Annotated in this window: 44 protein-coding genes; 17 read left to right on the forward strand and 27 right to left on the reverse strand. The window is 60.5% G+C overall.

Features of this window, described 5'->3' with window-relative positions; all coding sequences use genetic code 11:
* Together ACILSO_RS20605 and ACILSO_RS20610 are read left to right on the forward strand one after the other, a co-directional pair.
* Positions 1–1,757, forward strand: a 1,757-nt coding sequence (locus ACILSO_RS20605; protein WP_395739339.1) for a DNA gyrase C-terminal beta-propeller domain-containing protein, incomplete at its 5' end; no start/stop codon positions are given.
* A 65-nt stretch (positions 1,758–1,822) separates the two neighbouring features.
* Entirely contained in the window at positions 1,823–3,424 is a 1,602-nt protein-coding gene (locus ACILSO_RS20610) for an arylsulfatase (protein WP_395739340.1), read from the forward strand.
* A 15-nt stretch (positions 3,425–3,439) separates the two neighbouring features.
* Here ACILSO_RS20610 and ACILSO_RS20615 read toward each other — a convergent pair whose 3' ends face one another.
* On the reverse strand, positions 3,440–4,762 hold the full coding sequence (locus tag ACILSO_RS20615; protein ID WP_395739341.1) for a hypothetical protein: 1,323 nt from the start codon (positions 4,760–4,762) through the stop codon (positions 3,440–3,442).
* 171 nt (positions 4,763–4,933) lie between these two features.
* On the opposite strand from ACILSO_RS20615, the gene ACILSO_RS20620 reads away from it, so the two are divergent.
* The gene (locus ACILSO_RS20620; protein ID WP_395739342.1) at positions 4,934–5,464 is read left to right on the forward strand and encodes a GNAT family N-acyltransferase; all 531 of its coding nucleotides are present in this window, start codon (positions 4,934–4,936) and stop codon (positions 5,462–5,464) included.
* A 57-nt stretch (positions 5,465–5,521) separates the two neighbouring features.
* Positions 5,522–6,814, forward strand: coding sequence for a glycosyltransferase (locus tag ACILSO_RS20625; RefSeq protein WP_395739343.1), 1,293 nt, complete (start codon positions 5,522–5,524; stop codon positions 6,812–6,814).
* A 62-nt stretch (positions 6,815–6,876) separates the two neighbouring features.
* Here the strand turns inward: ACILSO_RS20625 and ACILSO_RS20630 are convergent, their stop codons facing one another.
* From ACILSO_RS20630 to ACILSO_RS20640, 3 genes are all read right to left on the reverse strand, one after another.
* Positions 6,877–7,425, reverse strand: coding sequence for a redoxin domain-containing protein (locus ACILSO_RS20630; RefSeq protein ID WP_395739344.1), 549 nt, complete (start codon positions 7,423–7,425; stop codon positions 6,877–6,879).
* Positions 7,426–7,542: 117 nt separating this feature from the next.
* The gene (fabD, locus tag ACILSO_RS20635; RefSeq protein WP_395739345.1) at positions 7,543–8,472 is read right to left on the reverse strand and encodes an ACP S-malonyltransferase; all 930 of its coding nucleotides are present in this window, start codon (positions 8,470–8,472) and stop codon (positions 7,543–7,545) included.
* Between the two features lie 75 nt (positions 8,473–8,547).
* Positions 8,548–9,669, reverse strand: coding sequence for a glycerate kinase (locus tag ACILSO_RS20640; RefSeq protein ID WP_395739346.1), 1,122 nt, complete (start codon positions 9,667–9,669; stop codon positions 8,548–8,550).
* 497 nt (positions 9,670–10,166) lie between these two features.
* Between ACILSO_RS20640 and ACILSO_RS20645 the strand changes: the two genes are divergently transcribed.
* Positions 10,167–11,411, forward strand: a complete 1,245-nt coding sequence (locus tag ACILSO_RS20645) for a sensor histidine kinase (RefSeq protein WP_395739347.1) — start codon at positions 10,167–10,169, stop codon at positions 11,409–11,411.
* 4 nt (positions 11,412–11,415) lie between these two features.
* Positions 11,416–12,672 carry a response regulator gene (locus ACILSO_RS20650; RefSeq protein WP_395739348.1) on the forward strand — a complete coding sequence of 419 codons (1,257 nt, stop codon included), beginning with the start codon at positions 11,416–11,418 and terminating at the stop codon, positions 12,670–12,672.
* Positions 12,673–12,826: 154 nt separating this feature from the next.
* Here the strand turns inward: ACILSO_RS20650 and ACILSO_RS20655 are convergent, their stop codons facing one another.
* The 3 genes from ACILSO_RS20655 to ACILSO_RS20665 form a co-directional block, all read right to left on the reverse strand.
* Positions 12,827–14,263, reverse strand: coding sequence for a Gfo/Idh/MocA family protein (locus tag ACILSO_RS20655; RefSeq protein ID WP_395739349.1), 1,437 nt, complete (start codon positions 14,261–14,263; stop codon positions 12,827–12,829).
* 75 nt (positions 14,264–14,338) lie between these two features.
* The gene (locus ACILSO_RS20660; RefSeq protein WP_395739350.1) at positions 14,339–15,895 is read right to left on the reverse strand and encodes a sulfatase; all 1,557 of its coding nucleotides are present in this window, start codon (positions 15,893–15,895) and stop codon (positions 14,339–14,341) included.
* Between the two features lie 183 nt (positions 15,896–16,078).
* On the reverse strand, positions 16,079–17,545 hold the full coding sequence (locus tag ACILSO_RS20665) for a sulfatase (protein WP_395739351.1): 1,467 nt from the start codon (positions 17,543–17,545) through the stop codon (positions 16,079–16,081).
* 83 nt (positions 17,546–17,628) lie between these two features.
* Here ACILSO_RS20665 and ACILSO_RS20670 point away from each other — a divergent pair, with 83 nt between their 5' ends.
* Positions 17,629–19,158: a Gfo/Idh/MocA family oxidoreductase gene (locus ACILSO_RS20670; RefSeq protein WP_395739352.1), complete on the forward strand. Its 1,530-nt coding sequence runs from the start codon at positions 17,629–17,631 to the stop codon at positions 19,156–19,158.
* A 251-nt stretch (positions 19,159–19,409) separates the two neighbouring features.
* On the opposite strand, the gene ACILSO_RS20675 is transcribed toward ACILSO_RS20670, so the two are convergent.
* The 3 genes from ACILSO_RS20675 to thiD form a co-directional block, all read right to left on the reverse strand.
* On the reverse strand, positions 19,410–19,592 hold the full coding sequence (locus ACILSO_RS20675) for a hypothetical protein (protein WP_395739353.1): 183 nt from the start codon (positions 19,590–19,592) through the stop codon (positions 19,410–19,412).
* 26 nt (positions 19,593–19,618) lie between these two features.
* On the reverse strand, positions 19,619–20,464 hold the full coding sequence (locus ACILSO_RS20680) for a S41 family peptidase (RefSeq protein ID WP_395739495.1): 846 nt from the start codon (positions 20,462–20,464) through the stop codon (positions 19,619–19,621).
* Between the two features lie 248 nt (positions 20,465–20,712).
* A complete protein-coding gene (gene thiD, locus ACILSO_RS20685; RefSeq protein WP_395739354.1) occupies positions 20,713–21,525 on the reverse strand; it encodes a bifunctional hydroxymethylpyrimidine kinase/phosphomethylpyrimidine kinase in 813 nt (270 codons plus the stop codon).
* Between the two features lie 83 nt (positions 21,526–21,608).
* On the opposite strand from thiD, the gene ACILSO_RS20690 reads away from it, so the two are divergent.
* Positions 21,609–21,989 (forward strand): ApaG domain, encoded by a 381-nt coding sequence (locus ACILSO_RS20690; protein ID WP_395739355.1) that lies wholly within the window; start codon positions 21,609–21,611, stop codon positions 21,987–21,989.
* 377 nt (positions 21,990–22,366) lie between these two features.
* Positions 22,367–22,777 (forward strand): hypothetical protein, encoded by a 411-nt coding sequence (locus ACILSO_RS20695; RefSeq protein WP_395739356.1) that lies wholly within the window; start codon positions 22,367–22,369, stop codon positions 22,775–22,777.
* Between the two features lie 141 nt (positions 22,778–22,918).
* On the opposite strand, the gene ACILSO_RS20700 is transcribed toward ACILSO_RS20695, so the two are convergent.
* The 3 genes from ACILSO_RS20700 to ACILSO_RS20710 are packed head-to-tail and all read right to left on the reverse strand — an operon-like array spanning position 22,919 to position 26,357.
* Positions 22,919–23,695 (reverse strand): formylglycine-generating enzyme family protein, encoded by a 777-nt coding sequence (locus ACILSO_RS20700; RefSeq protein WP_395739357.1) that lies wholly within the window; start codon positions 23,693–23,695, stop codon positions 22,919–22,921.
* 11 nt (positions 23,696–23,706) lie between these two features.
* Positions 23,707–25,728, reverse strand: coding sequence for a prolyl oligopeptidase family serine peptidase (locus ACILSO_RS20705; protein ID WP_395739358.1), 2,022 nt, complete (start codon positions 25,726–25,728; stop codon positions 23,707–23,709).
* A gap of 26 nt (positions 25,729–25,754) precedes the next feature.
* The gene (locus ACILSO_RS20710; protein WP_395739359.1) at positions 25,755–26,357 is read right to left on the reverse strand and encodes an MFS transporter; all 603 of its coding nucleotides are present in this window, start codon (positions 26,355–26,357) and stop codon (positions 25,755–25,757) included.
* A gap of 275 nt (positions 26,358–26,632) precedes the next feature.
* On the opposite strand from ACILSO_RS20710, the gene ACILSO_RS20715 reads away from it, so the two are divergent.
* Positions 26,633–29,668, forward strand: coding sequence for a kelch repeat-containing protein (locus tag ACILSO_RS20715; RefSeq protein ID WP_395739360.1), 3,036 nt, complete (start codon positions 26,633–26,635; stop codon positions 29,666–29,668).
* Positions 29,669–29,704: 36 nt separating this feature from the next.
* On the opposite strand, the gene ACILSO_RS20720 is transcribed toward ACILSO_RS20715, so the two are convergent.
* Both ACILSO_RS20720 and ACILSO_RS20725 read right to left on the reverse strand, forming a co-directional pair.
* Positions 29,705–30,925 (reverse strand): nucleoside monophosphate kinase, encoded by a 1,221-nt coding sequence (locus tag ACILSO_RS20720; RefSeq protein WP_395739361.1) that lies wholly within the window; start codon positions 30,923–30,925, stop codon positions 29,705–29,707.
* Positions 30,926–30,975: 50 nt separating this feature from the next.
* Complete coding sequence (locus ACILSO_RS20725) at positions 30,976–35,265, reverse strand: PVC-type heme-binding CxxCH protein (RefSeq protein ID WP_395739362.1); 4,290 nt, start codon at positions 35,263–35,265, stop codon at positions 30,976–30,978.
* Between the two features lie 276 nt (positions 35,266–35,541).
* On the opposite strand from ACILSO_RS20725, the gene ACILSO_RS20730 reads away from it, so the two are divergent.
* The 4 genes from ACILSO_RS20730 (at position 35,542) to ACILSO_RS20745 (ending at position 40,127) form a co-directional block, all read left to right on the forward strand.
* Positions 35,542–36,660, forward strand: coding sequence for a hypothetical protein (locus ACILSO_RS20730; RefSeq protein WP_395739363.1), 1,119 nt, complete (start codon positions 35,542–35,544; stop codon positions 36,658–36,660).
* Positions 36,657–37,499: an AraC family transcriptional regulator gene (locus ACILSO_RS20735; protein ID WP_395739364.1), complete on the forward strand. Its 843-nt coding sequence runs from the start codon at positions 36,657–36,659 to the stop codon at positions 37,497–37,499. Before ACILSO_RS20730 ends, ACILSO_RS20735 begins: the two co-directional genes overlap by 4 nt.
* Before the next feature lie 48 nt (positions 37,500–37,547).
* A complete protein-coding gene (locus tag ACILSO_RS20740; protein ID WP_395739365.1) occupies positions 37,548–38,651 on the forward strand; it encodes a hypothetical protein in 1,104 nt (367 codons plus the stop codon).
* A 78-nt stretch (positions 38,652–38,729) separates the two neighbouring features.
* A complete protein-coding gene (locus ACILSO_RS20745) occupies positions 38,730–40,127 on the forward strand; it encodes a hypothetical protein (RefSeq protein WP_395739366.1) in 1,398 nt (465 codons plus the stop codon).
* 26 nt (positions 40,128–40,153) lie between these two features.
* On the opposite strand, the gene ACILSO_RS20750 is transcribed toward ACILSO_RS20745, so the two are convergent.
* The 8 genes from ACILSO_RS20750 to ACILSO_RS20785 all read right to left on the reverse strand — a co-directional run bounded on the left by ACILSO_RS20750 (position 40,154) and on the right by ACILSO_RS20785 (position 49,804).
* Positions 40,154–42,910 carry a phosphoenolpyruvate carboxylase gene (locus ACILSO_RS20750; RefSeq protein WP_395739367.1) on the reverse strand — a complete coding sequence of 919 codons (2,757 nt, stop codon included), beginning with the start codon at positions 42,908–42,910 and terminating at the stop codon, positions 40,154–40,156.
* A gap of 124 nt (positions 42,911–43,034) precedes the next feature.
* Entirely contained in the window at positions 43,035–43,232 is a 198-nt protein-coding gene (locus tag ACILSO_RS20755) for a hypothetical protein (RefSeq protein ID WP_395739368.1), read from the reverse strand.
* Positions 43,233–43,293: 61 nt separating this feature from the next.
* On the reverse strand, positions 43,294–44,133 hold the full coding sequence (locus ACILSO_RS20760; RefSeq protein WP_395739369.1) for a hypothetical protein: 840 nt from the start codon (positions 44,131–44,133) through the stop codon (positions 43,294–43,296).
* Positions 44,134–44,157: 24 nt separating this feature from the next.
* Positions 44,158–45,468, reverse strand: a complete 1,311-nt coding sequence (locus ACILSO_RS20765; protein ID WP_395739370.1) for a Gfo/Idh/MocA family protein — start codon at positions 45,466–45,468, stop codon at positions 44,158–44,160.
* A 187-nt stretch (positions 45,469–45,655) separates the two neighbouring features.
* Entirely contained in the window at positions 45,656–46,948 is a 1,293-nt protein-coding gene (locus ACILSO_RS20770; RefSeq protein WP_395739371.1) for a DUF1501 domain-containing protein, read from the reverse strand.
* 23 nt (positions 46,949–46,971) lie between these two features.
* Positions 46,972–49,044 carry a DUF1549 domain-containing protein gene (locus ACILSO_RS20775; RefSeq protein WP_395739372.1) on the reverse strand — a complete coding sequence of 691 codons (2,073 nt, stop codon included), beginning with the start codon at positions 49,042–49,044 and terminating at the stop codon, positions 46,972–46,974.
* A 164-nt stretch (positions 49,045–49,208) separates the two neighbouring features.
* Positions 49,209–49,595, reverse strand: a complete 387-nt coding sequence (locus ACILSO_RS20780; RefSeq protein ID WP_395739373.1) for a VOC family protein — start codon at positions 49,593–49,595, stop codon at positions 49,209–49,211.
* Positions 49,592–49,804, reverse strand: coding sequence for a hypothetical protein (locus ACILSO_RS20785; protein WP_395739374.1), 213 nt, complete (start codon positions 49,802–49,804; stop codon positions 49,592–49,594). The genes ACILSO_RS20780 and ACILSO_RS20785 overlap by 4 nt, the downstream gene beginning before the upstream one ends.
* Positions 49,805–49,927: 123 nt before the next feature.
* Here ACILSO_RS20785 and ACILSO_RS20790 point away from each other — a divergent pair, with 123 nt between their 5' ends.
* Entirely contained in the window at positions 49,928–50,431 is a 504-nt protein-coding gene (locus ACILSO_RS20790; RefSeq protein WP_395739375.1) for an FKBP-type peptidyl-prolyl cis-trans isomerase, read from the forward strand.
* A 64-nt stretch (positions 50,432–50,495) separates the two neighbouring features.
* On the opposite strand, the gene ACILSO_RS20795 is transcribed toward ACILSO_RS20790, so the two are convergent.
* The 3 genes from ACILSO_RS20795 to ACILSO_RS20805 all read right to left on the reverse strand — a co-directional run bounded on the left by ACILSO_RS20795 (position 50,496) and on the right by ACILSO_RS20805 (position 54,471).
* A complete protein-coding gene (locus tag ACILSO_RS20795) occupies positions 50,496–50,993 on the reverse strand; it encodes a DUF6714 family protein (protein WP_395739376.1) in 498 nt (165 codons plus the stop codon).
* Positions 50,994–51,024: 31 nt separating this feature from the next.
* Positions 51,025–53,046 carry an ATP-dependent helicase gene (locus ACILSO_RS20800; RefSeq protein ID WP_395739377.1) on the reverse strand — a complete coding sequence of 674 codons (2,022 nt, stop codon included), beginning with the start codon at positions 53,044–53,046 and terminating at the stop codon, positions 51,025–51,027.
* A 105-nt stretch (positions 53,047–53,151) separates the two neighbouring features.
* On the reverse strand, positions 53,152–54,471 hold the full coding sequence (locus tag ACILSO_RS20805) for a S8 family peptidase (RefSeq protein WP_395739378.1): 1,320 nt from the start codon (positions 54,469–54,471) through the stop codon (positions 53,152–53,154).
* Between the two features lie 120 nt (positions 54,472–54,591).
* On the opposite strand from ACILSO_RS20805, the gene ACILSO_RS20810 reads away from it, so the two are divergent.
* Both ACILSO_RS20810 and ACILSO_RS20815 read left to right on the forward strand, forming a co-directional pair.
* Positions 54,592–56,340, forward strand: a complete 1,749-nt coding sequence (locus ACILSO_RS20810; protein ID WP_395739379.1) for a sodium:calcium symporter — start codon at positions 54,592–54,594, stop codon at positions 56,338–56,340.
* Positions 56,337–56,492 (forward strand): hypothetical protein, encoded by a 156-nt coding sequence (locus ACILSO_RS20815; RefSeq protein ID WP_395739380.1) that lies wholly within the window; start codon positions 56,337–56,339, stop codon positions 56,490–56,492. The genes ACILSO_RS20810 and ACILSO_RS20815 overlap by 4 nt, the downstream gene beginning before the upstream one ends.
* Here the strand turns inward: ACILSO_RS20815 and ACILSO_RS20820 are convergent, their stop codons facing one another.
* Entirely contained in the window at positions 56,493–57,473 is a 981-nt protein-coding gene (locus ACILSO_RS20820) for a DUF3500 domain-containing protein (RefSeq protein ID WP_395739381.1), read from the reverse strand. It lies immediately after the preceding gene.
* Positions 57,474–57,671: the final 198 nt, after the last annotated feature.

The following is a 57,671-nucleotide window of genomic DNA, read 5'->3' on the forward strand; positions in this document are numbered from 1 at the left end:
GCGATGCCCGCGCCCAGGTGGTGCTGAACAATCTCTACAAGCACACTGCGCTGGAGACCAGCTTCTCCATCCACATGCTCGCCATCGACGGTGGCAAGCCGCGCGTGCTCAGCATGAAGGACGCCATCGCGTGCTACATCGAGCACCGCCGTGAGGTCATCATCCGCCGCACCCGCTACCTGCTGAAGCAGGCTGAGGTTAAGGCCGAAAAGCTCGAAGCCCAGCTCCTCGCTCTTGGCCATTTAGATGACTTCATCAAAATCATCCGCGACAGCCGCAATCGCGACGAAGCACGCGAACGCCTGAAGGCCTACAACTTCGCCGTCAGCACCGCGGAACAGCTCGGCATTCTCATTCGCGGCCAGGCCAGCATTCAGGGGGACCGCTATGTTTTCACCGACAAGCAGGTCGAGGACATCCTGGAACTGCGCCTCTACCAGCTGGTCGGCCTTGAGCGCGACAAAATCAAAGGCGACTACGACGAAATCCTCGCCAGCATCCGCGATCTCATGGACATCCTGGCCCGTGAAGTTCGCGTGCTGCAGATCATCAAGGACGAACTGCAAGCCATCCGCCTCAAGCACGCCACCCCGCGCTTCACCCGCATCGAAGCCGCCGAGGGCGAGATCCAAAGCATCGACCTCATCCCGAACGACCCGACCGTGGTCACGATGACGCACATGGGCAGCATCAAGCGCACCGCCACCGCCGAGTACCGCGTGCAAGGCCGCGGCGGCAAAGGGCTCAAGGGCATGGAAACTCGCGAGTCCCAAGGCGAGGACGAGGCCACGGACTTCGTGGAGCACCTCTTCAGCGCGCACCTGCACGACTTCCTGCTCTTCTTTACCAATACCGGCCGCATGTACGTGGAGCGCGTGTATCAGATCCCCGAAGCCGCACGCACCGGCAAAGGCCGCAGCATCAAAAACATGCTGAACCTGCGTTCCGAGGAGAAAATCGCCAGCGTGCTGATTCTTAAAGCACAGGGCGCTGAGGACGAAGCCATGTGGGCCGCGGACAAGTACGTGCTCTTCGCCACCAAGGACGGCACCGTTAAAAAGACCGCCCTCGAAGAGTTCAAAAACTACCGCAAAGACGGCATCATCGCAATCAAGCTCGATGAAGGAAACGACCTCGTCGATGTCGTGCTCACCGACGGCAACAAGGAAGTCTGCCTCGTCACCCATGAAGGCATGTGCGCCCGCTTCCATGAAACGGGAGACGATCCCGCCTCGCCAAATCTGCGCCCTATTGGCCGTGCTACGGCCGGTGTCCGCGGCATCACGCTGGATGATGGCGACTTCCTCGTCAGTTGCATCACCAACGAGCCAGACACCATGGTTCTCGTCGTGTCTGAAAACGGCCTCGGCAAACGCACCGCGTTTGATGAGTACCGTCTCCTCAGCAATCGCGGCGGCAAAGGCGTGACCACGATGAACGTTACCGAGAAGACCGGCAAGGTCGTCGCCGCCAAGGCGGTGCACGACAAGGACGAACTCATGCTCATGACCACCCGAGGCCAGAGCGTCCGCATCCGCGTCTGCGACATCCGCGAAACCGGCCGCAATGCCCAGGGCGTCAAACTCATGGGCCTCAACGAAGGCGAAACCATCCAAGACGTCGCCACCGTCGTCGCTGATGAAGCCGCCGCTGAAGCTGTGGCAGACGCAGCCACTGCAGAGGTCACGCCTCCGGATGCGCCAGCTTCGGAGCCCGCCGCAGAATCTCCTGCTGAAGGCTCGCCTGCGGCCGAGTAATCGTTCCCAGCCACTCCTCCCGCATTTGCAGCAGGAAGTCGGTCATGGGCATCGTTTGGATGCCTATGCTCCGGCTTCCTGCTTTTCTTTTCCTTTTCCTCTGCGCCACTCTCCACGCAGCCTCCGCCAAACCCAACTTCGTCATCTTCCTCGCGGACGATCTCGGCTACTCCGACCTCGGCTGCTACGGCGGTGAGATCGCCACGCCAAATCTCGACAAGCTCGCCGCCGGCGGGCTGCGCTTCACGCAGGTGTACAACACCGCGCGCTGCTGGCCCACGCGCAGCGTGCTCATGACCGGGCACTACGCCCAGCAGATCGGCATGGACCCGCAGTATGGCAAATTCCCAGCCTGGGTGCGCACGCTGCCGCAGCGCCTGAGTGCGCTCGGGTATCGCAGCTACCACTCCGGCAAGTGGCATGTGAACAATGCGCCGCGCGTGGTCGCGGACGGCGGCTTCACCCATTCCTACTACGTGGTTCAGCAGGACAACCACTTCCATCCCAAGAAGCACATGCTCGATGACGCGCCGCTGCCCGAGCCGGAAGGCCAGTGGTATTCGAGCATTGCCATCGCGGATCACGCCATCGATTTCCTCAAGGAGCACGCGCAGCAGCATGCCAGCACCCCATTCTTCAGCTACATCGCTTTCACCGCGCCACACTTCCCCATCCAGGCACTCCCGGCAGACATCGCCAAATACAAGGACACCTACACCAAAGGCTGGCCGCAGACACGCGCCGCACGCTTCGAAAAACAGAAGCAGCTCGGCCTCGTACAAACCTCGCTGTCAGATCCCGAACCACAGATCACCGCACCCAGCGGCAAGGAAAGCGATCTGGAAATCCTCGGCCCCGGCGAGACGCGCCACGCCGTGCCGTGGGAGAGTCTGACCGCGGAGCAGCAGCAGTTTCAGGCCACCAAGCAGGCCATCCACGCCGCCATGATCGACCGCCTGGATCAAGAAGTGGGGCGGGTGCTTGCGCAGCTGAAAGCCATGAATGCCTTCGAGGACACGCTCATTCTGTTTCTCTCTGACAACGGCGCCAGCGCGGAGATCATGGTTCGCGGTCTTGGCCATGACAAAGCGGCCCCCATGGGCGCGGCGGCTTCTTATCTCTGCCTTGGCCCTGGCGGTTCCACCGTCTCAAACACACCCTTCCGCCGTCATAAAATTTGGGTGCATGAAGGCGGCATCAGCACACCCTTCATCGCCCACTGGCCGCTGGGCATCAGCGCCAGAGGCGAACTCCGCCACACCCCTGGCCATGTCATCGATGTGGTGCCCACCTTGCTCGCTTTGGCCGGCGACACACAGCCCGCCATGCCCGAGAACGCTCCACCTTTCCCCGGGCGCAGCCTCGTGCCCGCCTTTGCCAAAGATGGGACCGTCAGCCGCGACTTCCTCTTCTGGCATCATTCCGGCAATCGCGCCCTGCGTGAAGGCGACTGGAAAATCGTCAGCGCTGCCGATAACGGCGATGCCTGGGAGATCTACGATCTCAGCACCGATCGCGCAGAGTCTCACAACCTCGCCGCCAAAGAACCCGCGCGGCTGAAAGCCATGGCCGAGCGCTGGGAAAAGTTGGAGCAGGAATACGTCGCACAGGCAGGGCCAAGGCCCGCCACGAAAGGCAAAGGGAAGGGGAAGAAAGCGGACGAATGAGCTCAGCTCGCACGGTTATTCTTTGAGCGGAACATTTTGCTCCACCTTCCCGGTGCGGGGGTCAGCATCAAGGTAATGCACCGGGATCACCTCGGAGCGGACCTCCGCGCATTCGGCATCGACAAGGCAGCGGCGAATGGACGTTTCGAGTGTCGCCTTGATCTTGTCCGCCGACGCACCGGTCTGAGCGACGAAGCGGCATTCCAAGGCATCTGGTGCCGTTTGCCGAAACTGATACGATGTCACTTCCGGCTGATGCTCCATCACAGAGAGGAAATTCGTGCCCACAAAAATGCGTTTTTCCGGCACCCGGAATGTGTAGGTCATCGCACTGCGGCCGCTCAGCTCCAGGATGGTTTTAAACGGCCAGCCCGCAGGGGCAGGGCCGAAGGAGACGCGATCATCAATGCGATAGCGGAGGAGCGGCATCGCCGTGTTAAAGAACGGCGTGACCAGTGCATGATTTGAAAGGACGCCGGGCGCGCATTCCTGCTCCTTGGCATCCACGCCTTCAAACACCGCCAGATCTTCAAAGACCACCATGTGCTCCATGCCGGGCCACTGACGGGCGATGCCAAGTGTCTCTCCACAACCGTAGCCATTGAGAGGCTCGATCCCGAAGGCCTCGCGGCAGAGCTGTCGAATCCCCGGCGTCAGCGTGTCCCCTCCCGTCGAGATGGCCCCTTTGTGTTGAGGGAGTTCCAGCCGCAGAGTGCCGTCGATTTTCGCCTGGGCCAGCCGGCCTATCATGGAGGCGTAGCCGATGAGAATGTCCGGCTGCATCGCCTGCACCTGCTGAAGAATATCGCTCCAGGGAGCGGTGACACTGATCGGCCGGTAATCACAAAAAAGCGAACCGATCCATGGCCGGGTGTGCAGCAGCGAGGCTGAAACGGACGGCACCGCGGAGCAGATGAACGACGCCGCCACCGGACGTTTGCCAAACAGTGGAACCCCGGGAGTCGAAGCCCCGTCGGGTGTGGGCGCATTGCGGATCGCATGCGCTGCATGATTCCAGTCCACGGCAGTGATGTCATTTGGGATGGCGATGGCCGCACCGGTGCTGCCAGACGTCATGCTTACCATCCAGCGGCCATGCAGCAGCTTGTGCCAGTTCCGCGGATCTTTGAGATGTTGTTCCAGCTGCTTCCAGTGGAGACGCGGATCCGTCACAATCTCGTCCCAGTGCTTCACCAGCATCGGCTTGGTGAGCACCGGAATGTCAGAAAGGGAGCAGCGGTCAAGATCGAGCCCCGCGAGACAGCGCCGATAATAAGGGCTGCCGGCGAATGCCCGATGTGCTGCGGCGCGCCAGCGTTTTTCCTGCAGCTTCAGCATCTCTGAACGGCTCAGGCGCTGTGCATGACGGATTGATCTTGAGGCGCGGTAAAGATTCCACAATCGAAGCATGGGATGCACTGCACCAGCAGGCGTCGCCTGCAAGAATGAATGTCTAAAGATATCACCAACGGCTGCTGCTGACCGCTCGCACGAAACCATGGAGCAACCATGGTTAAAGAGATCGATTTTAAAACCCACCGGGAGATCATCGAATCATTCCGCCGATCCTCCTACGGGAACTCCATCACGCATGTGCTGGATCAGTTTGACGAGCAGGCTCATCACTTCGCGCTCTTCGACAAAAGAGACAATATCTTGGGAGTGACACGCGTCCTGCGCAGCGATGAAGTGGAGAAGTTTGAAATGATGCACGAATCTCAGTTGAAGGACCTCGTGCTGCCATCTGCCAGGCTGAGCCTGGAACTCTCACGTGCATGCACCATCAAAGGCAGCGGCGGCATTCATCTGCTGAAAATGTGCATGGGCATCAACGAATACGCCGTCAAAAACGAGGCTGAGTATCTGATCACCAAAACAGGCAAGCACCTGCTGCCGCTGTATCAGCACTTTGGCTTCAGCACCTTCGCGCCGCCGTTTGTGTCTGACTTCTTCGAGGACAAGCGGCCCATCTATCCGATCATGTACCGGTGGACGACGGTGAAAAGGGAGGAGCCTGAAGAAGAAGTTCTGGTATGGTAGGGCCGCCTGCTCCATGTGGAGAAGGCGGTTGATCCGCTTCTCCTCGCAAGCCCGCCCATGAACTCCTCTTCGCCGGCCTCCACCGATCGCCTGCGCATTCTGTGGCTGAGGGTGGGAGGCTGCCAGGTGCAGCACAATGGAGGGGCGGTTTACTCGTATCACCTCATGAAGCATCTGATGGCGCATTGCCAGGTGCATGTTTTGGAGTCTCACAAAGTCGCCGATGAGGGCGGCAGCGAGACGGTGTCTTACGCCCATAAAAGGGAATGTGTTTTCTCCCAGTTCATGGAAGAATGGGCTCCGCGCAGGCTCTTCAGTTTTCTCTGGCCCATTGCCCGCAATTTGTTCGCCTCCCGCGAGCCCTTTTCGCTGACGATGTTCCACAGTGAGAGCTTTGCCCGGCGTGCGCGGGAGCTGGAGCAGAGCGGACGTTTTGACCTGATCATCGCAGACGGACTTTACGTCGCCCCGGTCTTTGCATCATGGAAGGGACCGCGCACAACCCCCGTCATTTTGCTGCAGCACAATGTGGAGGCTCTGATCTGGAAGCGCTTGTCCGAGCTGCAGCGCCATCCTTTCATGCGCCTGTTTTTTAATGAGATGGCGCGCCGCATGAAACGCCGGGAGCCTGAGCTGTGCGGTTTGTTTGACGGAGTGACCACCATCTCTTACGAGGACGGCATCTATCACCGGGACATTTACAGGCTGCCCAACATTCTGGGCTGCGTGCCGGCTGGGGCCAATCCAGACGCACGGGGGTTGCCGCCGGCAGTGCTTGAGCAGACGGCAGCTCCATGCATCGCTTTTCTGGGCACCATGAACTGGCCTCCCAATGCGGACGCTGCCTTTTGGTTCATTGAAAAGATGCTGCCGGTGATCCGCCAGACAATGCCTGAGGTGCGTTTTCGTGTCATCGGCCGCGATCCTCCCGAAGCCTTGAAACGGCTTGCTGCTGCGGACAAGGGCATCGAGGTCACCGGCAAGGTGGAGGAGGTCGTGACGCCATTGCGCGAGTGCGCCATGCTGGTCGTTCCTTTGAGAGCAGGCAGCGGCGTGCGTCTCAAAATTCTGCAGGCCATGGCGGCGGGCGTGCCGGTCGTCAGCACCTCCGTGGGTGCCGAAGGACTGCACGTGCGGGACGGGCACGAGATTGTGCTGGCCGATGATGCTTCCGCGCTGAGCGATGCCGCTGTGCGGCTGCTGAATGACAGCTCTTTGCGCCGGACCCTTGCAGCAAATGCGCTGCAACGTGTCACCAACGACTACTCATGGAACCGGAGCGCTGAAATACTGGCCGGGTATGGCGCTGAACTGCACCATCGGAAGATGACCTGCGTGAATGCAGCCTAGGTGCAGCGCCACTGATCGGAATCTGTGGCGCCGGTGCGAAACAGCAACGATACAGCCGCCTCTCACTTCATCCCGCCAATCTTGCACCCCTGTGCCGGTTCCTGTGGAGCTGGGACCGGCTTGCCACTGAGAATGGCATCCAGCGCATCGCGCAGATCCTTCGTGGTGGCTGCACGCTGGCGCTTGGTCGGGCCGAGGTAGAGGTCGTTGATGCGGCCTTGATACAGCACCTTGCCATCAGGGCCAGTGACTACCGCTTCCGGGGTTATCGTGGCCTTCACCTGCTTTGCCAGCGCCTGCTCCTTGTCCAGCAGCACGGTGGCCTTCACCTCGGACAGAATGGTATGCTCCATGGCCACCTCCTTGGTGATCTCAGGATCCGAATGCACCAGATACACCACCACACGGTCACCGTAGTCAGTGCTGATCTGATTGATCTCCTTCATGAACGACTTGGTGGTCGAGCAGAAGGGAGAGACGAAGAACAGCACGACGGCTTTCTTTGCGCCTACAGCCGCAGGATCGTAGCTCTTGCCATCGATGGCTGGAAGTTCGAGCGCGGAGGCGATGCTGGTGAAGAGAAGAGCAGTTAAAATCGTGAGAAAGCGCATGAAGTTGAAACGAGAATGGGTGGAAATTTCTATTTAAAAAGGAATCCGTGTACTGAGACAGCCGCCTGGCAGATGACTGCGCAAGCGGCTGTTCAACAAAGGAAACCGACAAATGAGTTACGCCGCCGTCAGCGCCGCCACCGCTGCATCCAGCGACGCCGCGTCTTTGATGCTGATGACCTTCACGCTCTTGTCGATCTTGCCCACCATTCCCGCCAGCGCGGCATCCGGACCGAGCTCGATAAACAGGGTGTTTCCCTGGGCGATGAGATACCGGACGGACTCTTCCCAGCGTACGCTGCCGGTCACCTGGGCGGTCAGAGTGGCGCGAATCTCCTCCGGCGTGGAAACAGGACGAGCCTCAAAATTGCACACCACGGGAACCTTCGGGCTCTGAATGGCAGCGGCTGCCAGCGCCACGGCCAGCTTGTCCTGCGCAGACTTCATCAAACGGCTGTGATAGGCACCGGCCACGGGCAGGGTAATGGCGCGTTTGATGCCCTTGTCCTTCGCTTTGGCCGCTGCATCAGCGATGCCTTCGGCGCTGCCGCTGAGCACGATCTGGCCGGGGGAGTTCAGATTCGCCACGTCCACATCGCATTCCTTCGCCAGTTCACGGATCGCGGACTCTTCACCACCCAGCATGGCCACCATCGCCCCCTTGGTGTTCTCACAGGCTTCCTCCATGAAGCTGCCGCGCTGGAAGACGAGGTCGAGTCCGGTGGCAAAATCAAACGTGCCTGCCGCGGCATGTGCGGTGAATTCGCCGAGCGAGAGGCCCGCGGTGGCCGTGACGTTCAGCGTGGGCACCTTGCTCTTCAGCACTTCCAGGATGGCCAGACCGTGGGCATACAGCGCGGGCTGGCAGCGGGAGGTCTTGGTCAGCTCCTCAATCGGCCCTTCAAACATGATGTTCGTCAGAGAATAGCCAAGGGTGGCATCGGCCTGGTCAAAGAGACCGCGCACGGCGGGATAGCTTTCGGCAAAATCTTTGCCCATGCCGACTTTTTGGGCGCCTTGACCGGAGAAAAGGAGGACTGCGTTCATTCGTGGAGTGTGGTCTGTAATAGTGGGAAGGGAGGTAAGCACTGAGCACGGTCAGGGGGACCGGTCAAGAGATGGTCAGGCCGTCAAAAGGCCGCGAAGGGCGGCGGCCTGGGCCAGCACCGCCGCTTCCAGCAGTTCCGGCCCGCGCTGCATGGCCTCGGCCAGCGGCATTTCCGGGGGCTTGATGGCACACAGCAGGTCAAAACGGGTGCGCAGCTGCTCCTCGGCCAAAATGGCTCCAGCTAAAGCGGCGACCGGTTTGCCCAGTTCGCGCGCCATGTCAGCCACGCCCATCGGTCCCTTGCCATGCAGCGTCTGCGCATCCAGCCGGCCCTCACCCGTGATCACCAGATCTGCGGCTGCAACTCGTTCACGCAGGTGCACGAGATCGGCGATCAAGTCAAAGCCGCTCGTCAGTTTGGCTCCGCAGAAAGTCATCAGCCCAAAGCCGAGCCCGCCCGCCGCTCCGGCTCCTGGGACGTTCCCGTGATCCGCGCCGAGATCGCGTCTGGCAATCTCCGCGAGGTGCTGCAGCCGGCTCTCAAAATACTCGAAATCCGTCACGCCTTTTTGCGGGCCATAGACGCGCGTGCAGCCATCTTTTCCGAGGAGGGGATTGTTCACGTCACAGGCCACCAGGATCTCGGGGAAGGGGGCTTCGGGTTTCTCGATCCTGGCCAGCCGGTCCATGCTGGCAATGGTAGGCTCCAGCGCCTGTCCATCAGCATTCAGAAAGCGGTATCCCAGCGTGGCCGCCATGCCCACCCCGGCGTCATTGGTCGCACTGCCGCCGATCCCGATCACGATCCGCTGCACGCCTCGTGCCATGGCATCCCGGATCATTAAACCGGTGCCGTGAGTGCTGGCGGCGGCTGGATTCAGCGGCAGATCGCTCACCATGGCGAGACCTGAGGCGGCGCTCATTTCCATGATCGCCTCCAGCCGGCCCGCCGTTTGCACCAGCCCGTAGCGCGCCCTCACCGGCCGGTTCTGGGCATCGAATGCAGGCGTCTCGCACCAGCTTCCATTCAGCGCCGCCACCACCGCTTCGGCTGTTCCTTCGCCGCCGTCGGCGATCGGGCAGAGGTCGCTTTCCGCCTCCGGCGCCGCCCTTTTGAGTGCAGCCGCGATGGCCTGCGCGGCCACGGTGGCCGGAATGGAACCTTTGAATTTATCGATGGCGATCAGGATGCGCATGGAGTTGGAGAATATGGCAAGGGGTCAAGGCGTTGCGTGACGTCAAGCGAAGTCGCGCTGTCTGGCAGCCAGCCATCTCATCACAGGCCTTCATGAGTCATTTAAATTGGCCCGCCACCTGCTTTTGAGAACCTGCGCTGGGAGCAAAGTGGCTTCTCCAATTCTTCCCCTGGCTACCACGCCCCGCCCTTTGAAACCGGCATCTCTGGGGCGAAACCCCATCTGTCAGGGATTTGTAAAAAACCTTGAAATGCCCTTGCTATATCAACGTAATTATTATTAATTTTATAGTAATTATGTCAATCGCCGCCCTGGCAGAGATCGGTTCGCCCCTGATCGCACCCAGCACCGACCACTCGAGAAGGGAGGAGGTCGCAGAAGTCGTGCCCGCACCAAACCGGTTCGAGCAGGAGCAAATGGAGCTCAATCTGCGAAATGCGCGGATGGGAGCTTGGTTTGTCATGGTTTTGGTGCCATTGTGCAGCTTCTTGGACTGGATGGCATATCCTGAAAGCTACTGGCAGTTTCTGGTTTTGCGTCTGGCCTGCGCGGCCAGCTGTGTGCCGCTGCTCCTGGCATTGAATGGATCTTTAGGACGCAAATACTGCCGTGCCTACCCCATCATCCTGCCGCTGCTGCCGGCTCTGATGATCTGCTTCATGATCTACCTGAGCGGAGATCCCGGCTCCGGCTATTACGCAGGTCTCACGCTTTGCGTCGTCTCGACGGCCTTCGTATTCCACTGGACCTTTCGGGAGATCGGCATCACCCTTGGTCTGGTGCTGCTGGCCTACTTCGCCGCCACCATTCCGAACCTGAACTTCACGGAGTATTCCCACGAGCTGGGCATTTTTGTCAACAACACCGGCTTCATCCTCCTGAACTGCGTGGTGCTCTACTTCGGCAGCCGCCAGCACCACGCCATCCGCCTGCGTGAATTCGCCAGCCGCTGCAAAGTGGAAGACCAGCGCGAGGAGCTGGCCGCGCGCAATGCGGAGCTTACCGCCACGCTGAAGCGCCTGCGGGAGACGGAAGCTCAGCTCGATCAGAGCGAAAAACTTGCCTCCATCGGGCGCCTCAGCGCCGGCATTGTCCATGAGATCAACAATCCGCTGAACTACGTGAAGTCGGCGATCTACCTGCTCAAGAAAAAGGGCAAAGCTCTGCCGCCAGATATCGCCGAGACCTTCACGAGCATCGCTGAAGATATCGGTGAGGGCATCGACCGCGTCTCCGCCATCGTTTCAGACCTGCGCACCTTCGCGCACCCCGAAAACCGCGGCTCCCGCCCGGTGGACCTTCAGGAAACCTCACGCAAGGCCCTGCGCCTTCTCGCCAAAGAAATCGGAGATCGTGGCGTGCTGATGGTGGATGAGATCCCGGAGGGAGTCATCGCGCAGGGGGATGAAAACTACCTCATCCAAATCCTGCTGAACCTGGTGCAAAACAGCCTCGATGCGATGGCCGGACGTCCCTCCCCGACCATCTGGCTCAAGGCGCGCGCCACGGCCACCGGCGTGGACTTGATCGTGCTGGACAACGGCGCAGGCATACCCAAGGAAAACCTCTCGAAGATCTTCGATCCATTTTTTACCACCAAGCAGGTGGGGCAGGGCATGGGCCTCGGCCTGAGCATCTGCTTCCGTATGATCCAAAACATGGGCGGCGAGGTCAAGATCGACTCCGTGGAAGGCAGTCACACCCAGTTTACATTGAGCCTTAAAAAACCGGAGAATGCCTGAAGTCATGCCTAGTCCGCTGCTATCTCCCTACCACATCCTCTACGTCGATGACGAGGAGAAGGCGTTGCATTATTTCAAGGAGATCTTCGGTGATGAATACACCATACACATCGCCAGCAACGCGATGGACGGCTACCGCATCCTGCAAAACTACGGCCCGCAGATCGGCCTCCTGCTCACAGATCAGCGCATGCCCGGCCCCAGCGGGGTCGAACTGATGGAGCATGCCCGCAAACTTAACCCCAACCTCGTGCGCATCCTCGTCACGGCCTACACGGACTATCAGGCTGCGGTGGATGCCGTGAACTCCGGCCGCTGCTTCCGCTACCTGCACAAGCCCTGGGACCCGGATGAACTCAGCGTGGTCATCCGCCATGCGCTGGACTACTACCACGCGCTGATCGAGCGCGAGCGCCTCCTGGTGGAGAAGGCAGAAAGCGTGCGCAACATGCTCTCCGCAGACAAGGTTTCCGGCCTCGGAATCCTGGCGGAAGGCTTGAACCATCACCTGCGCAATGCACTCACCGTCGTGCGCGCCTTCATCGATCTTGCCCCCATGAAACTGATGGAGGAAATCGGCGGCGCACATCCACGCGACCCTTCCTTCTGGATCGATGTGCAGAACCAGGCGCAGTCTCAGCTCGAGCGCATCCAGTCCATGCTGGCGCGCCTGGCCGAGGCCTCCCACTCCAAGCGCCTCGACCGTTCGGACCCCTGCCATCTCAGCAGCGTCATTGGCGAAATGATCGAGCTTTTCTCTGCGCAGATGAAGGAGAAAAACCTGCAGATCGAAGTGGAGGTGGATCCCGCGCTGCCTCCGGTCCTGGTGCATGGCGCGCGCTTCCGCCAGATGTGGCGCCTCATCTTCATGGAGGAGCTCACCCACCTGTCTCCGGGGGACAGCATCCACATCAGCGCCCATCTCCGGCGCGATGCGAGAGGCCAGACCCATGTCGTGATGACCGTGCGGGACACCGGCCTGTGGGAAGGCGCGGACAAGCCCGTGAACATCTTTGACCCCTTCTACACCCGCAGCCGCAAGCCCGATGATTTTGGCGTGAACATGATGGCCTGCTACGTCACCATGCACCTCCACGGCGGCACCGCAGAAGCACGCCACCTGGAACCCCGCGGCCTGGAACTCGAATTCAGCCTCCCGGTTGAAACCACTCTGGAACCCAAGAAGGAGGAAGACTTCTTCCGCAGCCTGATGACGCACGAACAGCGCTGGAAAATGCGCGAGGAAATGGTGGCGGCCTAGTGTCCCCAAGGAGCGGCCCTTGCCAAGTGCCGGCTTGGGCGCGCGAAGCAGCCGCTCCCCAACGGGACTAGGCAAGTCCCGCTTCTTGTTTCAAACCCGCGAAAGGCACTGCCCATCCCAAGGACGGTGCGTCATGGCCGCGCGCTGCGCCCCATCATCCCAGCTTCCACCCCTCCCGCGGCACACGGCTCAGGAAACGATTGGCCGCCTCATTGTTCGTGATGCGCATGGCCTTGGCATCCCACAGAATCTTTCCTCCGGCACGATGCGCCACATTGCCCAGGTGGTTGGCCTCTGTCAGCGGTCCGGCGTAGCTGAAGGGGCTTCCCGTGGCGGTGCCGTTGCGGATGGCCGCCAGAAACTCCGCGTGGTGACCGGGAGAATCGGCGATGAACGGCTTCGGCGGCTGGAAGTCTTTGAACGTCGCCTCCGGGAGCAGGATGTGCTTGCCGTAGTCGGAGAGCAGCATGCCCTTGTCCCCCACAAAAAGCACGCCGTTGCTCCATTTGCTGATGATGGGATCGTTCTTCCACACCTCAGGTTTGTCCGCACCCTGGTGCCAGTGGATCTTGCACGCTGGCATGTCGCCACGCGGACCGTATTCATACACCGCGTGCATGGACGCCGGCGCTATCTCAGGATGCGCCGGCGGGCCAAACGCCTCCACGCTCAGCGGGGCGTCCAGTTTCAGCGCCCAGAAGGGCAGGTCATTCCAGTGGCTGCCGAGGTCGGACATGGTGCCATTGCCAAAGTCCCACCAGCGGTACCATTTCGGTCCGGGGAAATAGACGCTGCTGTAGGGCCGCATGGGTGCAGGGCCAATCCACAGATCCCAGTCAAGATACGGCGGCGGTGTTTCCGCCACGGCCGGCCGCTCCATCACGTGCACGATGTCCCCGTTCTTCTCCGCGTCCTCCTTGCTCTGCAGGCCCCAGGCGCGCGACACACACACATGCGCTTCGGTGACTTTGCCGATGGCCCCGCTCTGAATCAGTTCCACCACACGGCGGTAGTTCGGCATGCCGTGGATCTGCGTGCCCATCTGCGTCACCACACCCGCCTTGGCCGCGGCTTCGGTGATCAGGCGCGCCTCAGCCACATTGTGGGAGAGCGGCTTTTCGCAGTACACCGGTTTTTTCATCAGCAGCGCCGGCAGCGTGGCGTACGCATGCGTGTGCTCGGTGGTGCTGATCACCACGGCATCAATCTCGTTGGCGCTGAGCGAATCGTACAGCTTGCGGAAATCCCGAAACTTCTGCGCCTTGGGAAAGGCCGCCCCCGCACGGTCCAGGTTCTCACCGTTCACATCGCATAGCGCCACCACGTTTTCGCGCGGCTCAATGGTTGGCGGCGGTGGCTCGGCGCCGCCGGGCTTGCCGGCATTCTTCCCACGTGGCGGCACATACAGCGCCACTCCCGCAAGTTCTTTGATGTTGGAGGCGCCACGGCCTCCGACTCCGATGAAAACCAGGTTCAGTTTTTCATTCGGCGACTTGCAGCTGACGATGGCGGGAAATCCAAACGCCGCAGCGGCCGTGGCGCTGCGTGCGAGGAACTGACGACGGGAAGAGGTGGGCTGGCTTGCGCTCATGGTGAAGCTTAAACGTTCCTCAGCGCCAGAACTTCTGAGGAAACGAAACGGCAGTGCGCCTCACCGAAAGTGTCGCTACTCCGCCTTCGCCTCCGCCTTTTTCTTCTTCCCAGCGCCCGGCTTGCGGGGTTCGTTCAGCGGTTTGTCGGGGTCGTACTTCGGATTGCGCTCCGGGATCTGCGCCCCGGTTTCCTTGAGCCAGGCCATGAGCTTGTCCCGCAGCTGCAGGGCGCGCACCGCGTCAAAGGGCGCGCGGTTGTCCTCCTCCCCGGCGTCGAGCTTCAGGTTGTAGAGTTCCACGTGGTTGTCCTCATGGAAAAGAATGAGCTTGTAATCGCCTTCGCGGATGGCGCTGTAAGGGCGCGCGCTGCCAGGGTGGTAGTGCGGATAGTGCCAGTAGATGGCCTCGCGTGCCAGCGTGTCGGTCTGCCCCAGCAGCGGCAGCAGGGATTCGCCATCAAAGACCTGGTCTTTCTTCGCGGCCGTCTGCGTGGCCGCCAGCAGCGTGGGCACATGATCGTAGGTGATCACCGGCACGTCGCAGGTCGTTCCCGGCTTCACCAGCCCGGGCCACGAGACGATGAGCGGGATGTGCACGCCGCCTTCATACGCGCTGCCTTTGCCCAGTCGTGCCGGGCTGTTGTCCGTCGGGCCTCGCGTCCAGCCGTTCGGATTGACCTGCCCGCTGAGTCCGCCGTTGTCGCTGGTGAAAATGAAGATCGTGTTCTCCGCCAGCTTCAGCTCCTCCAGCTTCGCGCGCAGCTTGCCCACGCTGTCATCTATGCTCTCCACCAGCGCGGCATACACAGGATTGCTGTGGCCGCCCGCAGCCTTCTTTGCCTGATATTTGGCGATAACCTCCGGCTTGCCCATGATCGGTGTGTGCACGCCGTAATGTGGCAGATAGACGTAGAAAGGCTTCTCCTTGTTCTTTTCGATGAACTTCACCGCCTCGTCCGCGAGCCTGTCGCTCAGGAATTCATCTTTGGGGCCATCCGGCAGCGTGGCGATCTTGTAGGGGGAAAAGTAGCTCGGAGGCGAGCCGATGTGCATGCCGCCGATGTTCACATCAAAGCCTTGCGTGGTCGGGTAAAACTCCTCGTCTCCCAAGTGCCATTTGCCGATGCTCGCCGTCGCATAGCCCCGCGTCTTCAGCCTTTCTGCCAGCGTCTCCTCCTCCAGCGGCAGGTGCATCGTCCAGTTGGGAATCAGCAGCCGCCCATTGCTCGGCACATGCCCTGCGATCCAGTCCGTGATGTGCAGCCGGGCAGGGGACTTGCCCGTCATCATTGCCGCGCGTGTGGGCGAGCAGACCGTGCACGCGGAATACGCCTGCGTAAACCGCATGCCATCCTGAGCCAGTTTGTCGATGTGCGGTGTCTCGTAATACTTCGAGCCGTAGCAGCTCAGATCCGTCCATCCCATGTCATCGATGAGCATCACGATGATGTTCGGCGGCGCTCCCGCCGGAAGCTGCGGCACCACAGGCACCTTCACCGGTGCCGGCTGCGCGGTGGCCGGAGCCGCCGGTGCTGTCGTGGCAGGAGATGGTATGGGAGCCTGCGCGGGTGCGGGGCTCTGCGCAGCCACAAGGCCAGCGCTGCAAAGAAGAAGGGCGAGGGTGCGATGCATGAAAAGAGGTGGCTGGAGTGGAATGGGACGCTGTCTTAGCTTGTGAGAACTGACAAGAAGTTATGAGTGAGGGGGCGGTAAATTTCTGGAATCAAAACACCCCCAAGCCAGCGGCTCGTCCGCCCGCCTGAGGGAGCGTGCGCCAGGTCTTCGATGATATCGTGGTCGAGTGGCATTCAATGTTCACCTGATCTTCGCGTCCGGCAGCCCGCTCTTCACGCCTTCATCAAGGGGCATTTTGTCAGTCTTGTCGTCAAGGCCGGTGGCTTTCATGAGCCTGGCCAGCTCGGCCTGGAGTTCTTCGAGCTTGCCCACCATCTCAGGTTTGCCGATGAGGTTTTTGGTTTCTCCCGGGTCGTTTTTCAGATCGTAAAGCTCTGCCATGTGCTTGTCGGCGCTGCCGTCACCGTGCGGATAGTGAATGAACTTCCACCCGTCTGTGCGCACCGCGCGGACATTCGGTGTGTAGGGAAATTGTTTCTCGTAGTTGTAGTGGTAAAACCAGCTCTTGCGCCATGTGGAGTCTCCATCCTGCACCAGTTTCACGAAGGACTTGCCGTGAATGTTCTCCAAGGCCGGCGCTCCGCACAGCGCCAGCAGGCTGGGCGCCACATCCACCGTCAGCACCTGCTGCGGGATCACCTTTGGCTCCTTCGTGAGCTGCGGTGCGCGCACGATCAGCGGAATGCGCAGACTCGGCTCATGGGCCGTGCGTTTGTCCACCATGCCGTCCTCGCCTTCCAGCAGGCCGTTGTCTCCCATGAAGACGATGATGGTGTTGTCCAGCTGCTTGGTTTCCTCCAGCCAGGCGCGCACGCGGGCCACGCTGTCGTCCACACTCAGGACGGTGCCCCAGTAGCCGTGCACCATGTTTTCAAAATCCTTCACAGCCGCCGGGCTGTCGTCCGGGAATTTTTTCCGCCACTCAAACAGCGGGCCGTAAATGCCATGCCAGGTGTACAGGCGTTGTTTGATCCATTCGGGCTTGTCATCCAGCATGAAGGCCGTGGCAGGGTAGGGGACGCGCACATCGTCAAACACATGCTCGTACTTCGGCTCCGGTGTGTAAAAGCTGTGCGGCGCCTTGTGGCCGATGCAGGCGCACCAGGGCTTGTCCGCGCTCTGCTGCTTGAGCCAGTCCATGGCGAGATCCGTCACCACCGTGGTGTAGTAGCCTTTGATGACCTCGCGCTTCCTGCCATTGAGGTTCCACTCCGTGTCGAAGTATTTGCCCTGGCCCTTGTGGGTCACGAAGGTGTCGTATCCGGCACGCGGCTCGTCATTTTCCTCGCCCATGTGATATTTGCCAAAGTAGGCGGTCGCGTAGCCGGCATCGTGCAGCACGGAAGGAAAGCTGCGCAGCGTGGCGGGGTATTCGGTGAAATTATTCGTGACACCATGTGCATGCGCATACAGCCCGCTGAGGATGGAGGCGCGGCTCGGCGAGCACAGGGACGTGGTGCAGAACGTGTTTGCAAACCTCACGCCCTCGTTGGCCAGGCGGTCGATGTTCGGCGTCTTCACATGCTTGGAGCCGTAGCAGCCCAGCGCATCGGGCCGCAGGTCATCGCACAGGATAAAAAGCACATTGGGCCGCGTGGCGGCGTGAGACAGCGTGGCGAGCAGCAGGAAGGCAAGAAGTCGGATCATGGTCGGCATGAGGCAACGAAGACATGCACGCCGCTTTATCAATCACGAAAGGCGGCGCGGTGTGTGGCGTTTTCCTTCACGCCATGACCAACCGCCGCTCCTTCCTCAAACAATCCGCCGCTGCATCCACCAGCGTCTTCTACATTGCCAAAACCTCCTGGGCTCAGAAAAGCCCCGGGGACACCGTCAACGTGGCCGTCATCGGCTTCGGCGGCCGTGGTGGCTCCCACATCAGCGGCTACAACAAGCTCAACAAAGACGGCGCGGGTGTGCGTGTCTCGGCTCTCTGCGATGTGGACAGCAACATTCTCAACAATGGATTGAAGGGCTACGACAACGAAAAGATCAAAGTCCAGGGTTACTCGGACCTTCGCAAGCTGCTGGAAAACAAGGATGTCGATGCAGTGAGCATTGCCACGCCCAATCACTGGCACGCGCTGGCCACCATCTGGGCCGTGCAGGCTGGCAAGGACGTCTACGTGGAGAAGCCCGTCTCCCACTGCGTGTGGGAAGGCCGCCAGATGGTCAAAGCCGCGCGCAAATACGGCAAGATCGTGCAGACCGGCACCCAGTCCCGCTCCAGCCGCAAAGGCATTGGCGAGGGCGTGAAGTATGTGCAGCAGGGAAATCTGGGCAAAATCCTGGTCTCCCGCGGCCTCTGCTACAAGAGCCGTCCCAGCATTGGCAAGTCAGAAGGCGCGCAGCCGATTCCCGAATCCATCGACTACGATCTCTGGTGCGGACCCGGCCCGAAGGGCCCGCTCATGCGCAAGAAGCTCAAGTATGACTGGCACTGGACCTGGGCCTACGGCAATGGCGACCTCGGCAACCAGGGCATTCACCAGATGGACATCGCCCGCTGGTTCCTTGGAGAGATGGAGCTTTCCCCCAGCGTGTGGAGCGTGGGTGGCCGCCTCGGGTATGAAGACGATGGCGAAACCGCCAACACCCAGATCATCTACCACGGCTACGAAAAAGCCCCCCTCATCTTTGAAGTGCGCGGCCTCCCGTCGGCCAAGGGCGGGAAGAACATGGACAAGCTTATGCAGACCAGCAAGGGCGTGAAGTTCCAGCCTCTTCCCGGCAAGGAAGGCAAAGATGGCAAAAGAGAACCTGGTGTCGAAGGCGCAGGCGTCGGTGTCATCGTTGAGTGCGAAGGCGGCACCGTCGTCGTTCCCAGCTACTCCGCCGCCGTCGTCTTTGACAAAGACGGCAAGGAAATGAAAAAGTTTGAAGGCAGCGAAGACCACTTCAAAAACTTCATCGAAGCCTGCCGAAGCCGCAGAGTGGAGGATTTGCATGCCGACATCCTGGAAGGCCACCTCTCCAGCGCCCTCTGCCACACAGGCAACATCAGCTACCGCCTCGGCCAGAAAGACAAGCCGGAGGCCATACTGGAAAAGATCAAGGCCGACAGCCTCGGTGCCGAAAGCTTTGAGCGCATGAAGGAACACCTCGGCAAAAATGAGGTCGACCTCGCCAAGGACATGCTCGCCCTCGGTCCCGTGCTCAAAATGGACAGCAAAACCGAACGCTTCATCGATCAGGACGCCGCCAACGCCATGCTCAAAGACAAGTATCGTCCTCCCTTTGTCGTTCCGGATGAAGTCTAAAGTACGACAGACACTCCTGTCTGTCGATCCGCGCCCCCGCTAGCAAACCCATTCTCACCGCATCACAAACCAAGCCGTGGCAGCCCCCTGCCACGCTTCGGTGTGCATGCCTTGAAGTACGACAGACACTCCTGTCCGTCGATCAGCGCTCCCGCCAGCAGACCCGTTCTCACCTCACCAAAAATCAATCGCATCCGCCGCAGGACCCCGCCAGCACCACTGATCAACCTGCAGACCTCCAATCACCCTCCTCACACCCCGCCCAGCATCTCCCCATACGAAAAATCACACACGTGCATCCGCACACGAACGCGCGCGTCCTCTTGCAACGGGAAATCCGGCAGATGCTTCTGGATGGTGCCGAAAATCTCTTTCCCATTCGGCAGCACTGCATGGCAGGTGCGGGCGCTAAGCACCCGGCGGATGGTGGCCACGGTTTCGATTCGGTCGGCTATTTCCATTACGGTGTCACAGGTATGGCACGGCGTGCCGGAGGTTCGTTGCTGCCGGAGACCTTGCGGTTCCAGTCAATTTTGGCGCTTTGAAACAACGTGCGTGTGGTGATGAGATCCACCGCGCGCTGCAGCACTTTGTCTGAAGGCTTGGGCGAATCTTCCGGCAGAGGCTGACCTGCCGACCGCTTGAGATAAGCGTCCAGCTCGGGGTGTTTGTTGGCCACCAGCGCGGCTTCGTTAAATCGCTGCCTCGGCTTGTCGGTGATCGTGCTTTTCACGTCCTTTTCATCGCTGGCTTCAAAGGCCTGCCGCTTGAAAGTCGTCGGCATGGCGACGGCAAAGTCTGGCTGCAGGCCTTTTTTAAAGACCGAGCTGTCATCCGCCAGCAGCACTTCAGCACGCGCAAAGCGCAGCGACCACTCGGCATCCACCGGCACCGTTTCATAGCGCACCGCGCCGCCGCGTGTGGGAGCACCGATCAAGAGCGCCTGTTTGCGCAGCCGCAGCACCGCCGCCAGCGTTTCCCCCAGATTGTTGGTCTCATCATCCACCAGCACCAGCAGCTGCTGCGCCCACGCCGGCTCCCGCAGGTTCGTTTCGGTCTCGGACACCGCCTGTCCCATCTGCTTCATCTTGAAGAGCACCTCGTTTTTCGGCACAAAGAGGCTCAGCATGTCCGCCGCGTCATTGAAATCTCCCGGCGGCGCAGGTGTCCGCAGATCGAGGATGAGGTAGGCCACCTTCGCGGCCACAAACTCACTCAACTGCTTCTCCATCTCCACCGTCTCACGATGGGTGAACTCACGCGGGCGCAGGTAGCCGATCTGCGGCGTCAGCTTCTCCGCCTGCACTCCCGTCAGCGCTCCGGACTTGGCCTCACTGGTCCGCGGCACCAGCTCCGCACCGAAGTCCAGTCGTGCCAGCAGGCCGGAGAGCGCGGCGCGGTTCAGCACGTCAAAGGTCAGGTCGCTGCTCCGGATGTACTCCTTCTGCAAGATGCGAAACGCCGTCTGAATGCCCGCCTGGCTGATGTCCTTCGTCTCCTTGGCGCCGGCGGCAGACACGGAGGTGGCAAAGGTCAGTGCGAGGGCGAGTCTTCTCATGCGTCGGTCAGATGGAGATGATTGAGAGCATGTACGGGGCCTGCGCCAGCGTTTTGCCACGCGAAATGCTGCGCGATGGCCTGGCTCACGAACTGTTTCGCATTGCTCACGGCATTATCCAGCCCCATTTCTTGCGCCAGCCCGGTCGCGATGGCGGCGGAAAACGTGCAGCCGGTGCCATGCGTGCGCACCCCCGGTGTCCGGGGAGCGGTGTGCCAGGAGATCTCTCCCTCATGGCAGAGAACATCCGCGGCGTCTCCCTTTAGGTGCCCTCCCTTAACCAGAATGGCGGCATCAAACCGGGCGCTCAGATCCCGGGCGCAGGCCTCCATGTCTTCCAGGCTCGCCACCTCCCGTTCCCACAGCACCCGGGCTTCATCCATGTTGGGCGTTATGAGGCTGGCCAGCGGCAGCAGTTCATCGATCAGCGTCCGCACGGCCGCGTCCTCCAGCAGCTTCCCCCCGCTCGTGGCCACCATCACCGGGTCCACCACCAGGGGGATGCGCCCGTGCCCGAGCCGCTGCCAGGTTTCCGCCACCGCATGCACCTGATCCCGCCCCCCGAGCATGCCGGTCTTCGCCGCGGCGATCGGGAACCCGCCAAACAGCACACGCATTTGATCTGCAATGAATTCCGCATCCAGCAGCCGCACTTGGGAGACGAGTCCCGGCGTCTCCGAGACCACGCTCGTCAGCGCGTTCAGCCCATACCCGCCCAGCGCTGCGATCGCCTTCAAATCCGCCTGTACACCCGCTCCGCATGAAGAATCTGAACCTGCAATGGTGAGTACGACGGGGGGGCTGGGCATGGTGGGGGGGACGATGGTACGGCCTCGGTTGCTTTTTGCAAACCCCTCCTTGTGGCATCCGGGGTATGAATTAAACTCCCCCCATGAATTTCGATCCGTTACCAGGACTCACGGTCACGGTGGACAGCATTGCCTACGATCCCACGCGGCCTGCTCCGCCGGACCGGCCGCATCCGTTCGTGTATCACCTGTCCATCCACAACGACTCCCCCGACATCGTGCGCATCTTTGGCCGCAAGTGGATCGTCCGTGACACCGACGGCGACACCATGGTCGTCGAGGGCGATGGCGTCGTCGGCCAGTTCCCCAATCTCTCCCCCGGGGAAACCTTCAGCTACAACTCCTACCACGTCATCAAAACCGAAAGCACCGCCACCGGCTCCTTCTTCGGCACCACCCCCGACGGCCGCCGCGTCTGCACCAAGATTCCCCCCATCGAGATGCATCCGCCGCTGATGGTGTGAACAAAAGATGATCTCTGAATGAAGTTGAAGTCGTTCGTCCGAATCGAAAGCGCACGGCTCATATCTGTCGTTATAGGGCTTCTTCTTGCAGCGGTTCTCTGCGGAATCCTCGAAAAGTTGACCTGGCATCACTCCCTTGGAGTCTCGCGCGTTTTTGACATCGCAGGGTTCGCTCTATTCTGGGCCTCGTACGCGCTTCTGTGGGTGTTGCTTGTCATCGTTCCCTTCAGGCCGCATTCTCATTTTTCGCTTCGTGGCGAGTGCAGCATTCGCGCCTTAAATTTCTTCCTCACGCTCGGTTCTTTGGTGATCGTCCATCTTTACGTGATCTTGATGGCCTTCCACTGACCCGCTTGTGTTAAAGTTCCAAACACCACGTGAGTGCTCCTGACCACCAGACCTTCTCCTACTACGGCCAGTTCATCTCGGAAGCCGGACTGCGGGCTGTCATGCGTGCTCTTGAGCCATGTTCGTGGCGGATCGAGTTGCGGCAGTCAGGCTATGACGGCACCAACTATCTCACCACTCCAAGCGATCAAGACATCGACCTCGACATGGATTCCGGCCAGTCAGGATGCTTTCTTTTCGGTGGCGGATTTGAAGGCTCCAAAGAACGCGCCTTGAAACTTCTAAAAGACTTTTCTCAATGCCTTAGCGCCGGAAATTTCACCCACCGCATTGAGGTTTACGACGAATCCGACAACGAGATTGCACGCTTTCATCACCAGTGGCCAGAGGGACTCACTGACATCGAATTCTTGCGCCAGCCATCCGACTCTAACCGCTGATGCTCTTTATTCAGACTCCGGAACGGTCCGGAATTAGTGTTCCATGAGTGTCCGATTAGTGGTTCCAAATCCGGCCTCCGCATCCGCCTCTGCGTTCTCCAAATCTTTGCGGTGCAAAACTCCGGTGCACCACCACCTCGCTCACTCCTTCTCACACACCACCCGAAACCCCACGCTGTCCAGGTGCACGTTATACGGGTCCGGCCCGCGAAACGAAGCCAGCAGCCGCTTCTCACTGCCCGCTCTGAAAGCTCCACCGCGCACGATCCTAAGCGTGTTGTTCGGCGGATCATACCATCCATTCACCCACTCCCACACGTTCCCGGCGAAGTCATGGAGCCCGTTCGCATCCGCAGGGTAGCTGCCCACCGGCGCAGTGTCGGCATGGCCGTCATCCACCTCCAGCCATTTGGCGTCATAGCTATTGCGATACTTTTTGCCGAAGGCCTCATCGCAGAAGTTGCCCACATCCTTCGTCAGCGGCCCTGTGCCCCAGTGGTGCACACCCGTGCTGGGCGGCTGCTCCTTCGGCGCGATCTTCGGATCTTCCTTCAGCCCCGCCAGCACGCTCCACTCCTCATCCGTCAGCAGCCGATACTTTCGCCCCTCCTTCTTGCCCAGCCATTCACAAAAAGCCTGCGCCTCCGCAAAGCTCACATTGATGGCCGGATGCTCCGGCGTCTGCGGAAAGTCAGGCTTCCTCCACTCCACACCCGTAGCGCTGGCAAAAGGCTGGTAGTCCTTCACCCGCGTCTCATAGCGGCACACCAGCACGCCGCCGATGCTCGCCACGCGCACAAACGGCATCTCCAGGCTGTTCGTAAACGCCGTTTCAATCTTGGCTTTGGCCTCCTGCCCGCTGGCGAAATGCGTCAGCAGCAGGCAGGCAAAGGCAAAAGCGGTGCGCGCGCGGTGCATGAAGTGCTTGCTTACTTCTTCGGGGCAGGGGCTGCCTTCCATTCCCAGTTCTCGCCAAAGAATCCCGCATCGCTGATGCCGCCGGGAGCCTGGCTGGTCTTCGGCTTGTTGAGGTCGATCACCGCCCAGTCCGGCAGCTTGGCCACCTGGCGTGCATTGTTGAGGTAGTCATACTCGCGATAGGTGAAGCTGCTGTTGATCACCACATACTTCGTGGGGTTCAGCGGATTCGGATAAATGAGCACCGGCGCATTCGTGGCGGCGTCATAGGTCTTGCCATTGGCCACCAGCTTGTCCTTGCTCCACTGCACGGGCAGCTTGTCGGCGATCTTTGCCAGCACCGCATTGCTCTGCGGATCTCCCCACAGCACCAGGTTGTTCGCGGCGATGTCTGCATCATTGATGGCCGTGTCATCCTTCGTCGGCGCATCGCCACGGAACTGCCTGCGCCACTCAAACTGCGCGCGCTCCAGCTCCGCCTTCGCCCACGCGTCCACCTTCTCGCTTACTCCAGCCTTCGTCGGCTTCACAAACAGGAACTTGTCCATGAATGCGTCATCGATGGGACCTTCCAGGCCATGCTTCTTGATCAGCTTGCCCTCCCCCTCATTGTCCAGCGACTGCGTCCACTTGCCATTCTTCATCTCGAAATGCACCAGCCAGGAGCGGTCCAGCTTTGGCCGCGTCACTTCCAGCAACTGCCCGTCGATGCTCACCACCGGCTTAAACAGCAGCGGCATCGGGCAATGACCCGAAGGCATGTCCAAAGTGAAGGCGCTGATGTTCTGCAGCTTGATGGTGACCTCAGACGGCCCCGTGATGCGCGCATGAATGCGGCCACGCACCCAGTGCTCCTCCAGCGCGTCCACCTTCACCCAGAACATGTGATTGTAGCGCAGGAACCACGTGGAAAGATGCACCTCCTTCGGCATACGATTCCTTCCAATCGCTGCAATACTCGCCAGCCGCTTCTCGATCTCAATGAGCGAATCCGGATGCATCTTGTGCGCCGTCTGCGGTCCGATGATGTGCAGCAGGTCCACGTTCTCTCCGCGCAGCGCCTTCTCCATCATGTCCGCCGCCTGCTTCTGTTTGTCGATCTCGCCGCTGTAAGCCACCGTCGGGCAGTTTTCCAAATTCAGCGCATTGTCCGTGGCATTGTACCAGTGCCACAGCTTCTGCTGATACCACGGCGCACCGCTCACATCCTCATTCTGAAAGCCGCCGAGAAACTCCGGCGTCTCGGAGAAACCCGCACCCGGGCTGGCCGCGCACCACTTGTCCGCATAGTTCACCGCAAACTGCCAGGCCGCCGCGCCGCCCATGCTGAAACCGCGCACGATCACGCGATCTTCATCCACCGCGTAAAACTTGCTCGCATGATCAATCGCTTCCATCAGGTCAATCTCACCCGCGAATTTGTTCGCGCAGCAGTAGCGTCCATAGGCATGTAGCACCAGCGCACCCTTTGGCGTGATCTGCCCCACCTGCTTGCGGCGCTGATCCAGGAAAGCCAGTTCGCTCAGCGTCTCACCGCGGCCATGGCACCAGATGTCCATGCGCACCGGCGCACCCACATAGCTCTCAGGAATCACCATGCCATAGGGCTGCACCGAGCCATCGATCTTGGACCGATACGCGCGCACCACCAGCCCCTTCTGCTTCGTCCACGGTGTCTGCCCGCCCTTGAACTGCTCCGCGCGCTGCAGGCCTTCCGCCAGCAGTTCATCCGCGCTCTTCAGCTCTCCCAGCTTGTGCACCTCATTGTAGCGCAGCGCCCAGTCCACCGCCTTGTGATAGATCTCGATATCCGGCAGCAGATCCGCCAGCTGCGGATTCTTCGCCTGCGCCTTCGCCGCCTCATCGATAGCCGTGCGCAGTTTGCCCAAGCCCTCCGTGAGTCGGCCGCGATCCGCATCCGGCACCGCCACACCCGGAGGCGGCACGGGACGCACATTCTCGGCGGAGTTATCCTTGGGGCCATCGGCCAGGGCTGCGCTCAGAGCTAGGAAGGGGAGAAAAAGACGCTTCATGGGTTGGAGAAGAAGAGATTGGGCTGCTATTTCTTGCGCTTAGTTTTCGGTTTCTCAGCGCCGATCAGCGGCACATTGTGGATCTCAAACGGCGCGCTCGTGGCGCTGTCAAATTCAGCTGCGGCTTCCAGCCCCGCACGCACGACCTCCTCGGCGGTCTTGCACTGGTCATACGCAGTCTGCATCGCCCCCAGCGCATAATCACGCCCCGAGCCTGCGGCCCAGAACTTATGAAACTGCTGCGCCGAGCGGTACGAGTAGATGGCAAAGATCCCGTGCGGATTCGCCAGCAGTCCGTAGAACTGCGTCGTTTCATACTCCTCCCCTTTGTCCGGCATGGCGGACATGAAGTACTCCACCTTCAGCCAGGCATGCGAATGCCGGAAAGTCTCAAAGATCGCCTCGCAGGAGGAAAAATCCCGCGGCCTTTCCGGATTGGAAAAGTAACTGTTCATCACCACCAGGCTCGCCGAAGTCCCCGTGAGACCGATGTGAGTGTCGCCGATCTTCGTGATCTTCGTCTTATTGACGACATGCTGCGCTTTTTGCCGCAGCGAACCGAGACAGCTGAGCGTATCCGCGCCAATGCAGGCGACGCCATTCTTTTGAGCAACTACGATGGTGGACATGAGGGCGCATGACTAGCGGCTGCCACGCGACAGCGCAAGTGGCGCCCCCGAAGTATCGCCAGTCAAAACGCGGCGTGCATTCGTTATCAGTGAGGCAGATGACGATCGCGATGCCGACGGACGTGGGCATAGGCGCTACTCCGAATGAAGGTGCAATATGTTTGACCCGTGAGCGTTTGTGGATGTCGTTACCCTCGCTTCTAACCTAAAGGTTTTCCTCAGTCGGCTCGATTTCGGGCTGCCGATTAGGCCTGCCGCCGTATCCTTATTCCAGCATGAAACTCATTTCTGCCTTGTTCGCCTTGTTCCTGGCCGCGCCTTTATTGGCCCAGGTGCCCCAATTGATCAGCTACCAAGGCCGCATCGCAGTCGGCACCGCGAACTTCAATGGTTCCGGCCAGTTTAAATTTGCCCTGGTCAATACCGATGGCAGCACCACGTACTGGAGCAATGATGGCACCAGCACCGCAGGCAGCCAGCCCGCGGCTGCAGTCCCGCTCAATGTCACCCAGGGACTCTACTCCGTGCTTCTGGGAAACACCACGCTGCCAAACATGACCACCATCCCGGTGGCTGTGTTTGGCAATGCCGATGTGTGCCTGCGCGTGTGGTTCAGCGATGGTGTGAGCGGCTTTCAGCTCCTCACGCCAGATCAGCGCATTGCTGCCGTGGGCTACGCAATGGTGGCCGCAGGTGTCAGCCTTTCCACCACCACCAGCGCCACCAGCGGTGTCATCCAGCAAAATGGTTTGCCGCTGATTCATACCTTTGGCCCCGGCAGTCTCTTCTCCGGCTTGAACTCCGGGAACTTCACGCAGACCGGTTCCGACAACCTGGCCTCCGGGAACAACACGCTGCCCTCCCTCACCTCGGGAAGCTGGAACATCGCCAGCGGAAATTACTCCCTCTTCAGCAACACCACAGGCAGCAACAACACAGCCGGCGGCTATGAGTCCCTCAAGTTTAATACCACGGCTTCCAACAACACCGCCTTTGGCTTTGACGCCCTGAACAACAACGTCACCGGAAGCCAGAACACCGCCGTGGGGTCCTATGCATTGCAAAACAATCTGGCCAGCAATAACACGGCCGCCGGCTATCAGGCCCTCATTGCCACCACCAGCGGCAATTCCAATACGGCCTTCGGCTGGCAGGCGCTTTCCGCCAATACCACGGGCGGCAGCAACATCGCGCTGGGCAGTCGCGCCGGCCAGAGTCTTACCACCGGAAGCAATAACATCGACATTGGCAACACCGGTGTGGCCGGGGAGTCCGGCACCATCCGCATCGGCACCGGCGGCACCCATTTCCACACCTATCTGACAGGCGTGGTGCATGGCGATGGCTCCGGCCTCACGGGCATTGTTTTGGCCGCGAACAGTGTGACGAGCACCCAGATAGCCTCGGGTGCGGTGGGCAGCACCCAGCTGGCTTCGGGTCTCACCCTGGCGGGTACCACCGCCATTTCAGGAGGTCTCAGTCTCCCGACGACGACGGCCAGCGGCACCGTGGGGGTCATCACCCAGAATGGCAGCAGCCTGCTGCAAACCTTTGGCACCAATAACGTCTTCGCCGGCAAAAACTCAGGGAACTTTACCATGACCGGAGGAGACAATGCCGCACTGGGCTCCAACACCCTCGCCGCCAACACCACAGGACGCAAGAACGTGGCCGTCGGCAGCGGCGCCCTGGATGCCAATACCACCGGACTGGAAAACACGGCAGACGGATTCAATGCCTTGACCACCAACACCACGGGCAATCAAAACACGTCGAGTGGAGCCTACACGCTCTTCAGCAATGACACCGGTGGAGGCAACACCGCCATGGGATACACAGCACTCCAGCTTAACACCACCGGTTCAAGCAACACCGCGATCGGATGGCAGGCGCTCAACAACAACACGACCGGCGGAAACAACATCGCCATGGGCAGGCGCGCAGGCCAGAATCTGACCACAGGGGACAATAACATTCACATCGGTCATTCAGGCGTGGCCGGGGAGTCAAACATCATCCGCCTCGGCGATGGCGTCACGCAGACGGATACCTACCTCACCGGCGTTGTTCATGCCAATGGCTCGGCTTTGACAGGCATCACAGGTGCAAGCCTTGCCAGCGGAGCGGCCGCCTCCAATCTGGCCGCCGACAATCAAAGCGCCGTTGCCAGCGGCGGCGTGGTCATGTCCACAGATTCCAATTCAGACAGCCTCACGGCCGCCGGTTACACCAAGCTTGGCCAGGCCTCCGTCGCCGTGACTGAGTCCTGGGCCGCTACGTCAACGACGGGAGCAGCCGCCGGCAGAGCCTATCACAACGCAGTCTGGACCGGCACTCAGATGATTGTCTGGGGCGGGCAGAACGGCAGTGGCGTCCTGAACACGGGCGGACGCTACAATCCGACAACAAACACCTGGACCGCCACCTCCACGACCAATGCGCCTTTTGCGCGTTATAAACAGCGCGGGGTGTGGACCGGCACCGAGATGATCGTGTGGGGTGGCAATGATGGTGTCTCCGTCCATTACAACACCGGCGGTCGCTACAATCCCACCACCGATGTGTGGGTGGCCACCACAACCACCAATGCTCCGAGTGCCCGCACGCAAAACTCCGCTGTGTGGACCGGCACTGAAATGATCGTCTGGGGTGGGGCGACCAACGGCGGCACGCCTTTGGGCAACGGTGCCCGTTACAATCCCTCCACCGACACCTGGACCGCCATGTCCACGACGGGGGCGCCGTCTGCCCGTACACAGCATGTCGCCGTGTGGACTGGCACTGAAATGATTCTGTGGGGTGGGCAGGCAGCAGGTGGTGTTTATTTGAATGACGGGTTTCGTTACAATCCCACGACGAACAGCTGGAGCTCCATCTCCAGCACCAATGTGCCGGCTGGCCGGGCCCTTCCAGTAGTCGTTTGGACCGGCACTGAAATGATCCTGTGGGGAGGCTACAGCGGAACCTACTGGGGCGATGGTGCCCGCTACAACCCCACTACCAACACCTGGGTGACTCTGCCCACCACCAATGCTCCCAGCGTCCGTGCCAATCACCCTGCTGTGTGGACGGGAGACCGGATGCTTGTCTGGGGCGGCTTTGGCGGCTCGTATCTCTCCACCGGAGCCAGCTACTCGCCCACGTCTGACGCCTGGGTGCCGTTGTCCAGTTCAGGGCTCACTGCGCGTGGCGATAACACGGCGGTATGGTCAGGCACAGAGATGATCCTCTGGGGGGGCAGCCCGGGCAACTACTCCGACGGCGCTCGCTATTCCCCATCCCGAACGCTTTATCTATACCAACGGAATTAACCCACCAGCGCCAAGGCCATGGCTTGGCGGCGGTCTCTACGCCATGACCTGCCCGCGTCGAATTTCGGACCCTCTGAAGATGATGCGGAAACGGAAGACCTTCTTCTTGCGGCAGAAAATCTGACCCGTCTGCAGATCAAAGCGCTCCGGAATTTCAATCCGGTGCAGATCCGCCGTGGCGTGGTAGCCGCGCTCGGAAAAGATGTCGATGAGCATGGCCAGAGCTTCGGGATCGTGGAAAAGCTTGTCCTCCGTGTTGATGTCCGCTCGGCCCGAGATCGCATGACGCACGATGATGGGCATCATCTTGTCCTGGATGAAGGTCACCACCGCCTGCATCAGCTCCGGCTTCTCCACCTTGTAGCTGTCCAGCCGTCGCACCAGATCCTGACGCGCATGCCGCACGATCTCGCTCGCCAGCGGCAGATCGCGGAGCTGGTCAAACGTGCGCGGATCGAGTTCGAGCGAGCTTTGGTACTCCAGCTCGCGGATGATGTTGTCCTGCACCTGCGCCAGCGGGGCCTGCGCATTGATGAAGTGATAATGGAAAATCTCCTTCAGCGAGACCAGCGCATCGTACGTTTTCTCTTTGAAGACCTTGTAGCGGTTGCGCGCTAGTGCGGGATTGAAGTCCGTGTTCCGCTCCTCCCAGAGCTCTCCCAGGCCTGAACTGCGCACTTCCTCATTGTGCTCCAGTACTTCGCGCCCGCGCTTGAGCTGGCGGGCGATGCTTTCCGCCTCGTCCACAAACAACACCATGATGTGGAAAATGGGCTGCTTGAAATGCGCGGCGTCCGGCGTCTCTGAAAAGTCACGGCGCAGTCGGATCATTTCATCAAACAACATCTTGAGGCACTCCACCTGCACCTTGGTGCGGGGAAATCCGTCCAGGATCGCGCCGTTCTGCTGCTCGGGCTCCAGCAGCTTGCGAATGAGGATTCCCACCACCTCGCGGTCGCCCACCATGCCGCCTTGCGACTTGAGCTTCTGCGCCTCCGGGCTGTCCAGCAGTGCACTGACCACGATCGGCTCCGCGGTGATGCCACGCACGCGGCGAATGAAGTCTGTGTTCGTGCCCTTGCCCGCGCCAGGCGCCCCGCCCAGCAGGATCAGCTCCTTGGGAAACCGCAGGTTCTCACGGCCATAGTCAGCCTCCAGCTGCTTCCAGACGTGGTTAAAAATCAGCTGGGCATCTTTGATTTCCAAATCCGCCGGAGCGGCGGGTTTGGTGGCGGGATCTTGTTGAGAAGGCTGCATTCGGGGTTGACCGCCTATCGGCGACTTCACGCGGGTCTGTCAAACATCCTTTAGCCCTTCAACGTCATCAGATAGGCCAGCAAATCCGCTACCTGCTGATCTTGCAGGGCGTCGAGCAACCCCTCGGGCATTAGGGAGCGCCGAATGAACTTGGTGCTGCGAATCTCCTTTTTCTCCAGCCTCCGGTCTGGCAGCCCGGGCTGGCGGATGACAGTGGCGTCCTTGTCCTCGCTGACAAAAAAGGCATCGATCAGGTCGCCGTTTTTCATTTCCACACGGTAGATGCGGTAGCCCGGCTCCATCGCAGCGTTCGGCGTCAGAATGTTGCGCAGCACCGCCTCCAGCCCCATCGCGCCAGCGCCACTGAGGTTCGGGCCGATCTGCCCGCCTGCATTGCCAATCTGGTGGCAGGCCATGCACAGCGCACTCAGCGCTTTGCCATTGGCCGCATTGCCCTTCGGCGCCAGCGCGGTGAAGCGCTCAAATTTCGCATCCAGCGCTTTTGCCTGTTCTTCAGTAAGCAGCGGCGGCGTGTCGATTGTCTTGGCAATCCGCGCACCTTTGCCATACGCGTTCTTCAGTTCCGCCTTGAGCTTTTCTGCGGATGAGAAGACCAGAGAGGCGCCGGCCGTGTTCGGTACCACAATGCGGTCAAAGTTCGCGCGGATCTCCTGTGCGGTGCGTTCGCGGTTCCACACGCGGAACTCCGTCATTACTCCCTCGGTCCCTCCTTTGGGGCCGCTCCAGCCGATGCGGCAGTTCTCCCATTTCAGCGGCGCGGGCTTGCTGGCGGTGGCATCGAGTTCACCGTTTTGGTAAATGCGGCAGATGCCCTGCGCATCGCGCGTCACGGCGATGTGCGTCCACAGGTCCGGCGTCATGGGTTTGGTGGCGACGACCACGTCATGCAATTGAGGACCGCCAAACACACGAAACTTCGACTGGAAGAAATTCATTTCGCACCCTCCAGGCACGCCGAGAAGATCGTCCTGATTGCCAATTCCAGGCGCAAGCCGCACCCACGTCTCCACCGTGTAAGGTCCGTCGAGTGTGATCTTGGAGTCCACCCAGGCCGTCTCCTCGCCATCCAGCAGCAGCACCTCGCGGAAAACTCCCCCCAGTTGCTGCTGCAGCTTTTCCAATGCGGGATCAGCGCCCAGCACCGTGGCAAGCCGCTCGACCGTGGGGCCATCGAGATCCGCCTGCGGCAGTGACTTGTCGAGCAATGCGCCAACGATGGCTTTAGCACCGGTCTTGGAGCTGGACAGAATACTTAAGGTCGGACGTCGTACGGCAGGCTCGATGGAGCTGTAAATCTGCAGATACTGCCCCGGTGCCTTCGGATTCTTCGACGAAGCCAGAGCCACAATCGCACTGACGCTAATCTGATTATAAGGCGCCTTTGTCAGCGCGAGAAAGAGGTCGCTGGCATCACTCTTCATCTCCGCCAGCGCTGCGAGCGCAAAGCCAATGCTGTCCGGTTCGGATCCTAGGAGGGCAGTGGCATCATCCATCGGAAGCCTCATATCCTTGAGGCCGTTTTTGTCGGCCGTCTCTTTCAATGCTGCAACGAGTTCGGCCTCCACTTCGGCCAGATTGAAGCGGCTGATCAGTTGCAGTGCGTCCTTGAACGCATCCTGGTCACGCACCCGGAGGCGAATCACAGTGCGCGCAGAAGTCTGGATCGCGGCATCCTTTGAGAACGTGGTCGCCTTCAGCAACGCTCTCGCCGCATCCTTGAGAAAGGGCGCGATCTTCGCCGGCTCAAGTTTGGTGCTGTGAGCCAGCAGCTTTTCAACGACGGCAGCCCGTGACTTCGGATTCGCCAGCAAGGCCTTGAGCGCATCGCCACATCCCGCTTCATCCGGGAATTGAGCGAGCCTCAGCAGCTCCTCATCATTCGGCGCACGGTCAAGCTGTGGCAGCAGCTTTGCCACACGTGAGGCGCTGGCCTTTGGCTCAAGCGCAAGCGAGGCCAGCACCCCCGCCTCGACGGGAAGTTTCGCCGCAGCGTCCGAATCCAGAAACTTCGCCACGACATCAGGCTGCCTTTCCAAAAACAGGCGCACAAGGAATCGCTCAAACTCACGATCATACGCCTCCCGCACCGGGATCTGCTTGGCGCCGCGCGAACTTTGGCCAAGAGGACCGGGAAGGGAGGGCTTGGCGTAGGAAAGGAGCTCGCCGATGTTTTCAATGGACAGGCTTCGCCCAAGCATGCGAAGCCGGACGCTCTCAGCAGGGAAGGCGTATTCAGAAGATGCCCAGTGAGTGGCGGGAAGCGCCTTGCGATCCACCAGCGTCTGCCAGGCAAGATGCCTCCTGCCGATAGGGCCGTCTTTGAGAGATGTGCTAAGTTCATCGCTGCCGAGATTCGTGAAGTCTGGGACTTCGCCTTTCGCACCCTTCGGTTTCACCCGCCAGATTCTCCCCCGCGTTTTATCCCGGTCCGGATGCGCACGCGGCACCTCATTGTGGGAGATGATCTTGTTGTACCAATCGACGATGTAAATGCAGCCATCCGGTCCATTCGTCAGCCCAACTGGCCGGAAAAACGGATCGTCGCAGGTGAGGAGATCCGTGAGCTGTTCGAGCTTCCAGTACGCCCCATCGCGATGCATTCCAATAGTCTGCACCTTCGAGATAATCGGATTCGCCACCGCCATGGTCAGGTCCGGCTTTTGTATGGTAGTACCGGCTTTAGCCGGCTCCGGAGATCCCGGCACCACACCACCCTCCATCAGCGCCAGCCCGCTCAGCCCCGTGCCTCCCATGCGAAACTCAGCCGCAGGCGGAAAGTCCGGCTGGTAGCTCTTCTTCAGGGCCTCCATGCCACCGGGATAGTAGGCATACTCATGGAAGGGCATGATGGGGTAGCCGTAATCGTTCGCCTCCTGGATGAAGGTCTCACCTTCGCCTGTCATCACCAAGCCCCAGATGTTGTTTGGCCCCACGCTCGTCATCTCAAACTCGCTGCCATCCGGGCGCATGCGCGCCATGCCGCACTTCGGATAATCCACCACCACATCGCTCCCCGGCTTGTGCACCTTGCTGTTGTTGAAAAGTCCCTGCGCCATCCAGATCCAGCCGCCCGGCGCACGGGTAAACTGATGCGGAAACAAATGCGAATCCTGCACACCGAAGCCCGTCAGGATGACTTCACGCTGGTCCGCCTTGCCATCGTTGTTCGTGTCCTTCATCAGCAGCAGATCATGCCCGTGGAGCACGTAGCAGCTGTCTCCATTGCCCCAGGGAAGAATGCCCAGCGGGATCGCCAGTCCGTCGGCAAACACCGTCGGATTGGTGAGTCCACCCGCGGGAATCGGCGCATTCACCGACTCCCGCGGATAGACGAGCACCTTGTCCTTGCCCCGGGCCGCATACACGGCCTCCGCGGCGGCGGGGTTCTCATTCGCATCCACCGGATATTCAAAGGCGGTCTGCGTCCACATTCGCCCTCGCTGATCGAAGTAAACGCTGACGAATTTGCCCACGCCATCGCTCTCCTGCACCACGAGCTCAATCTCATAGCCATCGGCCACATGAAATTTCTTCAGCTGCTCCTGTGCCGTGAGCGCGCTGCCCTGCACGTTGTTGTAGCTGATGTCGCGCTTCGTGGGTGCAGCGGCATCAGCCTGTGGCTTGGCTGGCGGAGCCACCAGCTTGCGCGCGGCATCCACTCCGCCCAGCTTCTCCCAGGTTGGCGCATCGGGCGTCGGCGGCAGTTCTTCGATCGTCACGTCTTTCACCTGCACCAGGCAAACACCCCCGCTGTGCACCTGCGGCCCGATCAGCCCGTCCAGCGCGATGTTCTTGTCCGTCTCGGTGTAGTCAATGCACAGCACGCCATTGATCCACGTCTGAATGCGCGGCCCCTCTGCGCGAATGCGGTACTCATTCCAGCCAAAAACATCCACCGCCTTGTCCAGCGCAGCCTGCTGCTCCGGCGTGGGAGCCCAGATAACCTTGTTGCGGCGGAACTCATCGTAAATCTTGCCAAACCAGCCCGCTCCGCAGTCCACCTGGTAGCCGGTCATGTGAGCACCGCCTGGCACGCGCAGGCTGCGGATCTGAATGCCGCTGTTGAGCATGCCAGTTTTGGGATCGCCGCTGACCTTGATCTTGAGCTTCAGCTCAAAGTTCGCGTAGTTCTTCTTGGTGCAGATGAAATGGTTCTCCTTGATCTTCTCCGTGGTGGAGCCGCCGGTGATCATGCCATCCTCCACCCGCCAGATTTTCGGATCAAAGTCCCAGCCGTCGAGGGTTTTGCCATCAAAGAGAGAAACCGGCTCCGCATGGAGTGCGGTGGCGAGGAGGAGCAGGGAGAGGATGCGCTTCATGGTTGGAAGGAATTACGGGTGGATAATCGCAGGCTAGCAGGATGGCATGCACGGTGTCATGCCCGAAATGCACCTCCAGGATCAGTCGGGAGTTCACTCCGGGGTCACGAAACCAAAATTCATCGTCGAAGGAGACTCCTACTCGAACTCGTCCTCGCTCAAGCCGCACCCCAAACCCACAGCTCCTTCAAAGCTTCTCTGTCAGGATGTATCGAATGCAAAGGTCGGTCACGCCGCCACATGACATCCCGCCTTCCGTGCCTACTGTCCCTCCCCATGAGTCTCCGCCTGCTCCACCTCTGCGTCCTTCTCCCGCTCCTGCCCATCCACGCAGAACTCCCTCCTCTCAAAGACGGCGCGGTCCTCGCGCTCGATGAGGATTGGTCCGCAGGCATCGACTCCTCCAAATGGTACGTCATGCGCCGCTACTGGGGCAATGGCCACCACGGTGTCGTGCCTGAAAACGTATGCGTGCAGGAAGAATCCGCCGCCGACGGCACCAAGCACAAAGTCCTCGTCTGCGAAGCCCATGGCGAGAAATACGGCGGCCCCGTCAAAGGCCTGTGGAATCGCGGCGATCGCGTGGGCGGCGTCATCGTCAGCAAGGCCTTCTTTGCCTCCGGTCGCTACGAAGTTTCCATGCGCGTCGGTGGCACGGAAAAGCGCGAAGACGGTCCGGCAGATCCCGCCCGCCCCATCGGCACCATTCCAGCCATCTGGGTCTTTGCGGGTTGGAACACACGTGTCAAATCCGAGCTGTCAGACGGCTATGTGAAGGAGAACCCACTCTACCAGCCCTATTTACAGGAATACGGGCGCGGCAATGCCTACTACTGGTCCGAGCTCGACTTCTGCGAACTCGGCAAAAAAGGCGACTTTGACCACGGCCTCTACAACACCTTCCTCCACAAGAAGACCGACAGCCGCGTGCTCCCAGTGCAGGTGGCCGACGGCAAATTCCACACCTACACCACCGAATGGCGCACCACGCTCGTGGAGCTGAAAGACCTCCGCGACGACCAGGTCCTCGAACACGAAGGCCGCTTCTGGGTGCGCGATCTCAAATATCCTTTCTCCAGCTATTGGGGCAACTGCTTGAAGAAGCTCGGCCCCAATCGCTACGCCGTGCATCAGGGCCTGGTCGCAAAGCATTGGATCGATGGCAAGCTCATCGGCGAAAACACCAAATTTGTCCCATGCATCGCCGCCCAGCTCAGCCTTGGCGTATGGCTGCCCGATTGGGCCGGTCCGGCTCCTTGGAAAGTCTCAGCAGTCACCTTCGGCCCCGTGCGCATTTGGCAATACGACGACGAGGGCGATGTGAAAGGTTTGCTCTCAAACAACCAGCCCGACAACATCGGCAAGGACGGTGATCTGATGAAAGTGAACCCATGAGTGCGACCAAAGACCTCACCGAAACAACGCTCGACGGCCCGCGCACCCGGCGCTGGGTGGTGGAGGCGCGGGAGTGCGTGGAGATGACGACACACCGCATCGCACGCTTTGGCATGGATGAGGCACTGCCACCCTACCGCCGCGTGCGGATGAGCCCGCAGGGCAGCTTCGTTCTGGCCTGCGTCAGCGGCGAAGGCTCGATCCTTCTCGATGGCCGCTGGCAGCGCGTGAAGCCCGGCATGGTCTGCCTGGCCCCGCCGCGCGTGCTGAACGCCTTTGAGGCATGCGGCCGCGAGCGCTGGTGCTTCGCTTGGGTGCGTTACGATGAGCCGAGCTTTGTCACACCGGTGGTCGGTGCGTCTTCACCGGTCATGCCCACGGCGCATGCCGATGAAATCGCGCGCATCATTTCCGGCGCGCGCGCCGAATGGGAAGGGGAGCGCGAGCCGCGCCTGCTGCATCACTGGCTGGAGCTGCTGCATGCCACCATCCGCCGCATCGCGCAGCCCTGGCGCAGCCGCGAGCCACGCGTGGCAAAACTTTGGGCGGATGTTGAGAAAGACCTGATGCGCGACTGGACGCTCGCCGAACTCGCGCACCGCAGCCACTGCAGCCCGGAGCACCTGCGCCGCCTGTGCATGCGGGAGCTGGGCCGCAGCCCCATGCAGCACCTCACCTGCCTGCGCATGGAGCAGGCACGCCGCTTTCTGGAGGCCGGCAACGACAAGCTGGAAGTCGTGGCTGCCAATGTGGGCTACGCCAATGCCGCCATCTTCTCGCGTGTGTTCAGGCGTTGGGTCGGAGTGGCTCCGGGCGAATATCGCGGCGTTGCGCGTTGAACACTTGCTTGCCAGTTTTAAATTTACCTCCTAGTCTGCATTCTTTTTATGCAAACCGACTTGGCAGAAAGCATCCGCAGCAACCTGCTCACCCAGGCGCTGATCGTCGTGCTCTGTGTCTCCTTTTCGAGCAGCCGTCATCAGCAGACAAACGACATGGTGGACCTGGAGAAGCTCTACGTCACGCACCGCCTGCTGACCGCCACCACCGGAGATGTGCGCCATGACGACAGCGAGTTCGATGAATCCGTTTCGGACAAACTCGCCGCGGACATGGAGCGCGGATTCACCATGGGAGCCACGGCTTTGGAGGTGGATTCTCTCGCGGTATTTTTGTCCAAGACAAAGGCGGATTATGATCCGCCGGTGCATCGTCTGTCGCTGCCCAGCGGCGGCTGGCTCAGGTTTCGCGCCAGTCATCACTCGTTCAAAGAGCTGGCTCCGCCGCCTGCCGGCAGTGTTGTCCCACTCTATGAGATCACCATCCTCGTCGGGGAGAATTCAGATCTGCACCGCAGGAAACCCTATGCCATCAAACTGACAAACGCAGAGAAAAGCAGGCACCCTGCGTCTGGCAAAGCCGCGTGGGAGATCATGCCGGTGCGAGCGGAGGCGGATCATCATGACGAGCCCTTCAGCGCCACAGACATCGAAAACCGCATCCGCCTGAAAGCCCAGGCCTGGACGCAGGCCACGGATTCCGTGGGCAGCCTCTACGCCGCCTGCCGCTATGCTTATGAAAACGAGCAGATCACCATTCCCATGGTGAACGTGAGCCTCTCAGCAAGCCTGGCGCTCGCCGCGCTTGCGCTGGTCTCCACAGCGCTGAGCGCGCATGCCTCCCATGAGTGTCGCAAGGCCCACGTCTCACAGGGAGACGAAGAAGGCAGCAGCCTGATCATCCTGCGTCCCGTCGGTGGCACTGTGCCGCCCGGTTGGTGGCATCACGTGGTGGCGCAGGCGGAGGTCTTCTTTGTGCAGCCCCCCTACTGGGCCGGGCTGCTCGCCCCGGTCATCTGCTCCCTGCTGCTTGGCCTCATTCATCGGGATGTGGAGTTCTGGTGGCTGGGCTGGCTGTTGCTGCCCTTCGCGCTGGCCTATTCCACCTTGCTAGGCAAGCGGATCGTCGGTTCTTCGTGGAAGCATCATTGAGAAAGGTGCTTTCCGCGGGCTTGCCAGTTCGCTTTTCTCTCATTGACGCGCCCGCCCGGCATTCATTACATAGTCACCATGTGGCGCTCATTTTTTGGCATCGGAATCTTGCTGACATCATTCCTTGCCGCAGAGGAACCCACACCATTGCGTCTCGTCGCCGATCTGAATCCGGGCCGTGAAAGCGCCGGTTACTTTGACTTCTTTGTGTGGGGAGATCACGTCTGGTTTGTCTCAGGACATGATGAGGGCGGCAAATCGGTGGCCGCGCTCTATCGTTCAGACGGCAGTACGGCAGGCACGCAACGCATCAAGGATATTCCCTGGCAGGAGCGCGGCTCGCGTTTCGACAATCCTTTCGTGTTTGAAGACCGCCTCTATTTCCAGGGGCCGAATGCGGGACTCGGAAAAGGCAGCCGCGTGTGGGTCACGGATGGCACCGAGGCCGGCACACGCCCCATCTCCGAAGATGGCAAGGATGTGTGCGATATCTACAAACCCTTCCTCATCGGAGACCGTTTGGTCCTCTCCCTCCACGGCGACTACGAAGGTCATGGCCTCGTGGCGCTCAATCTCCACACCGGCAAGACCGAAACCATCGCCGTCCCGTTTGATGGCTGGGAGGACTACACGGATGGCGCTATGCTGAAGGGAGCCATGCTCAAGCTGGACCTCGATGGCAAAGCCTTCTGGAGCATCGATGGCACCCGCGCCGGAACGAAGAAGCTGAAGCTCAAGGGCTTGCCGCACTTTGAAAACGACGACGGTTTTCATCAGCTTCTTTCTCTGCCAAACGGAGTGCTGATAATTCCAAATGGAAGCAAACGCCCCATCGAGTTTTGGCATACCGATGGGAAATCCGTGGCCAAACTCGCGGCCTTCGAATGGTCCATGCCGGCGCTTCCTTTCCACTGGATCGGCCGAGTGGGGGATCGTGCTCTTCTTCTGGCAGAGGATATGACGCGGGGCTGTGCCTTGTGGACCAGCGACGGCACGGCGGCAGGCACCGCGGCCATCTGGGAGAGCGATCCCTACAAAGGCGCTCCCTTCTCTCAGCACCAAGACCGTCGCGCGACACCTGTGCTCGCGCGGGACCGGCTCTACTTCACCATGGATGACGGCGTGCATGGGATGGAGCTTTGGGTGACCGACGGCACCAAGAGCGGCACCCACCTCGTCACGGACATCGCCCTCGGCGATGAAGATGCGGATATCTTCGACCTTTTCCCGCTGGCCGATGGCCGCGCGCTGGCTCAGCGCAAAAATGCCAAGTCCGGCACCGACCTGTGGATCACGGACGGCACGGAGGACGGCAGCCTGAGGCTGGCCACCTTCAATCGCTCAACCAATGTCGAGGCCGTGCTCGGCGGCACGATTCTCGTTGTTTCGGAAAGCGACCAGTTTGGCCGCGAACTGCACGCACTGGACGTGCCCGCGCTCATGCCCGCTGGTGGCAGCGAAGCTCCCCCAAGGTGAGTTTCGCAGAGCTGCGCGCGCCTTTCTTAACCCGTGGTGCGCAGACCCGACGCGATGGCATTGATCGAGATCAGCAGATCCGTCACCATGGCATCGGCGGCTTCCGTTTTGTCTGCGGCCACCAGCGCGCGCCACTCCCTCAGCAAAGCGATCTGCTGATGGTGCAGCACCTTCAGCGGTTCTTCGCGAATGTTCAGCGTGTAGGCCAGGCGAGGGCGCCGTTCTGCAAAGGTGCCATGAAAAAGCTCGTCGATGATGCGGCGCGTGGCCTCATATTCAGCGAGGATCATGTTGAGGAATCGATCCCGTATCACGGTGTCTTCCACCAGGCCCGCGTAGGCGCGCATCAGGTCGGTGTTGGCGCTGACCAGCGAGCTTTCGATGTTGGTGAGGACGTAGCGCAGGAAGGCGGACTCAGGCAGGGCCGTGGCGAGAGTTTCAAATCCCTTCGGATCATCCGCCTTCAGTTTGTTCAGCGCACTTCCGGCACCAAACCAACCGGGCAGATAAAAGCGCGACTGCGTCCATGAGAACACCCATGGAATCGCACGCAAATCATCGATGGAGGCCTGCCCTGTGCGGCGAGCCGGGCGTGAGCCGATGCGTGAATTTTCCAACGCATCGATCGGCGTGGCCTGCCGGTAGAACTTGATGAAATCCGGTGCATGCAGGAAGGCGCGATACGCATCGCGGCTGTCAGCGGCGAGCTTGTCAAACAGCACCTCCAGTTCCGGATGCGCGTGAGACTCGGAGCCCCGATGCCGCACCGTCGCCGCCGTGGCGGAGGCGATGAGGAGTTCGGCATTGTAAACTGCGGAGCCGATGTGCGCGTATTTCTGCGCGATGGTTTCCCCCTGTTCGGTCATGCGCATGCCGCCGCTCAGAGAACCGTGGGGCAGCGCCTCCATGAACCAGTGCGTGGGACCCGCCCCACGGCCCACTGTGCCGCCTCGGCCATGGAAAAAGATGGGCCGCGCCCCGTGGCTGTGAATCGTGTCAGACAGCTCCCGCTGCGCGCGATGCAGGGCGCACTGGCTGGCGACGATGCCGCAGTCCTTGTTGGAGTCGGAATACCCGACCATCACCTGAAACACCGGGGCGCTGCCATGGTTAGTCTGGGCCTTGAGGCTGCGTTTCACCACCGGATGAGACAGGAAGGCATCGACGATGCCCGGCCCCGCTTCGAGGTCGCCCATGGTTTCAAACAACGGCACCACCGGCAGCGGGCACACCAGGCCTTCCTCGCTCCATTGCATTAGCCCGGCCTCACGTGCGAGCAGGAACACGACGAGCAGATCTTCCACGCAGCGTGTCATCGAAACAATGAGCGAGCCAAGCCCCGCATTGCCAAACTGTGCGCGGTGATCCGCCAGCACACGATGACAGGCGATCACGGTATCAGCCTCGTGGCCGGCGGAAATGCCCGGGGCCAGGAAGGGCCGCGGCGAAGTCAGCTCGCGGTCGATCAAGGCACGCTTTTTCTCAATGCTCCAGTCAATGAACGAGCCGCCATCCAGCAGCCCGGCGGCACGCAGAAGCTGATCCAGCGCCTTCTCATGGAAGGCCGAGTTTTGTCGCACATCGAGCGCCGCCGAGTGGAATCCGAACGCATTCAGGTTGCGGCGGAACGGCACGATCTGCTCCTCCACCACCGCCTTGTCTCCCACTTCAAGCAGTGTCTTGGCAAGCGTGTCAATGTCGGCTCGCAGTTCATGTGGCTGTACATATGCGGCAGGGGATGCGGGCTTTTCCATGGCCAGCAGCACCTTGGCCCGCATCAGGTACACGGCCGCCCGCCACGGTTCCTCCTTGTTGCGCTCCAAAATGTAGGCCAGATCGACGCAGGGCTCGGCTTTCAGCTGAGTCGTGAGGGTGGTGATCAGTTCCGTGAGCAGCGGCGGCGTGATCTGAAAGAGCGAACTCAGCGGTAGATGAAAGGCCAGCGATTCCAGCGCACGGCGCTGCACGCGCAGGGCGTTTTTGCGCAGCGCCACCAGCGCGTGGCGCGTGACGTCCGCCGTGACGAAGGGGTGGCCGTCGCGGTCGCCGCCGATCCACGAGCCAAAGCGGAGCAGGGGAGGCAGTTCATCGATCTCCGCGGTGTTGTAGCCATTGGCCTGCCAGGCCTCGCGCAGGTGCGTGTGGGCGCGGGCCAGCGCCTCGGGAAACACATCCCGCAGGTAGTATAAGGCGTTCTGCAGTTCGGCCTCGATGCTCGGGCGCGTCACGTGGATCTCACCGGTGCGCCAGAGATTTTCCAACTGGGTGCGCAGCTGGCTTTGCAGACGAGCCTGCTCACGCGGGGTGTAGGCTGCGTTCTCATGGCGGTTCATGAGGCTGTAGATCTCGCGGTGCAGTTCACGCACCGTCTCACGCTTGGCCTCTGTGGGGTGAGCTGTCAGCACCGGCTCCACGCACACGTCCCGCATGGCGGCCAGGATGTCACTCTCCTTAAGTCCCAGCGTGCGCAGCTGCTTCAAGTAGTCCGCCCACAGCCCCTTTTCCGCCTCCGGGCCGCTCTTTTTCTCACGCAGGCGGCGGATTTGAGAGGCTGCCCGCTCCTCCACCACATTGAGCATCTGAAAGGCGATGGAATAGGCCTGCCCGAGGGAACGGTTCGTTTTTTGCGGCACCCCGGTGCCAATCCACGGCAGGCTGGTGGCCAGTTCGGGCTCCCCCAGTTGCTTGAGCACGGCGGAAAAAGCCTCCATCAGGTAGCGCAGGTCGTCTTCGAGAAGTTGAAAGCCGTGGGTGCGGAGGTTTTGCGTGGGAGTTTCGGACATGGGTGGGCTGGAGCTGACAGGTCAAAGCAGGAAGGATGCCTGATTCACAGAGCCATGTCGAAACCTGACGGAAATCGCAACCTGAAGTGCAGATATTTTGGGGGCGGGGAGATCGCGAAAAACGCTACCTGCCATCGCGATTCATCTGCTCGCGCCACTCAGCGCCGAGACGGAAGGCTTCTTCTGACAAATCACATCCTTTCATGGTCCCCACCAGCCCTTTCCATGAACCCTTCGGCTTTTGTTCATAGCGCAGATGTTTGAGGCTGGTCGTTGTTGAGGCCGCGAAAGGCTTGCTATTATTGTCTGCGTCAGGATTCACGGGCGCAATATACGGCAATCAGGAGCTTCAGGCAATTCTCAGAGCGCAGAGTGGCCGCGGGCTATTTCCCGCCCTCCTGCTGAATTTGGACAAAAAAATCCATGATCCGCGCCGGATACCAGTTATGGCCCACCGGCAGGTTCTCCGCATTGCCCTGCCGGATGATTTCCTCGTGAAACCGGGCCTCCGGGTGCCCGCAGTTCTTCAGCAGAGCCTTCGCCGCCGCCCAGTTTTCGGCGTAGATCTTGGCCCCTTTGTCCTGCTCTCCTGCCATGAACTGGATTTCCACCCGGGCGCGCTCAGGGGAGTTCACCAGCGGCAGGTGATCTTCATCCACGCCTCGGCCGCGATAGACGCCTGAGTTGATGAAGGCGCCTTTCAGCAGTTCCGGGTGCGTGAACAGAAAGAGATAAACGATGTGTGTGGAGGCGGAGAAACCGGTGATATACACCCGCTCTTCGCCACCATACAGCCGCTGCACATCCTGAAGCACCGCACGGATGCCCGCGGAATCAAACGCCGCGCGTGCGTCATCATCGCGCCCGCCCTCGCCCATCTTGGCATCGGCGGCGCGAATTCCATCGGCGATGGCGCCTTGATACTCCTTCATCGGCCCCACGGGATCGGAATTGATCACGATGGGAGACACGATGATGAACCCCGCCTTCCGCTTTTCATTCAGCGGGGAGAGCATCTGGATCGTCGCGGCCTTGTTTCCATAATGCGCGTTTGGTGCGATGATGACCGGCCACTTTTTCCCCGCCTCCCACTGGCTGGGCAGTGAGACCACATACTGCATGGGATGCGTGGACGCGGTGAAAACCTGATCCACCGTGGGCAGGTCCGCAGCCGCCACGGAACATGCTGCCGCAAGCATCAAAAAAAAGGCGCGGAATTGCATGAGGCAGCGGGATTGTCGGGAGTGTTAAACCGGATACGCCCACGGCTTGCGATACTCGCGCTCCATGAGTTTGCTCGCTTCTGCATCGCCAATGATCAGCTCCTTTTCAGGGTCCCACTGGATGCTGCGCCCGGCCTTGTAGCTGAGCATGCCCAGCAGTGGCAGGCAGGTGGAGCGGTGCGCGCTCTCGATGTCGGCCACAGGCTTCTTTTTCTTCTCGATGGCGTCAATGAAGTCGGACCAGAGCAGGGCGATGTTGTGCCCGTCGGGTTCCTGCAGCTTGTGGTCGCCGTGCTGCTGGGTGCCTTTGGGATCGGCGGGATAGAAGGTCCAGCCGTCGCGCCAGCCGATGTGCAGCACGCCCTTCTCGCCATAGAAGTAACAGCCGATCTTGTGCTTCTCGTTGTTGTTTTCGGCAAACTTGCGGTGCTCCCACACGGCGGTGAACTGCTCAAATTCAAAGGTGGCCACTTGATGGTCCGGCGCATCCGTCGTTTGCTCCTTGTCAGTCAGCACTGCGGGGCCGGCCACCGGCCTGCCACCCGTGCAGAAGACCTTCTTTGGACCCTTTTCATTGCTCCACAGCAGGATCTGATCCAGCCAGTGCACGCCCCAGTCGGCCATGGTGCCGTTGGCGTAGTCGAGGAAATTGCGCCAGCCACCGGGGTGCATCTTGGAGTTGAAGGGACGCACGGGGGCGGGCCCGCACCACATGTCCCAGTCCATGCCCTCGGGCACCTGGCTGTTTGGCTTCGGCTGTTCGGGGCCTCCTCGGCTGTCGGCAAAGGCGCGCACCATGCCCACCTTGCCCAGTGCTCCCGACTTGAGGAAATTCATCGCCTCCACGTGATGCGGTCCGATCCTGCGGTGCAGTCCCACCTGCACCACCACTCCCGCTTCACGCGCAGCCTTCACCATCGCCTTGCTCTCATTGATCGTGTGCCCGGTTGGCTTCTCCACATAAACATGCGCACCCGCCTTGCACGCCGCGATCGTCTGCAGCGCATGCCAGTGGTCCGGCGTGGCGATGATCACGATCTCCGGCTTCTCCTTCTCCAGCAGTTCGCGGTAGTCTTTGTACAGCTTCGGATCGTCACCCGAAAGCCCGTTGATGGCATCGCCCGCATTTGACGCCACATCTTCATGCACATCGCACAAGGCGCAGACCTTCACACGCCCTCCGGCCACAGCCTCCTTTAGAATGTTCATGCCCCACCAGCCGGAACCGATCAGCGCCGTGCGATACTTCTTGGCCGGATCAGCTCCGAAAATGTGAAAAGACGAAGCTGCAAACGCAGCGGTGCTGGCGGAAAGGAAGTGGCGGCGGGAGGTCATGGTCAGGCGCGATGAAAGCAGGCTGCCGCAAAATACGCCAGCGTTTTGAACTGCTTGCGCGGAATCGGTCTCGCGTCAGGTGGGACGGACATGCACTCGCGAGCTTTAGCTCGCTCCGGACGAGGCGCCGAGCCTCCCAGAGCGAGCTAAAGCTCGCGAGCGCATTCCTTGCCGGCCGCTACCACCCCTACGCAAAGACATCCATCACCGCCTTGCCCTTGTCCCCAACCGTAAACGGCCGGTTGCTCGGAGACATGACGATCTCGTCGATGGGCAGGCCGAGGCTCCAGCCGATGGTGGAGAGGAAATCCTGCGGGCTGGTCTGCTTGTCGGCCACGGCAACACCTTCCTTGTCGCTTGCACCGTAAATGAAGCCGCCTTTGACGCCGCCACCGGCGAGCAGGGTGGAAAACACTTTCGGGTGATGGTCGCGCCCGGCGTTGCTGTTGATCTTTGGACCACGGCCAAATTCGGAGCAGAGCACGACGAGCGTACTCTCCAGCAGCCCACGTTCCTTGAGATCCTCCAGCAGCGCGGCCAGCGCCTGGTCGAGTTCGGCACCGTGTTCATCCAGGCCGTCGTCGATGTTGTTGTGCATGTCCCAGCCGCCCTTGGCCACCTCGATGTAGCGGATGCCTTTTTCCACCAGACGACGTGCCAGCAGGCAGCCCTGGCCAAACTTGCCCTTGCCGTACTTTTCCTTCAGGGCAGCCGGTTCATCATCCAGCTGGAAGGCCTCCAGGTCGGTGCTGGACATGATGCTGATCGTCTTGTCGTAGAACTGTGTGTAGCTCTTCACCTCGGAGGTTTGAAAGCGGTCACGGAATCCGGCGTCGAGCTGGTCCAGCATGACCAAGCGCTTGATCATCTGCTCTGGTGTGGCCTCGCTCTTTGCATATTGCAGACCTGAATCAGGGTCCAGGATGGGCAGGGGGGAGAAGCTTGAGGGGAAGAAGCCGTTCCCGTTTTGCGGCTGGCGGTTCACGCACACGCTGGAGGGCAGCGTCTTGTGGCTGGAGCCCAGGAAATGCTGCGCCCAAGCGCCGATGTTCGGGTGCTTGATCGTGCCGCGCTGCTCATAGCCGGTGCGGATGACGTACTGCCCGGCGGCATGCACCCCGGTCTTGGAGGTCATGCTGCGGATGATGCTGATCTTGTCCGCCTGCTTGGCCAGATTTTCCATGACACCGCCGAGCTGGAAGCCGGCCTTCGTACTGACGGGCTTCTTCGGGCCTTGGGTCGGTCCATCCTTCGGGTCCAGTGTGTCGATGTGGGTCATGCCCCCGACCATCTGCAGGAAGATGACGTTTTTGGCTTTGCCAAATCCGGGGCCTGAAGGGGCGGCGGCGCTCTTGGCCGTTTCTGCCGCAAACGCGGAACCGCCGAGGCCGTGCAGCACAGTCACTCCCAGAGCGGCGCTGGCCCAGCGCTCACAGAAGGCACGGCGGGTGAGGGGATCGAGTTGATTCTGAAGTTTCATGACGGGGAAGGGGGGGAGAAGGGTTATTCCACAAAGATGAATTCGCGGGTGTTGAACAGCACCCAGGTCAGATCTCGCATCGTCATTCCATTGCCCAGTCCAGCGACGGCATTGGAGAGCTCGGTGGGCTTGGGTTTCCGGCTGAAAAAGCTCAGGTACAGACTTTCCACTTTCTTCTCCGGGGTGTCCATGCCGTCGGCCGTCTTCACCACGAGAGAATCATTCTGCCCGATGACACGCTGGGCCTCGCCATTCATGAGCATCAGCACCTGCGGGATGCTGCCCTCCTCGCTCTCACTGTCGGCGATCTGGCGGTCGCTCTGGCCAAACATGCGCAGGAAATGCTGGTCCTTTTCCGGCTGCGGCAGTTCTGAGGCACGCGCCAGCACCATGCCATTGCGCACCGGCGGCGCGACGGTGAGATCCTCCTCCTGAGCGGCCATTTTCTTCTTCTTCGCGTTGTTCTTGGGATTGCCGCCCGCTCCGCCAAACTGGCGCATGCTGGCCACGGCGTTTTCGATCTGGCCCTTGATCACATCGGGTGACGCATTGCCGCTGAAATCAACGTTCATGGCCTTGGCATAGGTCACGCCGCGGTGGCCTTTGAACTTTTCCACATCCGCACCCACCACCAGCGTGGCGCAGGAGTCCCACGCCTGCTCCGCGGTCATGCGGCGGAGGATCGGCCCGGGGAAAAGGTAGGGAGTGTTGTCCGCCAGTTCGTGGCTCGTGGCCTCGCGCTGGTAGGTCTGGGTGTTGCACAGCACGCGCAGGAACTGCCTCAGGTCAAACTTCAGCCGCACCATTTCATTCGCCAGGTGGTGCAGCAGCGCCGGATTCACGCTCGCGTTCGGATCGTCGAGATCAGTGACCGGCTCCTTGACGCCGACGCCAAAGATGTGCTTCCACATGCGGTTGGCGATGGTCATGGCAAAGCGCGGATTGTCCGGGGAGGTCATCCATTTGGCAAACTGGTCGCGCAGCTGCTCGTCATGCTTGGTGGTCTGCACTCCCTGATACGCCTTCTTCGTTTTGTCATCACTCCACGTCACCAGCTTCGGCGTTACGTGGTCGCCAGGCTTTGCATCTGGATACTTGTAATCATCCGGCATCTTCAAATCGTTTTCGCTGGTGTCTTCGACCATCAGGCCGTTCACTCGCAGAAGATTTTTCGCCTGCTGCTGCAGGCGTTTGTCGCCGAGGGAGGCGAGCACCTTTTTGATGCCCTGCATGCCGCCTGCATTGCCCTTGGCGCCGTAGGTCTCCGTGGCGCCAAAGAACGCTGCCATTTCATAAAACTGGCGCTGCGTCCAGTCCGCGAACGGATGGTCATGGCATTGCGCGCAGGACACGTTCGCACCGATGAAGGTGCTCAGCGTCAGGCTCAGATTGTCCAGGCGCATGCCCGCATCGCGCAGCAGGTAGCCGGTGGCGCCGTTCTCCAGCAGCTTGCCGTCCGCGGTCATCATGCTGTACACGGTCTTGTTCCACGGCACGTTGTCTGCGATCTGCCCTTTCAGCCAGTCCTGGTAGGTGTAGAAGCGTGCCTTCTGCGCCACATCCGCCATGCGCAGCATGTCGGCAAAGTAGTTGAAGAGGTGGCTGTTGTAGCCCTCCGACTTCAACAGGCGGTCGATCACCTTGGCTCGTTTGGAAACGCTCGTGTCATTGATGAACTCCAGCGCCTCTTCCCGTGTGGGAATGCGGCCCGCCAGGTCCAGGAACACGCGGCGCACAAACTGCTCGTCCGAGGCCAGCGGGTTGGGCTTCTGCTCGGCTTTCTTCAGCCCGGCCTCCACCAGCATGTCGATCTGCGCCGCTGCCTGCGCGAGATTGGGATCCGCAGGAATGCCCAGCCCCTGGGGCTTCAGCGTACGCGCTGCCTCCTGATCGGCTGCGGAGAGCTTGTCGATCGGCAGGCGGTAGACGTACCCATTGCGCACCTGGAGGAAGACGTTCCCGTTTTCGATGCCACGGAAGGTTGCATCCAGTTTGCGGCCCTGGGCGTCGGTCCAGGTTCGATAGACTTCGTTGTCGGCCTGGAGGCCGGTGACGAGCATAGCACAGGCTAGGGGAAGGAAGAGGCGCGTTTTCATGGTGAAATCGTCCGGTGATCCGGCCGATGCGTGGTTAAACGATAGCGTTTCTGGGAAGTTTCACATCTTTTTGCATCTCAATTTCAACGGGGTAGGCGAAGCCCCTACTTTGTTTCTTTCACGCCCTGCGCCTCGGTCGCTTATACGGTTTGTGAAAAATGTCTCTAGGCTGTCTTGGGTGGGGGCTCCCCCACAAAAATCAGGCAGCCATCAGGATCGAGGATGTGAAATTCCCGCATGCCATAGTCACGGTCAGAGAGGTCACGGATTTGATGGCGGTCCTTAAAGGCGGAGACGTGCCTCCATAGCGCTTCAATGCCGCAGATCTTCAAATAGAACGACATGTGCTTGCGCGTGACTTCCAGCACGGACGCATCCGCCGCCAGTGTCAGGTGCAGCGCCGTGCCATCACGAGTCAGGATGGAATAGTCCGCCGACTGCATGGCCGTATGGAATCCCAGCACCTCGACGTAGAATCGAATGCTGCGCTCCATGTCGGCGATGGGAATGATCGGACTCAGAGTTTTGGCCTGGTAATCTGGCGTCGTCATGCGGGTTTCGTTGTTTGGGATGTGCAGTCTTCCAGCTGGTAAAACACATCCGTTCGGATCTTGGAGGCATCTTTGTTCCAGCTTTCATCCCAGTGGCCGTAGATCTCCCACGAAACCCCTGTGAGGCGATGACCTTGGTCGGCGCAAAACCGCCGGATCACGGCGGTGGGCATGGCCTCGGAACGTGTGATCTCGATGGAGTGGTTCATGACGATTGCGATTCCATTATTCGCTGTCCGTTCTCAATGTCGAGCGTGCGATCGTCCCAGTGCTTTGCCTGAGCCGGCCCGTAAACGCTTGACGAACGGGAGTCATGAAGTCTCTTCTGTTGGATGAACACCATCCGCAGCCTCTATCGCTCCTCGTCGTCCAAACTCCAAGCGCTTGGCTTTGTGTTGCTCGGGATGATGTTTCTTGCCGGCATGACCCGGGCTGAAGATGTGCCTTTTCCGACCCTCCCTCCCGGAGCGGGTCCCATCGATAAAAGCGCGGCGAAAACCTTCACCACCACCGAGTCCGGCCTGAAATACCGCATCCTGCGCAAAGGCTCCGGACCCAAGCCCTCCACTCAGAACCGTGTGGAGGTGAACTACCATGGGTGGCTCTTCAATGGCAGGATCTTCGACAGTTCCTACGTGAACGGCAAGCCCGTCACGCTGGGCCTTTTCCAGGTCGTCAAAGGCTGGACCGAAGGCCTGCAGCTTGTGAACAAAGGCGGAATGATCGAGCTCGAAATCCCCGGCTATCTCGGCTACGGCCTGCAGGGCAGGGAAGGCTCCATCCCTCCCAATGCGACACTGCATTTCGTGGTGGAGCTCATCGACATCAAGGATTGAGAGACTGAGTCTCAGGCAGCGCTGGATGTGGCTGAAAGGCAGGCACTGCGGATTTTTGGGGAGGTTATCGCTCCTCCCACAAACGGCACAAGTCTAAGAACTCGTCAACGAAGGCCACCTGTTCGGGCGTGAACAAATGGAAGTGCTCCCGTCTGATGCAGGCCAGATAGACAGCATCCCGTCCAGAAAGAGGAAACTCGGCGAGATAGTGACGCAGAAACGCCGGGAGATAGAAGCGCCAGCCTTCGGCATCAGAGAAGGTGAAGTATTCCTGAAACTGGCATGTGCTTTCATGGCTTACTTCGTTCCAATGCTGCTCGGGATCGAGCGCGCCGAGTTCTTCGACTCTTTCCGCCGACAGATTATACTCGTCATCGTAACCGCGCGCCACATGCAGCGTGATCTTGGGACGGGGCGGATCACCAAATATGTCTGAAAGTCTTTCTGCCAGCTTCATGCCCTCGGCATGGGCGGCAAGCCAGACTTCATAAAGTTCTGCGATTGCCTCTTTGCGGACGCCTCGCTGGCGAAGCTCCTCGCGGCTGGGAAAAGAAGCGGTCATGTGAATGCGCACTGAAGTTCGCGAACGCGTTTTACCACCCGCTCTTCACATTCCACACCTCCACCAGATCCTTCGGCAGGTCCGTGATGAAGCGCGAAGGCCGCATCATGATGTCGCCGTCCCTTGCCTGGTGGTTGATGAGAGGATAGGTCAGGTACAGTTCATTTTTCGCCCGCGTCACGGTCACATAAAACAGCCGGCGCTCTTCCTCCAGGGCGCTGTCTCCGCCTTCCTCGACGGCGCGTTTATGCGGAAACATGCCGTCCGCCAGCCAGACGGCGAAGACCACGTTCCACTCCAGGCCTTTGGCCTGATGCCCGGTGGTCAGCGTCACGGCGTCACGCTCCTCCTGCTGCCGCTGCGCCGGGTTGTTGTCCGTGTCCACGCCGCTCAGGAGGCTGAGCTGGCTGAGAAATTCCAGCGGGTCGGTGAAGCGGTCGCTGAAGTTGCTCAGCTGCTCCAGGTCCTGCTGGCGCTGCTCGTAGTTTTTGAACTTCGCCTTCATGTAGTCCTCATACACGCCTTCAGTGATGCTCCGTATCATCAGCGCCGGTGCCGTTGTTTTGCCTTCTTTGTCGATGAGTTCATCGAGCGTGTAGGCAAACTGCTCCCAGGTGGTTTTGGCCTTCTTCGGCACCTTCAGCTGCAGCAGCACGTCCGAGAAACTGCCGCTCATGGTCTCCGCCTTGGCTGCATCCGACTTGAGCCACTCCTGCCACAGCTTGGCGGCGCTCACATTGCCGATGCCTTCCACCAGACGCACCATCCGCATGAAGCTCACTTCATCCTGCCGGTTCACGGCGAACTTCATGAAGGCGGCCACGTCTTTGACATGCGCCTGCTCAAAGAAACGCAGGCCGCTGGTGATGTGGAACGGAATGCCCCGCTGCGTCAGCTCCATCTGGATTTCCATGCTGTGGAAATGCGCGCGGTAGAGAATGGCGATGTCGTTGAGCTCGGTTCCCTCGTCCTGCAGTTCCAGAATGCGCTGCGCCACAAAGGACGCCTGCGAACTCGAGCTGTCGAGCGCGACGAGCGCAGGCAGCATGCCTTTCGATTCACGCGCAGGCTGCAGGTTTTTGGGAATCTGCCCGCGGTTCATGGCGATCGCCGCGTTGGCCAGGTTCAGCACCTCCGGCACGCTGCGGTAGTTCACCTCGATCTTATGCACCCGTGCCCGCGGCCAGTGCTGGTCAAACTCCAGGATGTTCGAGACATCCGCCCCGCGCCAGGAGTAAATGGACTGCGCATCATCTCCCACCACCATCAGGTTTCCCTGCGGTCCCGTGAGCAGCTCCACCAGCCGGCACTGCAGGCTGTTGGTGTCCTGATACTCGTCCACCAGGACAAACTCGAACTGCCTGCGGTAGCGCTCCAGCAGGTCCTCGTTTTCCTCCAGCAGCTGCACGGTCAGCGCCAGCAGGTCGTCGAAGTCCATGCAGTTCGTCTCACGCTTCTTCTCCTGGTACAGCTTGCGCATTTTCAGAATGCCGGAGGCCACCTCTTCAAAGTAGGGATAGCGCGTGTGGATGATCTCCTTGAGGTCGCGCAGCGTGTTGTCAGCGAGCGAAAAAATATCTCCCAGCACCTCCGCCTTCGGAAAGCGGTACGTCGTGGTGTCGATGCCGCTGCTCCCCAGCACCGTCTCCATCAGGTCCTTCTGGTCCTCACGATCCATGATCGAAAAACCTTTGCGATAGCCCAGCCTTTCCGCATTGTAGCGCAGCAGCCGGTTGCCGATGGAGTGAAAGGTGCCGCCCCAGATGCGGCTGGCATCATGCGTCACGAGCGCCTGCACACGCTCCTGCATCTCCCGCGCGGCCTTGTTGGTAAAGGTCAGCAGCAGGATGGACTCGGGCTGAATGCCGTTGTCCAGCAGCCACGCCACGCGATAGGTCAGCGTGCGTGTCTTGCCGCTGCCCGCTCCCGCGATCACCAGCGCCTGGCCCGGCGGACTCGTCACCGCCGCATGCTGCTGCTCGTTCAGCTCCGCCTTGTAGTCGATGCGGGTGCTGGATTCGTGCGTGCTGTGCAGCGTGTAGTTGCGGGCCATGGTTGAACTAGGGGAAAGAGGTCAGGAGGTCAAGCTCGCTACGCTGTCAATCGGGGCAAGAGTTGCCTGAAACTCCATGCGGGGCTCTTTCGGCCGCTCCTGGACCTACTTCGGCAGCTGGATCAATCCGGCTCCCACTGCGGTGGCCGGGGCTTGCAGCGGCTCTGCGGTCCGCGTCAGCAGCGGAATGATGTTTGAACCGCCGTACCCCCGACCCAGAAGGTAGGTCACCACGCCGCTCGTGATCGCCGTGGCCTGCGAGGTGCCGCTGCCGATCACAAATTTGCCGTCGGAATATCCGGACACGATGCCAACCCCCGGGGCGACAAGCACCAGTCCCTGTCCCGAGTTCGAAAAATACGCCTGCGTACCGTTCGCATCGACCGCCCCCACGCTGAGCACACCCGGAATGCCCGCTGGCATCGAAAGCGTGGTTTGCTGATCATTGCCCGCCGCTGCCACCACCACGATGTTCCGGTTGATCGCATACCGCACGGCTTCATCCAGCACCGGAGAATCTCCCGCCGCGCCGAGGCTGATGTTGATCACCCGCGCCCCCAGGTCCGCAGCCTTGATGATGGCGGAGGATACCAGGGCCGTGTTGCTGTTGCCGTTGCTGTCTGCCACCCGGATGTCGAGCAGCTTGGCGGAGGGTGCAACGCCTCCAACGTTCGGATCATTCCCTGCGATCAGCGAGGCCATCGCCGTGCCATGGCCGTTGAGGGCGCTGCCATCATTCAGCATGTCGTAGTGCGTGATCTGCACATTGGCCAGAGAGGGATGCGCGGTGACGCCGGAATCAATGATGGCCACGGTCACTCCCTGACCCCAGCCGGACCGATTTCCCGCAGCACCGATGGCATCCAGCCCCTGTCCGCGAAACGGCGCCCGGCCACCGGGATTGGCCACGTCCGTTTGCGCAGGTGCGGCAGGCAGTCTCGGGATGCTTACGATGGGATTGGGACCCACACGGCTGTAGTCCGAGGCATGGGCATTAAGGTCTCCTTCCAGGGCCGCCGGATTTTGGAAGCGCACGCGCGCCATGCGCAGTTTCGAGTCGTAACCCAGCACTTCGAGCCCCAGCGCGGCGGCGCGCTCCCGGAACGCAGCCAGCGCCTCGGCACTGCGAAATGTGAGCAACGCCTCGTTCGGCATGGAGCCGGGCACATTGAGTGTGGCGATGGTGGTCGTGCTGGCAGGCGGCTCAGGCTCAGCGGGCATGGACACCTTGCTGGAAGGGGAGGCGGGCGCCTGCGGTACGGTCGCGGGATGCACTCTTTTGCCGGTTGGCGGTCGTTTGGTGCGGGCGAGTTCCGCTGCCAGCTTGGACTGCTCCTGGGACTCCCACATCAGCCATGCCACAGAGCTGGCCATGAGCAGCAGGGCGGCGGTGAAAACGATGACGGGCAGACGGGTGGGACGCATGAACGTTGGGCAATCCTCGCACATTCGCGTCGTGGCGCGAGTTCTGCTTTTGGAGAATCGCCGCACACTTTCTCAAACTGCCACCTTGTCGTCCCGCCGCGCACTGCCTAACCTCGCCCCATGTCGCAAACCAAGGAATCCTGGAGCTCACGTCTGGGAGTCATTATGGCCGTGGCCGGCAGCGCGGTGGGGCTGGGGAATTTTTTGCGCTTCCCGGGGCTCGCGGCGCAGTATGGCGGCGGAGCTTTCATGCTGGCGTATGCCATTTCGTTTCTGATCATCGCCCTGCCCATCGGGTGGGCGGAGTGGGCCATGGGACGCTATGCCGGCAGCCGTGGCTATCATTCCGCACCGGGTGCCTTTGCCGTCATCATCCGCAGGCCTTGGGCGAAGTACGCCGGTGTCATTGGCGTGATCATCCCGGTGGTCATCTATCTCTACTACGTCGTCATCGAAGGCTGGTGCCTTGGCTATGCGGTGAACTTTTGGACTGGCCGCCTGCATTTGCACGATGCCCAGGGCACCGTCGAGTATTACAATGCCTTCACCGGTGCGACGGCGGATGCAGCTTCCTTGGAGTTCAGCATGGACAAGACCCTGCCTTGGCTGCTGGCGGTGTTCGTCTTCAATTTCTGGCTGATCTATCGCGGGCTCTCCGGCGGCATTGAAAAAATGTGCAACATCGGTCTCCCGCTGCTCATCGTCCTCGCCATGGTGGTGCTGGTGCGTGTGCTTACCCTCGGCGCTCCAGATCCCGCCCGCCCGAATGACACGGTGGCAAACGGTCTCGGCTACATGTGGAACCCCAGCAAAGTTCTGGTGGTGCAGTCCACGACGGGCCATGCGGCAAAAATTCGCGAGGTCGTCGGCGCGCAGGCTCTCGCCAAGGCTGAGGCCGAAGTCGCGGCCAGCCATGGGGCGCTCGTCTTGAAAACCATTTCTCCCTGGACGCAGCTTGCCAATCCCAGCCTGTGGCTCGCCGCGGCGGGGCAGATCTTTTTCAGCCTCGCCGTCGGCTTTGGCATCATCATTGTCTATGCCAGCTACATGCGTCCAAAGGACGACGTGGTCCTCAGCGGTCTCACCGCCAGCAGTGCAAACGAGTTTTGCGAAGTGGCGCTGGGCGGTCTCATCACCGTGCCGGCGGCAGTGGCCTTCCTCGGCGTGGCAGGCATCGCCGGGCAGGCAGGGGTGGGTCTGGGCTTCAAGGTGCTGCCCCTCGTTTTTGCCCGCATGCCCGCCGGTTCGTTCTTTGGCGGCGCGTTCTTCTTCATGCTCTTTCTTGCAGCCATCACCAGCTCCATCGCGATGCTGCAGCCCGGCATCGCTTTTATCGAGGAGGCGCTCGGAGTCGGCCGCCGCGTCTCAGTCGCGCTGCTCGGTTTTCTCACCACCTCGGGCACCAGCCTCGTTGCTTACTACAGCCGCGATCTGAAGGCGCTCGATACCCTGGACTTCTGGGGAGGCACCTTTCTCATCTTCACTCTCGCCACCATTCAGGTCATCGTGTTTGGCTGGATCTGGGGCATCGACCGTGGTTTTGCAGAGATGAACAAGGGCGCGGCCTTCCCGGTGCCGCGCCTGTTTCGTCCCATCATCCGCTGGGTCTGTCCGGCATTCCTGCTCACCATCTTTGCCATGTGGCTCATGAAGGAAGTGCTGGGCATCGACCTCGTCACCTTCCAGTCAGGAGCCGCCTCCTCCTATGTCACGGATCTGTTTGGCCGTGAGGCCAGGCTCCCGGCGCAGCTCAGCATCGGGCTGCTGGTGGCGCTGCTCATCGTCTTCGTCCTCATGGCGGCACGCTCAAAGGCCTTCCGCCGTGCCGAGCAGGGGCTGGACAACCACTCAGCACCACCACCCAAATGACCACCTCCGGACTCATCGTCATGCTGCTGTCAGTCGGCACCGTCACCCTCCTCTTTGGCTGGTGTGTTGCCAAAGTGCTGTCCACCCCGCATGAATCCGAGAAGATTCATGGCGTGGACTTGCACGTGCCAGACAGAGATACGGACCGCTGATCAGACTGGCAGGTGGAAATACCCGTGGATGTGCGGGTAGCCGCGGAAGTACCACACAAACTCAGGACTTTCGATCTGCCACGTGTCCCAGACTTTGTCCTCGCCGATGTCGAATTTGCCGTCGTAGCAGGAGACAAACACCCGCTCCACCAGCTTTTTGTCCTCGATCGTCTTCATCGTGGCCGCCACGTCATCCGGGCGGAAGCACACCAGCATCTTGCGCATGGTTTCCAGCAGCTTGGCCTGCTGATCCTTGCTCAGATCCGCGCCACAAAGGCCCGGAAGGTCGGTTTTGCGCTTCTCGATCACCTTCGCCGGATTCTCCGGACGTGGCTCGGCGCCCACCAGGATCTTCGCCCTTTGTTTGCCATCCAGCGTCTGCACGAATTCATTGAAAAGCAGCCCCTGATACCAGAACGGATTGCCCTCGTGGTCCTTGGTCTCGTTGAAGGCTTTGGCAAAGTTGCCGTAAAAGATCGGCCTCCCGCCAAATCCCAGCCCCCGGTCGGTGGCGGCGTGGCAGCGGCGCGTCACATGGTGCCCGGTGTAGATGAACTCGAAGTCCTTGTCCTCCGGCGTGCCAAAAAAACCCACCGAAGGCGTGTTCTTGATGTTGCCCATCAGGTCCTTCTGCACCTGCCAGTTCATCTTTTCACGGTAGTCCTGATGATGAAATGACTCGAAAATCTGCCGCACCAGGTCCTGCTGGTCCTTGGTGTAAAACGTGTGCAGGCGCTGCTCCGGGCAGATATACCACCAGTTGCTCACGAAGCCACGTTTCGGATGATCCAGCGGCAGCAAAATCTTCGCCCGCTGCTCCTCGGTGAGACTCTTGTAGAACTGCACGGGCAGGGAATCCTTCTCAGCATTGACCGCCCTCAGGGATGGAAAGGCGGTGAAGGCCGCTGAGGCGCCCAGTGCACGCAGGATCTCGCGGCGACTGACAAACTTCCCGTCAAAGGGGGAGAGAAAGGTGTTCATGCTGCCATCCTCTCAGAATCTGCCGCAAAAGACCAGCAGGAAATCGAGAGCTCCAAAGTAACCTTCACCTGTGACTAAAGGGTTGGCTGCAGAGCGCTGGTCGGAATTGCCCTTTCTTTCAATTATATTCTTAGACATTCGCTAAATAAAATTTGCGCCTCCGGGATCTTTTTTGGTATCCAAAGAATTGGCGAAAAT

It is taken from the genome of Prosthecobacter sp. (genome assembly GCF_044226605.1).
In the GTDB taxonomy this organism is placed as follows: Bacteria; Verrucomicrobiota; Verrucomicrobiia; order Verrucomicrobiales; family Verrucomicrobiaceae; genus Prosthecobacter.

Excerpts from the sequence above, each read along its gene's own strand:
- ACILSO_RS20610 (WP_395739340.1), top strand. The coding sequence starts at position 1,823 with ATGCTCCGGCTTCCTGCTTTTCTTTTCCTTTTCCTCTGCGCCACTCTC.
- ACILSO_RS20615 (WP_395739341.1), bottom strand. The coding sequence starts at position 4,762 with ATGCTGAAGCTGCAGGAAAAACGCTGGCGCGCCGCAGCACATCGGGCA.
- ACILSO_RS20620 (WP_395739342.1), top strand. The coding sequence starts at position 4,934 with ATGGTTAAAGAGATCGATTTTAAAACCCACCGGGAGATCATCGAATCA.
- ACILSO_RS20625 (WP_395739343.1), top strand. The coding sequence starts at position 5,522 with ATGAACTCCTCTTCGCCGGCCTCCACCGATCGCCTGCGCATTCTGTGG.
- ACILSO_RS20630 (WP_395739344.1), bottom strand. The coding sequence starts at position 7,425 with ATGCGCTTTCTCACGATTTTAACTGCTCTTCTCTTCACCAGCATCGCC.
- fabD (WP_395739345.1), bottom strand. The coding sequence starts at position 8,472 with ATGAACGCAGTCCTCCTTTTCTCCGGTCAAGGCGCCCAAAAAGTCGGC.
- ACILSO_RS20640 (WP_395739346.1), bottom strand. The coding sequence starts at position 9,669 with ATGCGCATCCTGATCGCCATCGATAAATTCAAAGGTTCCATTCCGGCC.
- ACILSO_RS20645 (WP_395739347.1), top strand. The coding sequence starts at position 10,167 with ATGGCATATCCTGAAAGCTACTGGCAGTTTCTGGTTTTGCGTCTGGCC.
- ACILSO_RS20650 (WP_395739348.1), top strand. The coding sequence starts at position 11,416 with ATGCCTAGTCCGCTGCTATCTCCCTACCACATCCTCTACGTCGATGAC.
- ACILSO_RS20655 (WP_395739349.1), bottom strand. The coding sequence starts at position 14,263 with ATGAGCGCAAGCCAGCCCACCTCTTCCCGTCGTCAGTTCCTCGCACGC.
- ACILSO_RS20660 (WP_395739350.1), bottom strand. The coding sequence starts at position 15,895 with ATGCATCGCACCCTCGCCCTTCTTCTTTGCAGCGCTGGCCTTGTGGCT.
- ACILSO_RS20665 (WP_395739351.1), bottom strand. The coding sequence starts at position 17,545 with ATGATCCGACTTCTTGCCTTCCTGCTGCTCGCCACGCTGTCTCACGCC.
- ACILSO_RS20670 (WP_395739352.1), top strand. The coding sequence starts at position 17,629 with ATGACCAACCGCCGCTCCTTCCTCAAACAATCCGCCGCTGCATCCACC.
- thiD (WP_395739354.1), bottom strand. The coding sequence starts at position 21,525 with ATGCCCAGCCCCCCCGTCGTACTCACCATTGCAGGTTCAGATTCTTCA.
- ACILSO_RS20690 (WP_395739355.1), top strand. The coding sequence starts at position 21,609 with ATGAATTTCGATCCGTTACCAGGACTCACGGTCACGGTGGACAGCATT.
- ACILSO_RS20700 (WP_395739357.1), bottom strand. The coding sequence starts at position 23,695 with ATGCACCGCGCGCGCACCGCTTTTGCCTTTGCCTGCCTGCTGCTGACG.
- ACILSO_RS20705 (WP_395739358.1), bottom strand. The coding sequence starts at position 25,728 with ATGAAGCGTCTTTTTCTCCCCTTCCTAGCTCTGAGCGCAGCCCTGGCC.
- ACILSO_RS20710 (WP_395739359.1), bottom strand. The coding sequence starts at position 26,357 with ATGTCCACCATCGTAGTTGCTCAAAAGAATGGCGTCGCCTGCATTGGC.
- ACILSO_RS20715 (WP_395739360.1), top strand. The coding sequence starts at position 26,633 with ATGAAACTCATTTCTGCCTTGTTCGCCTTGTTCCTGGCCGCGCCTTTA.
- ACILSO_RS20720 (WP_395739361.1), bottom strand. The coding sequence starts at position 30,925 with ATGCAGCCTTCTCAACAAGATCCCGCCACCAAACCCGCCGCTCCGGCG.
- ACILSO_RS20725 (WP_395739362.1), bottom strand. The coding sequence starts at position 35,265 with ATGAAGCGCATCCTCTCCCTGCTCCTCCTCGCCACCGCACTCCATGCG.
- ACILSO_RS20730 (WP_395739363.1), top strand. The coding sequence starts at position 35,542 with ATGAGTCTCCGCCTGCTCCACCTCTGCGTCCTTCTCCCGCTCCTGCCC.
- ACILSO_RS20735 (WP_395739364.1), top strand. The coding sequence starts at position 36,657 with ATGAGTGCGACCAAAGACCTCACCGAAACAACGCTCGACGGCCCGCGC.
- ACILSO_RS20740 (WP_395739365.1), top strand. The coding sequence starts at position 37,548 with ATGCAAACCGACTTGGCAGAAAGCATCCGCAGCAACCTGCTCACCCAG.
- ACILSO_RS20745 (WP_395739366.1), top strand. The coding sequence starts at position 38,730 with ATGTGGCGCTCATTTTTTGGCATCGGAATCTTGCTGACATCATTCCTT.
- ACILSO_RS20750 (WP_395739367.1), bottom strand. The coding sequence starts at position 42,910 with ATGTCCGAAACTCCCACGCAAAACCTCCGCACCCACGGCTTTCAACTT.
- ACILSO_RS20760 (WP_395739369.1), bottom strand. The coding sequence starts at position 44,133 with ATGCAATTCCGCGCCTTTTTTTTGATGCTTGCGGCAGCATGTTCCGTG.
- ACILSO_RS20765 (WP_395739370.1), bottom strand. The coding sequence starts at position 45,468 with ATGACCTCCCGCCGCCACTTCCTTTCCGCCAGCACCGCTGCGTTTGCA.
- ACILSO_RS20770 (WP_395739371.1), bottom strand. The coding sequence starts at position 46,948 with ATGAAACTTCAGAATCAACTCGATCCCCTCACCCGCCGTGCCTTCTGT.
- ACILSO_RS20775 (WP_395739372.1), bottom strand. The coding sequence starts at position 49,044 with ATGAAAACGCGCCTCTTCCTTCCCCTAGCCTGTGCTATGCTCGTCACC.
- ACILSO_RS20780 (WP_395739373.1), bottom strand. The coding sequence starts at position 49,595 with ATGACGACGCCAGATTACCAGGCCAAAACTCTGAGTCCGATCATTCCC.
- ACILSO_RS20785 (WP_395739374.1), bottom strand. The coding sequence starts at position 49,804 with ATGAACCACTCCATCGAGATCACACGTTCCGAGGCCATGCCCACCGCC.
- ACILSO_RS20790 (WP_395739375.1), top strand. The coding sequence starts at position 49,928 with ATGAACACCATCCGCAGCCTCTATCGCTCCTCGTCGTCCAAACTCCAA.
- ACILSO_RS20795 (WP_395739376.1), bottom strand. The coding sequence starts at position 50,993 with ATGACCGCTTCTTTTCCCAGCCGCGAGGAGCTTCGCCAGCGAGGCGTC.
- ACILSO_RS20800 (WP_395739377.1), bottom strand. The coding sequence starts at position 53,046 with ATGGCCCGCAACTACACGCTGCACAGCACGCACGAATCCAGCACCCGC.
- ACILSO_RS20805 (WP_395739378.1), bottom strand. The coding sequence starts at position 54,471 with ATGCGTCCCACCCGTCTGCCCGTCATCGTTTTCACCGCCGCCCTGCTG.
- ACILSO_RS20810 (WP_395739379.1), top strand. The coding sequence starts at position 54,592 with ATGTCGCAAACCAAGGAATCCTGGAGCTCACGTCTGGGAGTCATTATG.
- ACILSO_RS20815 (WP_395739380.1), top strand. The coding sequence starts at position 56,337 with ATGACCACCTCCGGACTCATCGTCATGCTGCTGTCAGTCGGCACCGTC.
- ACILSO_RS20820 (WP_395739381.1), bottom strand. The coding sequence starts at position 57,473 with ATGAACACCTTTCTCTCCCCCTTTGACGGGAAGTTTGTCAGTCGCCGC.